Genomic DNA, 57,671 nt, shown 5'->3' on the forward strand with positions numbered 1-57,671 from the left:
ACCTACGACCAGGTCAACGCCGGCGGTTCGGTCTCCTGGGACGCCATGCAGCCGGGCGACCTGATCTTCTTCTACAGCGGTCCGGACCACGTGGGCATGTACGTGGGCGGCAACAAGATGGTGCACGCCTCCAACCCGCGTAAGCCGGTGCAAGAGGTCTCGCTGGACAGCTACTACCAGAGCAACTTCCATTCGGCCGTCCGGCCCTGACGCCCGCATGCGGCGCGCGGAGGTGGTGGCGGCGCTCGACGCAGAGGTCGCGGTCGCGGCGCCGGTCCTGAGCGGCATCTCCGCCGCCGCGGCCCGGCGCTCGACCCGCTGCTCCCCCTGGGGCGTCCTGGCTCTGGCCGTGCACACTGCGGGTGCGCTCGTGCGCGTCTGCGACGCACTGGACGGACCGCGGCCCCCGGCGGCGCGGGTCTCGGTGCTGGGGTACTTCCGGCCCGATGCACGGTTCTCGCCCGAGGTCGACGCCCGGAGGATCTCCGACGCCGCCGAGGCGGCCGACCACGCCGACCCCGGCGAGCCGGGCAGGGCGCTGGAGCGCACGTGGCGCGACCTGCGGCCCCGGGTGGAGGCCGAGCCCCGCGGAAGCGTGGTGCGGACCCGGCACGGCGACGCGATGGCACTGGAGGATTTCCTTCTCACCCGCGTGGTCGAGCTGGTGGTGCACGGCCTGGACCTCGCCGACGCCCTTGAGCACGAAGCCTGGACGGCGCCTCCCGCGCTGGAGGCCGTGGCGGATCTGCTGTTGCCCGCCGGTACGGGCGGTCTGGAGATGAGCACCCTGGAGGCCGTACGCGCGGCCACCGGGCGCGCTCTGCCGAGCGGGCCCGGACCGGACGCGCTGGAGAACGCGGGCGTATGCTTCCCGGCGCTGGGCTGAGGCGCGCCGCTCGGAACCCCGGGTGGGAACCCTGCCCCTAGACTCGGGCCCGTGCCGCGAACGCTCATCGTCACCAACGACTTTCCCCCGCGCCCCGGCGGGATCCAGGCCTTCGTCCACGAACTCGCGCTGCGCCGGCCTCCCGGCTCGGTGGTCGTGTACTGCTCGACACCGTCTCCGCGGGACTCGGCCGCGTGGGGCCGGGCCGAGGAGTTCGACCTGGGCCTGCCCTTCCCCGTCGTACGGGAGCGGACCTCCATGCTGCTGCCCACCCCCGCGGTGCGGCGGCGGGCCGAGCGGATCGCCGCGCTGGAGGAGTGCGACTCGGTGCTCTTCGGCGCCGCCGCTCCGCTGGGGCTGATGGCCCGCGGACTCCGCCGGGCCGGCGTGCGCCGCATCGTGGGACTGACCCACGGCCACGAGACCGGGTGGTCGGTGCTGCCGGGCGCGCGCCGGGCGCTGCACCGCATCGGCGAGGACACCGACACGCTCACCTACCTCGGCGAGTACACGCGCACCCGGCTGGCGCGGGCGCTCTCGCCCGCCGCCGCCGCACGCATGCGCCAACTGGCTCCAGGCGTGGACACCGAGCGGTTCCGTCCCGGCGCGGGGGGAGTGGACGTGCGCGAGCGCCACGGCCTCACCGGCCGCCCCGTGGTGGTGTGCGTCTCGCGCCTGGTTGAGCGCAAGGGCCAGGACACGCTGGTGCGGGCCTGGCCGCGCATCCTGGCCGACGTGCCCGAGGCGGCGCTGCTGCTGGTCGGAGGCGGCCCCTACCGGCGGCGCCTGGAGGCGTTGGCGCACGAGCAGGGAGTCGCCGACTCGGTGTGCTTCGCCGGCGACGTCGCGGCCGAGGAGCTGCCCGCCTACTACGACGCGGGCGACGTGTTCGCCATGCCGTGCCGTACCCGAAACGGCGGCCTGGACGTCGAAGGGCTGGGGATCGTCTACCTGGAGGCCTCGGCGACCGGCCTGCCGGTGGTGGCCGGGCGCTCCGGCGGCGCGCCCGATGCGGTACGCGAGGGCGAGACCGGCCGGGTGGTCGACGGCGCGCGCCCCGGCCCGGCGGCGCGGGCGCTCATCCGGCTGCTGCGCAACCCGGAGCGGGCCGCGGCCATGGGCGAGGGCGGGCGCGCGTGGGTGCAGCGGGAGTGGAACTGGCAGGGCGTCTCGGCGCGGCTGGGGGAGCTGCTGGAGCCCTGAACCGCCCGCTTCCGCCGCGCACGGCGGCGTGCCGCGACGGGGAGCACGGCACGGCCGCGGCGGGGGCGAAGCAGCACCGCCCGCGCCCGCCGCGGCCTCCCGGACGAGCGCTCAGCTGCTGTAGAGGCGCTCGATCTCGTCGTTGAACTGCTTGATCACCACGTGCCGCTTGATCTTGAGCGAGGGCGTCATCTGGCCGCCCTCCTCGGAGAAGTCGATCGGCAGGATGGTGAACTTGCGAATCGACTCCGCGCGCGAGACCGCCTTGTTGGCGTCGTCGACCGCCTCCTGGACGGTGGCGACCAGGTCGGGGTCCTCCACCATGTCGGGGATGTCGCCGGTCTTCGAGTTCTGCTGCTTCCAGAACTCGAAGGCCTCGGGGTCGATGGTGATCAGCGCGGAGACGAAGTTGCGGTTGTCGCCGACGACCATGCACTGGCTGACGATGGCATGGCTGCGCAGCCGGTCCTCGATCACCGCGGGAGCGACGTTCTTGCCCCCGGCGGTCACGATGATCTCCTTCTTGCGGCCGGTGATCGACAGGTAGCCGTCCTCGTCCAGCTGGCCGAGGTCGCCGGTGCGGTACCAGCCGTCCTCGTCGAAGGCCTCCTCGGTGGCCTTCTCGTTCTTCCAGTAGCCGCGCATCACGTGGTCGCCCTTGACGAGGACCTCCCCGTCGTCGGCGATGCGGTGGCTGACGCCCGGCAGCGGCGGGCCGACGGTGCCGATCTTGTTCTTGGACGGGCTGTTCACACCCGTGGGAGCCGAGGTTTCGGTCAGCCCGTAGCCTTCGATGATCGTCAGCCCCACGCCGCGGAAGAAGTGGCCCAGCCGTTCGCCCAGCGCCGAGCCGCCCGAGACGGAGTAGCGGGCCTGTCCGCCGACCGCCGCCAGGATCTTGCCGTAGACGAGCCGCTCGAACAGGGCGTGGCGCAGCCGCAACGACAGCGGGACCCGGCCGGCGTCCAGTGCGCGGCTGTAGGCGACCGCGGTCTCGGCGGCGGCGCGGAAGATGCGGCCGCGGCCCTCGGAGACGGCCTTCTGCTCGGCCTTGTTGTAGACCTTCTCGAACACTCGCGGCATGGCCAGCAGGAAGGTGGGTCGGAAGGTGCCGAGCGCGTCGATGACCTCGGGCCCGGTGGAGGGGAAGTGCCCCATCACCGTGCGGGACTCCACGCAGCCGACCTGGATGATGCGGGCGAAGGAGTGCGCCAGCGGCAGGAACAGCAGCGTCGAGCGTCCTTCGATCGAGAAGACCTCGTGCAGCGGGCCGTGGACGGCGTTGAGAATGGTGAAGAGCAGGTTGCGGTGGGTCAGCTCGCAGCCCTTGGGGCGGCCGGTGGTGCCGGAGGTGTAGATGAGGGTCGCCAACTCGTCGGCGGTGCCGGCCGTGCGCCGCTCAGCGACGGTGGAGTCGGCCACCTCGGCGCCGGTCTGCTGGAACTCGGCGAAAGCCGGTCCGTCGATCTGCCAGACGTTCTCCAGTCCGGACAGCTCGGAGCGCACGGCCTCGACCCGGGCGGCGTGCTCCTCGTTCTCGACGAAGACCGCCCGGCTGCCGGAGTCGCCGAGGATCCAGGCGACCTGCTCCTCGGACGAGGACTCGTAGATCGGTACCGCCACACCCCCCACGGACCAGATCCCGTAGTCGACCACGGTCCACTCGTAGCGGGTGCGGGACATCAGGCCGACCCTGTCGCCGTGCTCGACGCCGGCGGCGATGAGCGCTTTGGCGACCGCGACGACGTCGTCGCGGAACCGCGCGCAGGTGACGTCGCGCCACTGGCCCGCCTCCTGGCGGCGCATGGTGACGGCGTCGGGCTCTTCCTCGGCCCGCGCAAAGAGCGTGTCGGGCAGCCGCGACTCGGCCGCGACCTCCACCTTCACCGGACTGCTGTATTCGCGCACGTGATTGCTCCCGGACGGCTGACATGAACGAGGGGGACAGCAACGACGGTAACAACTCTCCTTACCGCCGGGTAGAACACGTTCTCACCTGGTATCCGAAAGTGATCCTCCGGCGGCCCTGCGAACTCGTCGCAGCCCGGCCTCCGGGACACGCCGGGGTCGTCCCCGATTTCCCCCGGGCGCGCCGCCCCGCGGCGCCGCGGGGCGGCTAACGTGACGGTCAGAAGCGAACAACAGAGAAGGCGGGGTTGAAGTCACCATGGCCGAACCCGAACGCGACAACGATCGTGGCACCGGCCGCCCCGACCAGGGCGGCAACGGATCGCAGGACATCATCGACGAGGCGCTGCGCATGGTCGACTCCCTGCAGCGGCGGCTGCTGGTCGCCGGGGTGCGCCGCGGGGCCTCCGCGGTCTCGGCGCCGCCGCGCAAGGGCGACGTGTGGGAGGAGGCCGTCAAGTACGACCAGCCCCAGCCCTCCCCGATTGAGGAGCTGATGGGCATCGCGCGTGCGAAGGGCCCGGAGGTCGTAGGCCACCTGGGCCGGGCGGGCGTCGCTGTCGTCGGCGCGGTCGGAGAGACGCTGGGCGTGGTCGAGCGCGCACTGGAGCGGCGCACCCCCGACCCCGGGTCCGGCGACTCCGGTGCCGACCGCGGCTCCGGCTACGAGCGCGGCAAGGTGTCGCCGCCCAGGGAGATCTCCCGCGGCGAGTGAACTAGAATCCCGCGGGAACTGGTACAGACCATCTGCCGCGCCGCACGCACAGCCCGCGCTCCGCCGTCCGCCGAGCCGCGAGCGTCGCCCGGCGCCGCTGCGCAGCCGGAGACGACAGGAGGAGCCGCGCATGCGGATGACGATCGGCGTCGACATCGGCGGCACCAAGGTGGCCGTCGGACTCGCCGACTCCGAGGGGCGGATCCACGACGTCGTCAAGCACCCCACTCCCTACGGCGACGGCGAGGCACTCGCCGACGTCGTAGGCGAGGCGGTGCGCGAGCTGTGCGACAAGCACGCCGACGGCGTCATCGCCGCCGTCGGCGTGGGCACCGCCGGTTTCGTCGACGCCGACCGGGCCACCATCGTGCTCGGCGCCAACCTCGGCCTGGCCGAGGAGCCCTTCAAGGAGCGGCTGCGGCGGCGCGTGGACCTGCCGGTGGTGGTGGAGAACGACGCCAACGCCGCCGCCTGGGCCGAGGTCCGCTTCGGCGCCGGCCGCGGAAGCGAGCACGTCGTCTGCGTCACCCTGGGCACCGGTGTGGGCGGCGCCGTGGTCATGAACGGCGAACTCCAGCGTGGCCGCTACGGCGTCGCCGGCGAGGTCGGCCACTACCGGGTCGTGCCCTTCGGCCGCCGGTGCGGGTGCGGCAACCACGGCTGCTGGGAGCAGTACGCCAGCGGCCGCGCCCTGGTCGGCGAGGCCCTCGACCTGGCCCGCGCCGAACCCAAGCGCGCCGAGCGGATGGTGGAGCTGGCCGGAGGAACCGCCGAGGACATCCAGGGGCGTGAGATCACCCGGGCCGCCGAGGAGGGCGACGAGGGTGCCCTCGCCTGCTTCCACGCGGTGGGGGAGTGGGTGGGGCTGGGCCTCGCCGACCTCGCCGCGATCCTCGATCCGGAGGTGTTCGTGATCGGGGGCGGAGTCTCCGACGCCGGCGACATCCTGCTCGGCCCCGTCCGCGACTCCTTCGCCCGGCACGTCACCGGGCGCGCTACTCGCCGCCTGGCCGAGGTGCGCATCGCCGAACTCGGCTCCCAGGCGGGCATCGTCGGCGCCGCCGACCTCGCGCTGCGGTAGGGCCGCACGGCGATACCGGCGCGGCCCGCCGAGTAGGGAGCAGGGGCGTCCGCAGGGCAGCCGTCCGCGCATCGGCGCGGGACGACGCGAGCGCGCGTTCGCCATGGACGGACCCGCCGGACCCGCCCCGGACCGGGCCGCACAAGCCACGACGGGGAGCCCCGAGGATGGGCGTGTCCCGGGTGGCCCCGGCTCTCAGCGCCGAGGCACGGAAGGTCCGTCCGGAACGGCGACGGCCCGGACGGGTGGCCGCCGGTGGCGGTCGCCACCCATGGTGTGCCGCAATACGGGTAGCCAGAAGGTGTGTCCGACACCGAGATCCGCGTGCTCAGCTACAACGTGGACGGCCTGCGCGACGACGCCGATGCGGCGGCGCGGGTCGTCGAGGGCTGCAACCCCGACATCCTGTGCTTGCAGGAGGCGCCGCGGCTGCTGTTCTGGCGCTCCCGGCGCCGCACCTTCGACCGATCGGTCGGCATGGTCCCGGCGATCAGCCGGCGCACCGGCGGGCTGGCCGTCCTCTACCGTCCGGCCGCAGGGATCGAGGTGTACCGCATCGGCCACCGTGTGCTGCGCCGCTACCCGGGCCTGCGGGACCGCGCGCTGGCCTTGACCGCGCTGCACGTGTCGGGACGGCCGCTGCTCGTGGGCTGCACCCACCTCGATCTCCATCCCGGTGCGCGCCTGCACCACGCCGGCGAGGTGGTCGACCGGATGGCGGCCTTCGCCGCCGAGAACCCGGGGCCGTCCGTGCTCGCCGCCGACGTCAACTGCCGGCCCGGCGGACCGGCCTGGCGGCTCATCGCCGCGGGGCTGCGCGACGCCGCCGGAGAGCACCCCTGGGGAGGTGAGGCGACGTTTCCCGCGCAACCGTCGCGCCGGCGCATCGACGGCGTCTTCACCTCGGGTGGGGTGGAGGTGCGCCGCGCCGGGGTGCCCGTCGACCTGGTCGATCCCGCCGACATGGACGCGGCGAGCGACCACCGGCCGGTGCTGGCCGACCTGGTGCTGCGCAGCGACCCCACCGAGTGACGGAGCGCGGTCGGCACCGGGCGCCCCGGCGACGCGGGACGCGCCGGGAAGGGGAGAACGTCGAGGCGGGCGGCCCGCGGAGGGGAGCGGGCCGCCCGCCGGTGTGCGGGGCCGGGTCAGCGCTGCTGCGGGCCCCGGGCCCCGAGGCTCAGCGCCATCGGGCGGTGAAGGCCTGGGCACAGTCCTCGCCGGGGGAGTCGGCGGAGGCCGAGCGGTTGCCGCCCGACTCCCATGCGACCGTCCCGTCGGGGTCGATCTTCACGAGCTTGTACTCGAAGGCCGTGCCCTCGGGCAGCTCCGCCGATCCCGTCCAGGTCGGATAGCCCCCGGCCTCGGTCGACAGCTCGACGCTCTGCGCCGGGTCCCATGAGCCCAGTTCGGGGATCGACCCGACCACATGCACGCTCTGCCCGTGCCAGGTCTCGGCTCGGGCGGAGAACTCGGCGGTGACGGCGGCGCACTCGCCGTCGCCGGGCGGTGGCGCGGTGGCGCCGCAGTCCTGGGCGTCGGCGCACAGGGCGTCCGTGTGCAGAGCGACGGCGCCCTCGGCGGGCACGGTCACGGTCACCTCGCCGCCGGCGACCTCGTAGGCCTCCGACTCGCACGCGTCCGCGGCTCCGATCGTGCCGTTGGCGACGTCGCAGTAGCTGCCGTCGGGCAGCGCTGTGGGTGCGGTCAGCGTCCAGGCCGAGCCGGTGGCGTTGAAGGCGGCGAATCCGCGTTCGCCCCGGTCGAAGGCGATCCGGCCCTGGGAGTCCCGGGCGCGCTCGGTCGCGGGCGTGTCACCGACGGCCGTGGCGAAGGTGGGCATCGCGTTCAGGTCGCGGTGCTCGCAGTACCAGCCGTCCTGCCCGCACTCGGTGGGCGCGGTGACTGCGCCGGCCGGGTTGCCCTCCTCGGTGCCGGTGGACGGCGGGCCCTGCTTGTCGGAGTCGAAGTCGTAGCTCGACATCACCTTGGCGGTGCCGTAAGGCTGGGCGATGGTCAGCGCTTGGGCGAGGGTGTGGCGCTGCCCCATGCCCTGGCGGCTGATGGAGGTGTCGTTGCGCTGGGTGTCGTGATTGTCGACGAAGACGACGGCCTGGTCGCCGTCGACGGCCATGCCCTCGCGCACGGTGTCCAGCACGCCGGTCAGCCGCCCGTCGCGGACCTGGGCGCCGACCTGGCTGTGGTAGCGCGTGTCCGTGACGTCGCCCAGGTGGGTGTAGCCGGGCGGGCGGATGGACTCGGGGCCGCCGCCTTCGAGGACCTCCTGGAAGACGTAGGGCCGCCCGCCGAATCCGGGGACCTCGTCCAGGCGCGTGTAGATCGACTCCAGGTCGCCGGCCGGCATGTGCTTGGCGGCGTCGACGCGGAAACCGGCGACGCCCAGGCCGATCAGGTCGTTGAGGTAGTCGGCGACGGTGCTGCGCACGTGCTCGGAGCCGGTGTCGAGGTCCGACAGCGACACCAGTTCGCAGCCCTGCACCTCGTGGGGGTCGTTCCAGTCGGAGATGTCGCTGCGGCAGTCGCTGAAATCGCCGTCGCCGTAGGGCACGTGGGGGTAGGAGTACTTCCCGTAGGCGCTGCCGTCGCTCCCGGGCCCGCTGCCCGTCGACCCGGTTCCGGTCATGTGGTTGATCACCGCGTCGACGTAGATCCGCACGCCCGAGTCGCGGCAGCGCTCGACCATGTCGGCGAATTCGGCGCGGGTGCCGCGGCGGGTGTTGTCGATGGAGTAGGAGACCGGCTGGTAGTCCTGCCACCAGGGGTGGCCTTCACCCTCCAGCACGACGTGCTCCTGGGGCGGCGAGACCTGCACGGCGCCGTAGCCGTTGGGGCCCAGGACGTCTTCGCACTCCCGGGCGACGGACTCCCAGCGCCACTGGAACAGGTGGACGATGGGCCCGCTGTCGGCCGCGGCCGCGGTGGTGACCGCGGGTTCGGCGGGGGCGGGGTCTGCTGCCGCGGGCGCGGCCGTGGCGGCTGCGCCCGTCGCTGCCAGCACGGCGCACGCGGCCGCGGCGCCGAGTCGTCGGATCTGCTGCATCGCGCCTCCCGGGGCGGATGGGGGGACAGAGCACCGGCGCCGCAATCGCTTTCACGCGGTTTCAGAAAACAGTTGCGCGCCAGGAGGTGAACTTAGCAAGCGGCTGCGCCCGTGTGAATGGGGCCACACGTGACCGTCGGATCCATGGCGTCGCTCCGGTGAGCTGGGCATGGGTGGTGGACGTGGCCGGGGCGACACGGTCGGTGATGTCCGGGGTGCGTCGTGGTCAGCGGCGATCGCGGAGTGTGAAAGTCAGCTGATCGCGAAAATCCACGGAAGAGGATGCAACCGACGCAAACGTTTGCAGACGTGCGTGGCGGCCGGGGAGGAACGTCCAGGCCGCGACTGCGGCAGGCCCAATGGGGCGCGCCTCGCTCCGCGAGCGAGGCGGCCCGCCGCCGAGTGGACCCGCACCATGCGGGGGAAGGCCCCCACCCGGCAGCGGAGGTCGGCGGCACAGAGAGGCACACGACGCGGAGCGTCCCCGATAGGTGCCCAAGAGGGCGGGCCCCCGGGTGCCCTCCGGAGTGCGGCGCGCTCCTAGGCCGCGGCGCCGGGACCGCCCTCGGAGCGCTGCTCGTCGGGGTCCTCGGGGGCGGGCACGCCTTCGGGGTCGGTGTCGGCCTCGGCGGCCGTCCCCTTCTTCTTCCGGCCCTTGCGCCCGCGCTTGCCCTGCGCCTTGCGCTCGGCCCGCTCCGCGCGCTTGCGCTCCTTCTCGCCGGCGCTCTGCTCCTTCTTCTCCTCCTTGGCCGCCGCCTCCAGCTCCGACTTGACCGACTGCGCGTAGCGGTCGACGTACTCCTGGCCCGACAGCTCCATGAGGGCGTACATGATCTCGTCGGTGACGGCGCGCAGTACGCGGGGGTCCTTCTCCATGCCGTAATAGCGGGAGAAGTCCAGCGGCTTGCCGAAGACGACCTTGGGCCGGATGCCGAGCTTGGGCAGGGTGCGTCCGGGCGGCATGATCTTGTCGGCGTTGATCATGGCCATCGGCACCACCGGCGCCCTGGACTCCAGCGCCATGCGCGCCACGCCGGTGCGCCCTCGGTAGAGGCGGCCGTCGGGGGAGCGGGTGCCCTCGGGATAGATCCCCAGCAGCCTGCCCTGCTTGAGCACCTTCAGCCCGGTGCGCAGCGCGGCCTCGCTCGACTTTCCGCCGGAGCGGTCGATGGGGATCTGCCCGACCCCGGTGAAGAAGAGGCGGCTGAGCAGTCCCTTGGGGCCGGTGCCGGTGAAGTACTCGGCCTTGGCCAGGAACGCGATCTTGCGGGGGAGAGGGAGCGGGCCGAAGAAGTGGTCGGAGAAGGACAGGTGGTTGCCGACCATGAGCGCCGGCCCCTCCCGGGGCACGTTCTCGACGCCCTCGGCGCGCGGCTGCCACAGCACCGCGATCACAGGTCCCAGAATCGCCTTGACAATCCAGTAGAACACCGGCACATCACCCCCGCCCACGCGGGGCGCGCCTCGACGAACTCGACACGTCAGCCTTCCCGCTTCCACGAACGATCGCGGTCATCTTCCCATTGTCGTGGGCTGCCCACCAACGGCGGAACGAGTTACCTGCGGGTAGTCGACGGTGCGCCGGCGCCGAGGGCCGACGACCGCCCCCCGCGCAGCGGCCACAACCGGCGGTGGAGCCCCGTTCCGACGTCCACTCGGCGGGGTATCCGGGGAAGCGGAGCGCGTACAAATTTCATAAAGTCGGTTCAGCACGGCTGCGGCCCGCCGGCCGCACCCCCACCGGAGTCGAGGAGGGCCATCCATGCCGACGATGCCGGGTGCCGAGCCCTATCGCCGATCCGGTGGTGAAACCGGAGTGCTGCTATGCCACGGTTTCACCGGTTCGCCCCGCTCCATGCTTCCCTGGGCGCAGCACCTGGCGGACGCCGGGCACACCGTCGACGTCCCGCTGCTACCCGGTCACGGAACCTCCTGGCAGGACATGGCCGCGACCACGAGCACCCAGTGGCTGGCCGAGGTGGAGTCCGCGCTGCTGCGGCTGCACGGACTGTGCGGCACCGTCTTCGTCATGGGCCTGTCGATGGGCGGCTGCCTGGCGCTGCGCCTGGCCGAGCTGCACCCCGACAAGGTCCGCGGCGTGGTGGTGGTGAACCCGTCGCTGGCCGTGGAGAACCTGCTGCTGCCCGTGGCCCGGCTGCTGGCGCCGCTGGTGCCCACCACCCCGGCCGTGGGCGACGACATCAAGAAGCCCGGTGCGTCGGAGGGGTCCTACGCCAAGGTGCCGACCGCGGCCGCCGCGACACTCCCGAGGCTGTGGCGCGCTACAAAACGGGACATGCCGACCATCACAGCACCGATTCTCGCGTACCGGAGTCCGGAAGATCATGTCGTGGGGCCCAGGAGTCTGCGTATCCTCACAAGTAGGGCGGTGAACGCGCAGCTGCGCGTCCACTCCCTGGACAACAGCTACCACGTGGCCACTCTGGACCACGACGCCTCAACCATCTTCGACGGGAGCCTCGCGTTCGTGCGCGAGCACAGCAGAAGCGGGGAAGGGACGAAGCGATGACACATCGCCGGGGCAACGGCCTGCTCGCCGAGACCTACCTCCCGCTCATCGTGCTCCCCACGGCTCTGGCCGACCAGATGCTCGACGCACTGCGCGACCGCGAGATCGCGGCCTATGCCGTGCAGGTGGACGAAGAGGTGTCCGGCGACGGCGACACGGTGGAGGAGTCCGCCACCGACCACCTCTACGTCGACGCCCGCCAGCGTGCGGCCGCCGAGGCGATCCTCCGCGACCAGCTGCCCGACCTGGAGCACCGCGGCCTCGAACCGGGCGGCGCCGAGTCCGGTGAGGGCCCCCGGCGGCAGACGCGGGTGGAGCCCGACGGGGGCGCCGGACCGAGCGCACCCGCCAACGGTGACGACGACGTGTGGGCCGACCTGGTCGCACGCTTCTATGACACCCCGGCGGCCGACGAGGCCGCGTGGCCCGACGCCGAGAACCTCTCCGCGGAGGAGCGCGCCGAGTCCGGCTCCGGCGACGCCGATGCCGCCGAGCCCGAGGCCACGGAGGACGCGGACGCCGACGACCCCCCGCGTGCCCGCGTGGTCCGCCCGGCCGAGCCGGGCGACGACCACGAGCACTTCGTCCCGCCTCCGCCGCCGCCCCTGCCCCGCGGCGACCTCACCAGCCGTCTCTCGTGGGCCGGGCTGTTCGGGGGCCCGTTGCTGCTGCTGGGCTCCATGCTGCTGGGGACCTCGCTGCCCGGCTGGCTGGCCTTCCTGGCCGTGGCCGCCTTCATCGCCGGGTTCGTCGTACTGGTGGTGCGCATGGGCGATCGCCCGCCGGACGACGGACCCGACGACGGCGCCGTGGTGTGAAGCCCGGGCCGGCCGCCTGCGGCCGGCGCCGCGCCCGATCGCGGCGCCCCGCCGCTTCGCGGCACGGCGCCCGCCCGTTCCCCCACCCGGCAGGACCCTTCGCTGATGAGCCCCGAATCCCCCGATCCCGACCCCGCCCCCGCGGCCGCGCCTTCCGCGGCCGCTCCGGGACCGGCTTCCGCGTCGGCGGGATCGAAACCCGCGGGCCCTCCCGCGAGCGCCGCGGCGGGCCGCGGCCCCGGCGCCCGGCCCACCGGGCCGCACGGGTTCTCCACGCCCCTGTGGCGCGCGATCGCCGTCTTCCGCGCCGCGTCGGTGGTCTATGCCGTCTTCCTGATGGCCCCGCACCTGGACCTGCTGGCGCGGCCGGGGGTCGCATGGGCGGTACTGGTCGCCATGGCGGCCTGGACCGCCGCCTCGGCCGTGCTCTACGCCCGCCCGCACCGCCGCGGCAGAGCCCTGCTCGCCACCGACCTCGCGGTCGCCTTCTGCTGCCTGGCCGCCACAGCGGTGGCGGTCGAACCCGGCTACCTGCGCATGGCCCCGCCGCTGACCACCACCTGGTTCGCGGGCGCGGTGCTGGCGGCTGCGGTGCTGGGCGGGCGGCGCATCGCCCTGGTCGCGGCACTCGCCCACGGCGTGGTCGACATCGCGATGCGGACCGGGCTGGGCCTGGCCATCACCGCCGCGGTCCCGCGCGGCGTGGTGCTGCTGCTCCTGGCCGGGTACTCGGTCGGCTACCTGGCGAACTACGCCGCGGTCGCCGAGCGGCGCCTCGCCGAAGCGGTCGAGCTGGAGGCGCGCACCCGCGAACGCGAGCGCCTGGGCCGTTCGATCCACGACTCCGTGCTGCAGGTGCTGGCGATGGTGCAGCGACGCGGTGCCGAGGCGGGCGGCGAGGCCGCCGAGCTCGGCTCGCTCGCCGGCGAACAGGAGGCCCGGCTGCGGGCGCTGATCGGCGGACGCCACGGCACGTCGGCGTCCGATCCCGCCGGGGCGGACGTGGGGGAGGGCGCGGAGGCGAGCAGCGCCCTCGCCGCCGCCCCCACCGCATGGAACGCGGCACCGCCGGCCGCCGACCTGGCCTCCCTGCTCGACGCGCACGCCGGAGCCCGCGTGACGGTCTCGGCCCCGGCGACCGAGGTCGCCATGGCGCCCCGGAGGGCCCGCGAGATCGACGCCGCCGTTCGCGAGGCCCTGGGCAACGTCGAACGCCACTGCCCGCCCGAGGCCCGCGTCTGGCTGCTTCTGGAGCACGAGGGCGAGACGGTCACGGTGACGGTGCGCGACGACGGCCCCGGCATCGCCCCCGACCGCCTCGCCGAGGCGGCCGCCGAAGGGCGGATGGGCGTCGCCCAGTCCATCCGCGGCCGCATCGCCGATCTCGGAGGAACCACCGAGATCACCACGGCCCCGGGCCAGGGCACCGAAATCGAGATGCGCGTCCCCGGATGAGCGGGAGCGCGGGATGCCCGCACCGCTGTCGTCGCTGCACCGTCGGGCGCAACAACCTGGCGCCGACGGCAGAGGACGGCCGCCGCCGCCCCGCCCGCTACCCCAGCGGCGGGCCGTCGCCCGGGACCTCCTGGTAGGAGTAGCGCTGCTCCTTCCAGGGGTCGGCGCGGTTGTGGTAGCCGCGCTCCTCCCAGAAGCCGCGGCGGTCCGCGGTCAGGTACTCGATCGCGCGGACCCACTTCACGCTCTTCCAGCCGTACAGGTGCGGTACCACCAGGCGCAGCGGGTAGCCGTACTCGGGGGCGAGGCGCTCGCCGCCGCGGTGGGTGGCCAGCAGGACGTTGCGGGCGAGGAAGTCGTCGAGGCGCATGTTGGCGCTGTAGCCGTACTCGGCCCACACCATCACGTGGGTGACCGAGGGGTCGGGAGGGGCCAGCCGCACCAGGGCCTCGGTGGACACTCCGCTCCAGTGCTCGTCGGGCAGGGTGAACCTGGTCACGCAGTGGAAGTCGGCGACGGTGCTCACCCTCGGCAGGGCGTCGAACTCGGGCCAGCTCCACCGGAACTCGCCCAGCGACTCGGTGAATCCGTAGACGCGCAGATCCCACCTGTGCGCACGGAACCGCGGCACGGGGCCGTAGTGCAGGGCGGGCCGGTCGCGTGGCACGTGCTGCCCCGGCGGCAGCGGCTGATCCGACAATCGCTCTCCTTCGTGCGCCTCGCCCGCCATCCTGCCAGGGGCGCGAAATCGGCAACCCGACCCCTCCTCTCGTACGGGGCGGCTCGGCGGATGCGTTATAGTCGCAGACATGCAGCAGAGCTTTTGGCGCTTTTATGGCTACCGGCCCACGGCTAGGACGGTCGCCCGCCAAGCGCTGCGCTGACACGGACGACTTCAGGAGCCCCGGGCCGGAAACGGCCCGGGGCTCTTCTGCTGCCCGGTCGTATCCGCCGCCCGGCCCCGCTCCCCGTCCATCCGGCAGACAACCTCCACCGCGTCCGGGAACGGACACCACGTGCCGAAGGGACAGCACACAATGGTCATCGTCATGGGGCCTGGGGCCACACGTGAACATATCGACGCACTCGTCGACCTCGTCACCAGCGCGGGGGGCGAGGCCTACGTGACCCGCGGCGTGAGCCGCACGATCATCGGCCTGGTCGGCGACGTGCGCCAGTTCGAGACCCTGGACCTGCGCGCGATGCCCGGCGTCAGCGACGTCTTGCGCATCAGCGTCCCCTACAAGCTCGTCAGCAGCGAGAACCAGCCCGGCCGCTCCACGGTCAGCGTCGGCGGCGTGCCCATCGGCGGCGACAACATGACCGTCATCGCCGGCCCCTGTGCGGTCGAGACCCCCGACCAGACGCTGGAGTCGGCGCACATGGCCCGCGCGGCCGGCGCGTCGCTGCTGCGCGGGGGCGCCTACAAGCCCCGCACCTCCCCCTACGCCTTCCAGGGCTTGGGCGAGACCGGCCTGAAGATCCTCGCCGACGTGCGCGCCGAGACCGGGCTGCCGATCGTCACCGAGGTGGTCGACGCCGCGGACGTGGATCTGGTCGCCGGCTACGCCGACATGCTGCAGATCGGCACCCGCAACATGCAGAACTTCGCCCTGCTGCAGGCGGCGGGCGAGGCCGGCCGCCCCGTGCTCCTGAAGCGCGGGATGAACGCCACCATCGAGGAGTGGCTGATGGCCGCGGAGTACATCGCTCAGCGTGGCAACCTCGACATCGTCCTGTGCGAGCGCGGGATCCGAACCTTCGAGAAGGCCACCCGCAACACCCTCGACATCAGTGCGGTGCCGGTGGCCCAGAGCCTGTCGCACCTGCCGGTGATCGTGGACCCCTCGCACTCGGGCGGCAAGCGCGAACTGGTGCTGCCGCTGTCGCGGTCGGCGATCGCGGTCGGCGCCGACGGTGTCATCGTCGACGTGCACCCCACCCCCGAGACCGCGCTGTGCGACGGGCCCCAAGCGCTGGTCGGCGAGGACATCCCGCAGCTGGCCGAGGCCGCCGCCACGCTGTCGCCGCTGGTGGGCCGAACCCTCACCGCCGCGCCGGAGCCGGTCGGGGCGGGCGTCTAGCGCCGGACGCGCCGGAGGTTGCGAGTCCGGCGGGCGCCGCGCACGGTGCCCGCCGGACCGGGGCCCGCAGCGGGGCGGCGGGCCCCGCGGCGTCAGACCTTTTCGGGGGCTTCCTCGCCCAGGAAGCTGGGGCGGTGCAGCTTCTTGCCCGTGAGCAGGTACTCGGCCAGCTCCTCGGCGTCCAGCCGCTTCTCGATCTGGCGCAGGTCGGGGATCTTGGCGGCGGTCTCGGCCTGACGCGGTGTGAGCAGCGTGCAGCAGTCCTCGTCGGGCAGTTCCGAGATCGCCAGGGTGCCCATGCGCCGCGCCTGGTCCATGATCTCGGTCTTGTCCATGCCGATCAGCGGGCGCAGGATCGGCAGGTCGACCGCGTCGTCCAGCGCCGTCAGGTTGGTCATGGTCTGGCTGGAGACCTGGCCCAGCGCGTCACCGGTGATCAGCGCCTCTGCGTTGAGGTCGTCGGCCAGCGCCTCGGCGGTCTTGAGCATGAGCCGCCGCTGGGCGATGACCTGCAGCCGGTCCGCGCCGGAGGTCTTCAGCTGCTGCTGGGCCTTGCCGAAGGGGACGACGAACAGCCGCGATCCCACCTGGTACCGGTCGAGCTGGCGCACGAGGCTGTAGGCCTTGTAGATGGACTCCGGCCCGGTGAACGGCATGCCGGAGAAGTGCAGGAAGTCGACCTTCAGACCGCGGCGCATCATCCGGTGCGCGGCCACGGGCGAGTCGATCCCGCCCGACATAAGCACCAGTGCGCGTCCGCTCATCCCCACGGGCAGGCCGCCCTGGCCGGGGATGCCGTCGGTGAAGACGAAGACCTCGTCCTTGTCGACCTCGATGGAGACCGTGTTCTGCGGGCGCTTGAGGTTGACCGGCAGGCCGTACGCCTCGACCACCGCCGCGCCCACGTGCCCGGCCAGCTGCGAGGAGGTCAGCGGGAACCGCTTGTCGCGGCGGCGGGCCCGGACCGCGAAGGAGCCGCTGCGGTCGGCCATCGCCTCGACAGCGGCCCGGGTGACGGTGTCGAGGTCCTTGGGCACGCGGCGCACCAGGTGCACCCACACCACGCCCATGACGTTGCTCATCCGCTCGGCCAGTTCGGCCACCTCGGCGTCGGAGGCGTCGGGCATGCGGACGAAGACGACGCCCGAACCGCGCCGGCTCAGCTTGATCGGGCTCAGACCGCGCGCCGCCGCGCGGATGTTGTTGTGCAGGCGGCGCTCGAACAGGCTGCGGTTGCTGCCCTTGAGCACGATCTCGCCGAGCTTCATCAGCACGCACAGCTCGTGCGGTCCGGACGCGGACCGCTCGCGGACGGCGGCCTCGGCCTCGCGCCCTTCGACGGCCTCGGGCTCGGACATGACGGCCATGACAGCGGCTCCCAGACGACTCGACGGATGAGGGGAGGGCGGAAGGGCGCTTCCCCTCGCCACTTCCAGTATCGGACATCGCAACGACCGATCGGGACGGCCGCATTCCCGCCTGCGAGCCCGCACGCGCCCGTCTCGACGCACCGGCGCGCCCCCCGGCCGCCGAGGGCGGCGGCCGGGGGGCGCGGTGCGGGGCCGGCGCTGAGGAGGCTCAGCCGAAGAAGACCTCGGCCTCCTCGAAGCGTTCGGTCGGCACCGTCTTGAGCTTGTCGGTGGCCGCCGAGAGGTCCACCCGCTTGATGTCGGTGCCCTGCAGCGCCACCATCTTGCCGAACTCCTGGTCGTGCACGGCCTCGATGGCGTTGACGCCCAGCCGCGTGGCCAGCACCCGGTCGAAGGCCGAGGGGGTGCCGCCGCGCTGCACGTGGCCCAGCACCACCGAGCGGGCCTCCTTGCCGGTGCGCGACTCGATCTCCTCGGAGAGGCGCTGGCCGATGCCGCCCAGACGGACGTGGCCGAAGGCGTCCTTCTCGCCGGCGGACAGCTCCATCTGGCCGTCCTTGGGGTGGGCGCCCTCGGCGACGACCAGGATGGGGGCGTAGTTGGTGCGGAACCGGCTCTCCACGTGCGCCACGACCTCGTCGATGTCGAAGGGGCGCTCGGGGATGAGGATCACATTGCCGCCGGCCGCCATACCCGAGTGCAGCGCGATCCAGCCGGCGTGGCGGCCCATGACCTCCACGACCAGCGCGCGGTGGTGCGACTCGGCGGTGGTGTGCAGCCGGTCGATCGCCTCGGTGGCGATGTTGACGGCCGTGTCGAAGCCGAAGGTGTAGTCGGTGGCGTTGAGGTCGTTGTCGATGGTCTTGGGCACGCCCACGACGTTGACGCCCTGGTCGGTCAGCTGGGTGGCCACGCCCAGCGTGTCCTCGCCGCCGATGGCCACCAGAGCGTCGATGCCCAGCTCGCTCATGTTCTGCTTGACGCGCTCGACACCGCCCTCGATCTTCATCAGGTTGGTACGCGAGGACCCCAGGATCGTTCCGCCGCGCGGCAGGATCCCGCTGACGGCCGCCCGGTCCAAGGGCATGGTGTCGCCCTCCAGCGGGCCGCGCCAGCCGTCCCGGAACCCGACGAACTCGTAGCCGTAGTCCTTGATGCCCTTGCGGACCACTGCGCGGATGACCGCGTTCAGCCCCGGGCAGTCGCCGCCACCGGTCAGCACCCCGACTCGCATGCGTACACTCCTCGAATTCCTGTGGACAACCTGACCGCCTCAGTCGGCGCGGGGGCGCCTTTCGGGCGGCGCGGAGCGGGACGACGGCTGTGTGCCGCAGTACAGACGACCACAACGTGGCCGGTGTCACTGAAGGCGGCCGCCGAGCGTTGGAAGCCGCACCCGTGGGGGTAAGTCCCCCGGATGGCGGATCGGAGCTGGGGGCGCGCCTTCAGTCCCGCACCGTCTGCATGGTCTAGACCATAGTCGCCCAACGTGCTGGAGGCCAACCCATGTCCGTCCTTGCGCTCGACGCCGGCACCACCGGCGTGACCGCCCTCGTCGTCGACGAGAACGGTGGTGTCCTGTCCCGCGGCTACCAGGAGTTCGCTCAGCATTACCCCGAGACCGGCTGGGTCGAGCACATTCCCGAGGAGATCTGGCAGGCGACCCTGCAGGCGTGCCAGACCGCCCTGGACGGCACCGACGATCGGCCCACGTGTGTGGGCATCACCAACCAGCGCGAGACAGCGGTGCTGTGGAACCGGAAGCGCGGCAGCTCGCCCCGCAGAGCCATCGTCTGGCAGGACCGGCGCACCGCCGGCATCTGCGCGGAGCTGCGCGAGGCCGGACACGAGGGCCGCGTCACCGAGGTCACCGGACTGCGGCTCGACCCTTACTTCACCGGCACCAAGCTCACCTGGATCCGCCGCAACGACCAGCGGGCATGGAGCGGGGTGGAGTCCGGGGAAACCGCCATCGGCACCGTCGACTCCTACGTCATCAGCCGCATGACCGCCGGCGCCCGGCACGTGACCGACGCCTCCAACGCCTCGCGCACCCTCCTCTACGACATCCACCGGGGCGCCTGGTCGGAGGAGATGTGCGACCTGCTGGGCGTTCCCGTCTCCGCGCTGCCCGAGGTCGTGCCCTCCTACGGCGTCGTCGGCGAGACCGATCCGGACGAGTTCCTCGGCCTGCGTCTGCCCATCGCAGGCATCGCCGGCGACCAGCAGGCCGCCATGTTCGGGCAGAACTGCTACACCCCCGGCACCTCCAAGTGCACCTACGGCACCGGGTCCTTCGTCCTGGTCAACACCGGCGACCGGCCGGTATCCCCCGAGTACGGGCTGCTGAGCACGGTGCTGTGGCAGCACCCCGACGGCCGCCTGGACTACGCTCTGGAGGGCTCGATCTTCGTCACCGGCGCGGCCGTGCAGTGGCTGCGCGACGGGCTCGGACTCATCGACAGCGCCGCCCAGTCCGAGGGCTTGGCCGCCACCGTGCCCGACTCCGGCGGCGTGGTGTTCGTTCCGGCCCTGACCGGCTTGGGAGCCCCCGACTGGGACCCCCATGCGCGCGGCGCCATCTTCGGCATCACCCGCGGCACCCAGCGCGCCCACATCGCCCGCGCGACCCTGGACGCCATCGCCTTCGAGGTGCGCGACGTCGCCGAGTCCATGGCCGCCGCCTCCGGCACCGCGATTCCCGAGCTGCGCGTGGACGGCGGTGCTTCGACCAACGACCTCCTCTGCCGGATCCAGGCCGACCAGCTCCAGGTGAGTGTGGCCCGGCCCGAGGTGCAGGAGACCACGGCGCTGGGCGCCGCATTCCTGGCGGGGCTGGCCACAGGTGTGTGGTCCTCCACCGACGAGCTCTCCCAGACGTGGAATCTGGACCGCCGCTTCGAGCCCGGCGCGCGCGACGACGCCGCCCACCGGCGCTGGCGCGCCGCCGTCGAGCGTTCCAAGGGCTGGGCCGAACTGGGCTGACCTCGCGCGCCGTTCCCACCCGCCCGTCCCGTATCCCCTCCGGAGGATCCCCTCCGCGGCCGCACCGCACGACGGCGCGGCCGCGGAGGGGCGGGCTGCAGGCGGACGCCTGCGGTGGCACAGGCGGATGCGAAGGGGCGGCCCGGCGTGCTACTCCTCGTCGAGGCCCCGGTCGATGGCGTAGCGCGCCAGCTCGACCCGGTTGTGCAGGTGCAGCTTGCTCAGCGTGTTCTGCACGTGGTTCTGCACGGTGCGGTGGGAGACCGACAGCCGCTCGGCGATCTGCTTGTAGCCCAGGCCCTTGGCCACGAGCCGCAGCACCTCGGTCTCGCGCGGTGTCAGCGACGGTGCGTCCGCCTCGCCGACGTGGTCGGGAGCGGCGGCCATCCGCCGGTACTCGCCCAGCACCAGCCCGGCCAGCCCGGGCGTGTAGACCGCCTCGCCGGCGTGCACCAGGCGCACCGCCTCAAGCAGCTCCTCGCGCCGGGCCGACTTGACCAGGTAGCCGGTGGCGCCGGCCTTGACCGCCTCCAGCACGTCGGCCTGCTCGCCGCTGGCCGACAGCACCAGCACCCGTGGCGGCTCGGCGCCCTCCAGCAGCCGGCGGGTCACCTCCACACCCCCGATGTCGGGCAGTTGGAGGTCGATCACGGCCACTGTGGGGCGCACCGCCGGGGCGACGCGCACCGCCTTGGCGCCCTCGCCCGCGGTGGCCACCACATCCAGGCCGGCCTCGGCGAGGTCGCGCGCCACAGCATCGCGCCACATCGGGTGGTCGTCGACGACCATGACGCGGATCGGGGACTGGTCTGCCATGAGGCGACCCTAGCGAACACCGCCGCGTCGGAGGGGTGGCAGGGAGCCGAGCCGAGTCGGCGTCTCAGTCGTCGCCGCCGTTGCCGTTTCCGTTGCCATTGCCGTTTCCACCGTTGCCGCCGCCGTCTTCGCCGTCACCGCCGCCGCCTCCGAACGGGCTGGCGATCAGCTCGATCTCCGTGCCCTCCTCGGCCGAGCCCTGCGGGCTGTAGCGGGTCACGTTGTCGCCCCCGAGGACGCGGGTGACCTTCACCTTGAAGCCCAGTTCCTCCAGGCGCTTCTTGGCGTCGTCGACCTTCCATCCGCTCACATCCGGGATCTCGATCTCGTCGGGACCCGAGGAGACGGTGATCGTGACCGTCTCGCCGGAGCTGACGGTCTCGCCGGCCGCGGGGTCCTGAGAGACCACCTCGCCCTCCGGCACGTCCTCGCTGGCCTCCTCGGCGACCGAGACCTGGAGTCCGGCCTCCTGCAGCTTGCTCTGCGCCTGGTCCTGCTGCATCCCCTCGACGTCGGGGACGTCGAAGCCCGCGCTGACGGTGAGCGTGACTGGCGCCTCCCGGTCGGCCTCGGCACCCGGCTCGGGGTCGGTGCTGATCACCGTCCCGGCGGGCTGGTCCTGGGAGGAGGTCTCCTCCTCGACGACATCGGCGAAACCGTCGTCCTCCAGCGCCGATCGGGCGTCGCCGGCCTGTTGGCCCACCAGGTCGGGCATGTCCACGTGCAGGGGCCCCTTGGACAAGGAGACCGTCACCGTGTCGCCGGGCAGGACGCGCTCGCCCACGGCGGGCTCGACCTCGGCGATGGCGCCGGGCTCCTCCTCGGAGTAGACGCGCTCCTCGCTCACCTCGATCTGCACGGGAACACTGCCCAGAACCGCGCGGGCGCCCTGCTCCTGCATGCCGACGACGTCGGGCACGGGTTCGTAGCGGCCCAGCAGGAACCACCAGCCGAACCCCAGCAGCGCCACGGCGAGCACACCGGCGACCAGGATCATCGGGTAGCTGCGGCGGTCCAGACCGCGGCGCCTGCCGCGCGGCGGATCCGGCGGCTCCGAATCGCCCAGCCCGCCGGTTTCGACCACGAGGGTGCTGTTGTCCCCGCTGGAGGCGGGCAGGGCGTTCGTCGCCCGGTCGCCGGTTCCGGCGGCCGCATCGGCGCCGGCGGGTAGCGCCGCCTTGGCGTTCAGCACCGCCGCGAGGTACTGGCCGGCGTCGCCCAGCCGGTAGCTGGGATCGCGTTCGGTGGCGCGGGTGACCAGCGTGTCGACCTGCGGCGGCACGCCCGCCACGGTGCGCGAGGGGCGCGGCACGTCCTCGTTGACGTGCTGGTAGGCGATGGCGATGGGGGTGTCGCCGGTGTGCGGCTGGGAGCCGGTCAGCAGCTCGTAGAGCATGATGCCGGCCGCGTAGACGTCGGTGCGCGCGTCGGCGGCACCCTGCTCGATCTGCTCGGGCGCCAGGTAGGCGGCGGTGCCCATGACGGCACCGGTGCGCGTGTTGCCCTGCTGTGAGGACTCCACCGCCCGCGCGAGGCCGAAGTCGGCGACCTTGACCCGGCCGTCCTCGGTCAGCAGCACGTTCTCGGGTTTGACGTCGCGGTGGACGAGCCCGGCCTGGTGGGCGGCGCCCAACGCCGCCAGCACCGGCGAGATCACCCCCAGCGCGTCGGCCGGAGCCAGGCGGCCGCGCTCGTTGAGCATGTCGCGCAGCGTCTTGCCCGGCACGTACTCCATGGCCAGGTACACGTGGCCCAGGTCGGCGCCCTGGTCGTAGACCTGCACCACGTTGGGGTGGGAGAGCTTCGCCACCGAGTGCGCCTCGTTGATGAACCGGCGCACGAACGAGGGGTCCTCGGCCAGCGAGGCGTGCATCACCTTGCAGGCCAGGCGCCGGTCCAACCGGAGATCGCGTGCGACGTAGACAGTGGCCATGCCGCCGCTGGCCACCCGCGCCTCGACGTGGTAGCGCTGATCGAGTGTCGTGCCCACCAGAGGGTCGGCAGTCGTCATGTCCACACCCGGGAGTGTAAGGCGTCCGGTGTCCGCGGGCGGCGCCAGCGGGGCACTTGGACGCGGATGGCCGGTGTATAAGCCCCTGGCCTGGGGCGATACACCGGCCGAGGTGACGTTGCCTACCCATGCCGCCGGGCCCCTGCACCGGTCGGTGCAGGGACCCGGCGCAGGGAGGACCGGTTTCTTCAGTCCACCGCCGGGGAGGACGCCTGGGCGTAGCGCCGCACCGGGATCCGCCCGGCGCGGCGGGCGGCGCGGCCGGCGTTGACGGCGTCGCGCATGGCCCCCGCCATCAGCACCGGATCCTGGGCGCGGGTGACGGCTGTGGCCAGCATCACCGCGTCGCAGCCCAACTCCATGGCCAGTGCGGCCTCGCTCGCGGTGCCGATGCCGGCGTCGATGACCACCGGCACCTCCGCCTGCTCCACGATCAGCTCGATGTTGTGGGGGTTGCGGATCCCCAGTCCCGAGCCGATGGGGGCGCCCAGCGGCATGACCGCGGCACAGCCCACCTGTTCCAGGCGCCGCGCCAAGACGGGGTCGTCGTTGGTGTAGGGCAGGACGGTGAAACCCTCGTCGACCAGGCGCTCGGCCGCGTCGAGCAGTTCGACCGGGTCGGGCAGCAGTGTGCGCTCGTCGGCGACGACCTCGAGCTTGATCCAGTCGGTCTCCAGCGCCTCACGGGCCAGGCGCGCGGTGCGCAGCGCGTCGCCCGCGGTGAAGCACCCCGCCGTGTTGGGCAGCGGCCGGATGCCGTTGCGGTGCAGCACGTCCCACACCGAGCCCTCGGCGTCGGGGGAGACGCGGCGCAGCGCGACGGTGGTCAGCTCGGTTTCCGAGGCGGCCAGCGCGTCCTCCAGGACGCGCAGCGACGGAGCGCCGCCGGTGCCGGTGATCAGCCGGGAGGTGAACGAGCACCCGGCGATCACCAGGGGGTCCTCGCCGGCCTGCGCGCCGGGCCGCTGAGCAGCGGGTCGGCGCGGGGCGCCGACCCGGTCGGCGGCGGGCTCAGCGCCCGCCCGGGTGTGCGTGTGGGTCATCATGGCTCCTCAGTCGATACCGCTCGCGGGCCGGTGCGCGTCAGCCTCCTTGGACCGCGGTGAGTACGTCGATGCTGTCGTTCTCGCCGACCTCGGTGGTGGCCCAACCGGCCTTGGGCACGACCTCGTCGTTGAGCGCGACGGCGACGCCGCCGGGCTCCTGCGTCAGCGAGCGCACGACCTCCTCCACCGTCGTCCGCGGTGCCACCGCACGGCGCTCGCCGTTGATGATCACGTCCACTGATCGCCTCCCTCGATGGGGCCGCCGTCCGCGACGGCGGCACGACCGCCGGTGACGCGGGTGGCGGCGAACCGGCGCGCGTAGTCGGGGAGCGCGCCGGTGGTCAGCGCCCGGGCCATGGCGTCGCCGGTGACCGGGGTGAGCAGCACGCCGTGGCGGAAATGCCCGGCGGCCAGGTGCAGGCCGGGCACCGCGGTCGGGCCCAGCAGCGGCTCGTTGTCGGGGGAGCCGGGGCGCAGCCCTACACAGGTCTCGGCGACTTCCAGCTCACTGACGCCGGGCACGAGTGCGTGGGCGTCGCGCAGCACCTCCCACAGCCCGCCGGCGGTCAGCCGGGTGTCGAAGCCCTGCTCCTCCTGGGTCGCCCCCAGCACGATCTCGCCGCTGTCGCGCGGCACCAGGTAGACGGGCGATCCCTTGACCAGGCCCCGCACGGTGCGGGTGACGAGGGGCGGCTCGCCCTCGGGCGTGCGCAGGCGCAGCAGCTGGCCCTTGACGGGGCGCAGCGGCGGCACGACGCCTTCGGGGATGCCCGCGATCGAGGGGGTGTCCACGCCGGCGGCGAGCACCACCTGCCCGGCGGTGATCTCGCCGCCGGAATCGAGCACGACGCCGCGGGCGCGCCCGTCTTCGACGACGAGCCTGTGGACCCTGTCGCGCACGCCCACGGTCCCGCGGCGCTCGGCGGCCGCACGCAGCGCCTGCAGCAGCGCGCGCGGGTCGACCGAGTGGTCGCCGTCAGCCAGATAGCCGCCGCGCACCGAGGGCGCGAGCATCGGCTCCAGCCGGCGGCATTCGCGACCGGTCAGTCGCTGCGTGGCGAGCCCGAGACTCTCGCGCAGGTCGCCGAGGTGGCCGAGCCGGGCCATGTCGTCCGCGTCGAAGGCGACCTGCAGCGTGCCCTCGGCGCGGTAGCCCGCCGACGCGCCGCTGTCCTGCTCAAGCTCGGCGACGAACCCGGGGAAGCGGTCGCGGGAGCGCACGCACAGGCGCATCAGCTCCTCTTCGCCGAAGGAGGCCTCGGTGGCGGGGGTGAGCATCCCGGCGGCCACGGTCGAGGCGGAGGGCCCGCCGAGCCGTTCGGCCACCACGGTGACACTCAGCCCGGCGCGGGCGGCCCGCCAGGCGGTGACCAGGCCGATGAGCCCGCCGCCGACCACGAGCACGTCGACGGGCGACTGTGAGGAAGGGGTTGTCGCTGACACGTCCCTGCTGCCACTTCCTTCGCCGGTATGACCCGGATCAGGTTCATGCGGTCGGAGGCCGTCAGCCTCCCTCTCAGCCGGGTCCCGCCCCGGCTCCCGCGGGTGATCTCTCGTCCGCCTCCCATTCTAGATGATTGAGTCCGATGTCTCCGGTCGCCGGGGAGACGGCTCACCTCCGCTGGGCGGCCTTGTGGCCTGCCAAGCGGCGGGCGTCCTGGGAGAGGAGAAGCGGCAGCGACGGCCGCACGGGGCGGGCCCGCGCCCACCGGAACCGGCGCCCGCCGGCACCCATATGTCCGTATGTCCGTTATGCCGGGTTTCGCGGCATCCAGTGCGCGGAAATCACCACATCCACGCCCTTTTTTGGCAATGTCCGCGCCTTGGATGCTGACCCCCCGCGGCGGGCGATGACCGGGGCCTCCGGTGGTCAGGGCTACGCTTACAGCGATACGCGGCGAGGCGGCGCACGCGGACGCGTTTGGCGCCGGGGCGGATGTGGGACATTTGGATCGTGAATGAGAACGACCGCGACACCGACGCCCTCGTCGGCGAATGGATGACGCTGAAAGAGGCGGCCAAGGAGCTGAACGTCAGCCCCAACCGCGTCAAGCAGTTCATCTCCGACCACAAGCTGCTGGGCGTCCGGCGCAAGGGCGAACTTTGCATTCCCGCCGCCTTCGTCTCCGAGGGCGACGTCGTCAAGGGCCTGCCCGGCACGCTCACCGTCCTCGCCGACTCCGGATTCACCACAGACGAAGCGCTGCAGTGGATGTTCACCCCGGACGACTCGCTTCCGGGAGCGCCCATCGAGGCGCTGAACGAGAACCGCGGCACCGAGGTCCGCCGCCGCGCCCAGGCCATGGCCTTCTGATCGCCTGCCCGGCCGATCGCGATGATCGGCCGGGTGCCGCGCCCGTTACCCTGGCCCGGTGAACGCGAGTCTGCGAGAGCGCCTGGACCGGGCGCGCCTGTACCTGTGCACCGACGCCCGCGCCGAACAAGGCGATCTGGCGGAGTTCCTCGACGCCGCGCTGGCCGGGGGCGTCGACATCGTCCAGCTGCGCGACAAGACACTGGAGGCCCGCCAGGAGTTGGCCGCGCTGGAGACCGTGCGTGCGGCCTGCGCACGGCACGGCGCGCTGATGTCGGTCAACGACCGCGCCGACATCGCGCTGGCGGCGGGCGCCGACGTGCTGCACCTGGGGCAGAACGACCTGCCGGTGCGCCACGCACGCGCCGTGGTCGGCCCCGATCCGCTGATCGGCCGCTCCAACAACGACGCGGCGCTGGCGGCGGAGTCGGCCGATGAGGAGGGCGTCGACTACTTCTGCGTCGGCCCGACCTGGTCCACCCCCACCAAGCCGGGCCGCCCGGCCGCGGGGCTGGAGTTGGTGGAGCGCACCGCCGCGATGGCCCCGGACCGCCCGTGGTTCGCCATCGGCGGCATCGACCTGGCCAACCTCGATCGCGTGCTCCAGGCCGGAGCCCGCCGCGTGGTCGTCGTGCGTGCCGTCACCGAAGCCGAGGACCCCCGCGCCGCCGCGGCCGAGTTCCGGCGCAGGCTCGCCGCCGCGGAGTGAGTCCGGGTGCCGCGGGGCGGCACCCGCAACCTAACAACGTTAGGTAACGATGTCCCCCGCATGCTTTCCCCCACGCCCGGCGCCTTCTAGCGTCAGTGACACCAGTCACGTCCACGCAGCGCGAAGGGTGAGGGCGAATGCGCAGCACCATGCAGGACGTCCCGCTGTCCATCGGCAACCTGGTCCGCTACGGCACCTCGGTCCACGGCCGGACCCGAATCACCACGTGGACCGGCGGCGAACCGCGCCGCGCCACCCTCGGCGAGGTCGGCGCCCGCGCCTCCCGGCTCGCTCACGCTCTGCGCGAGCTGGGCGTCACCGGCGACCAGCGGGTGGCCACGTTCCAGTGGAACAACCAGGAGCACCTGGAGGCCTACTTCGCCGTCCCGGCCATGGGTGCGGTGCTGCACACGCTCAACATCCGGCTGCACGCCGACCAGGTCGCGTACATCGCCGACCACGCCGAAGACCACGTCGTCATCGTCGACGCGTCCCTGGTGCCGCTGTTCGCGCCGATCCTTCCGCGGCTGCGGACCGTGCGCCACGTGATCGTCACCGGGGCGGACACCGGGGACCTGGCGGCCGACGGTGTCAGCGTGCACTCGTATGAGTCCCTCATCGCAGGCCGCCCCGACGACTTCGCCTGGCCCGAGGTCGACGAGCGCGAGGGCGCCGCCATGTGCTACACCTCCGGCACCACCGGGGCGCCCAAGGGCGTGGTCTACAGCCACCGGTCCATCTACCTGCACTCCATGCAGGTGTGCATGACCGACGGCAAGGCCGTCAGCCAGGGCGACACAGCGCTGGCCGTCGTGCCCATGTTCCACGCCATGGGCTGGGGCCTGCCGTTCGCCGCGCTCATGGTCGGCGCCTCGATGCTGCTGCCTGACCGCTTCCTGCAGCCGGGCCCGCTCGCCGACATGGTCCAGGCCGAGCGCCCCACCGTCGCCGCCGCGGTCCCCACCATCTGGCAGGGCCTGCTGGAGGAACTGGAGTCCTCGCCCCGCGACGTCTCCTCGCTGCACAGCGTCGTGGTGGGCGGCTCCGCCTGCCCGCCCGCGCTGATGCAGCGCTTCGAGGAGCGCTACGGGGTCCCGGTGCTGCACGCCTGGGGCATGACCGAGACCTCCCCGCTGGGCAGCTTCGCCCGCCCGCCGGCCGGCGCCACCGACGAGGAGCGCTGGTCCTACCGCCTCAGCCAGGGCCGGCTGCCGGCGTCGGTGCAGGGCAGGCTCATCGGCCCCGACGGCGCACCGATGCCCCACGACGGCTCCAGCGTGGGCGAGCTGGAGGTGCGCGGGCCCTGGGTGACCGGCACCTACTACGGCGACGAAGACCCGGAGAAGTTCCACGACGGCTGGCTGCGCACCGGCGACGTCGGCGCTCTCACCCCCGACGGCTTCCTGCAGCTCACCGACAGGGCCAAGGACGTCATCAAGTCCGGCGGCGAGTGGATCTCCTCGGTCGAGCTGGAGAACGCGGTCATGGCCCACCCCGCGGTGGCCGAGGCCGCGGTCGTCGCCGTGCCCGACCCCAAGTGGGACGAGCGGCCCATGGTCGCCGTCGTCCTCAAGGAGGACGCCGCCGCCGACGCCGCTGAGCTGCGCGCGTTCCTGTCGGACCGGGTGGCGCGCTGGCAGCTGCCGGAGTTCTGGACCTTCGTCGACGAGGTGCCCAAGACCAGCGTCGGCAAATTCGACAAGAAGTCCCTGCGCAGCAGGCAGTCCTCGGGGGATCTCAAGGTCGTCGAGGCCCGCGGCTGAACGGCGCGACTCACACCGGCGCGTGGTGAAGCGCGCTGGGACGGGTGCGCAGGCAGCCCTCGATGGACTGGGCGGGCCGGCGCCGGTCCGTCGGTTCGGGCACGGCGGGGATACCGCCTCCAGCCCGCCCGCGACGGCGGCGCAGGCGGCCGGGGCGGGGCCTGCCCGCGCGTCCCGCGGGCGGAGCCCGGACCGCGGCGCGGCGCCGCCCCGGCCTGCTCCCGGGCACGGACGCCCGGTGCCACCGGCCGGAACCTCCGGCGGCCCCGCCGCGCTACCGCGGCCGGGACGACCGCGGACGCCGTGGAATCACCGGGACGCGAGCAGCTTCTGGATGTGCTTGTTGGACTCCCGGCTGAAGCCGCTCCGCTCGTTCTTCCTGGGAAACGGCACGTCGGGCACGGGGACCCCGAGGAATTCGCAGAGCGGTTCCCAGCCTTCCCCCACGTTGTAGGTCAGCAGCCGGTCCGACGGGATCTCTGCCTGCACGTCGGCGATGTGCTGCTTGTATGCGGAGATCATGTGCCGCTTGTCGTGGATGGAGCCGCCGAAGACGCGCTGCTCCACGCTCATCCGGTCCATCGCCAGGAAGGCCCTCAGGGCGGGGCTTTGCCGCTCCGCGAGCCAGGTGAGCGGACGCGTCAGCGGACTCCGCTTGAAGACCGTGGCCTGCGTGCTCTCATACCACCGTTCCGCATCGCGCACGGTCAGAATCAGCTTCGCCTCGGGGTAGTGGTCGGCGAGCTCGCGCCAGTACGCGGCGGTCGGCCAGTCGACAGCCGAGTTGTAGCCGGCGAAGAGGCCGTCCCAGTCGGCCGAGTGGCCCATGGCGATGTCGAGCCACCGGTAGATTCGCGGCGGATGTTCGGCGATCTCGTACATGTGGTCGCAGGGGCCGTAGCCGAGATGCTCCAACGCCGACTTGAGCGAATAGGTGCCCGTACGCCCGAAGCCGACCCCTATCACCTGCATCGGATCACTCTCCTTGCATTCGCGCCGACGCCGTGGCCGCGGGGGTCACCCGTGGGCCCGGTGCTTCTCGGTCAGACGTTCCAGATCCGCCACGATTCCGTGGGGCGTAGGGGTCTGGGCGATTTGCCGCTGCAGGTTCTGCGCCCCCTGGACGAGGTGCGGGTCCTCCAGCAGCCGCGAGACCCGGTCCCGGATGCCTTCCGCGGTGGCCGAGGCGGCGTGCGCATGCAGCCCCGCACCGGCACCGCTGAGGTGCTCGGCCCGCACCCAGGCGTCCGCGTGCCTGATGGGCAGCAGCAGCTGGGGCACCCCGCACAGCGCCGCGGTCGAGGCCGCGCCGAACCCGCCGTGGTGCACCACCGCCGAACAGGTCGGCAGGAGCATGTGGAAGGGCACGAAGTCCGTCACCCGGACGTTGTCGGGCAGGGCGCCGAGCTTGTCCCGCTCGTTCTCGGTCAGTACCGCCACCACCTCGACGTCGAGGTCGGCGACGGCTTGCACCGCTTCCGCCACGGGAAAGACGCTGTTGTTGAGCTTGGCGTCGAGCGATCCGCGGCCGGACAGCGCGACACGCGGGCGCTCGGGCCGGTCGAAGACCCACTCCGGTGCGGGGCGGCGATCGTGGTAGGGCACATAGCGCATGGGCAGGCGTTCGCCGGGCAGCCGGAACTGCAGCGCTTCGGGCACCTGGTCGATCGTCCACTGGCCGAGCACGGCCTCCTCGTCGAATTCGCAGCCGTGCTCCTGGAGGGACTGCGCGAGCCACTCGCCGAGGGGGTCGTGACGCTCGGCGGGCGGTTGCTGCTCGCTGAGCCGTCGCCATGTCCGGCGCATCGCGGCGTAGATGTCCACCGACCACAGCAGGCGCGCGTGGGCCGCGCCGACGGCACGGGCGGCGACGCCTCCGGCGTAGGTGATGGGGTCCCAGATGACGAGGTCGGGCCGCCATGCGCGGGCGTACTCCACCAGCCCTTCGAGGATCGGGGCGTTGTAGGGCAGCAGCCCGTAGGGCACGGAGGCCTGGTACTTGAGCAGGACTTCTTCCCAGCTCAGTCGCTGGTCGAACGGGTCGCTCCAGTCGGCGATCTCGTTCTCGATGGATCCCAACTCGTCCTCGGCGGACTGCAGCAGCTCGTCCATGCCGTGGTCCTCGCCGACCGGCACGGGGGGCAGGCCGGCCGAGGCGATCGTTTCGGCCATCGACGGGCCGCTGGCGACCCGCACGTCGTGTCCGGCCGCGATCAGCGCCCATGCCAGCGGGACCTGGGCATACAGATGGGACGGTTCGCCGACGGTAGCGAATAGAACACGCATCATGCTCCCTGTCTCGGAAACGTCAGGGGACGGCCAGGACGTCGCGCAGCGCCTTGACGACGAGGTCCTGCCGCTCTTCGGGAAGGGACGGGTACATCGGGAGGGAGAAGATCTCTGCGGCGAGCCGCTCCGTGACCGGCAGCGCTCCCTCTTCGTAGCCCAGGTGCGCGAAGCCGGACATCGTGTGCACGGGCCAGGGGTAGCTGACGTTCAGCGAGATCCCGTAGGCCGCGAGCTCCGCGAGAATCTCGTCGCGCCGGGGATGCCGGGCGACGTAGACGTAGTACACGTGCTCGTTGCCTTCGGCGGTGCGCGGAAGCACGAGCTCGGTGTCGGCCAGGGCCTCGGCGTAGTGCCGGGCGACCCGCCTGCGTCCTTCGACGTAGGCGTCCAGCCGGGGCAGCTTCCGGCGCAGGATCTCGGCCTGGACCGCGTCCAGGCGGCTGTTGTGGCCCGGCGTGCTGACGACGTAGTACCGGTCTTCCATGCCGTAGTAGCGCAGTCGGCGCAGTGCTGCCGCGGTCGCATCGTCGGAGGTTGCCACCGCCCCGCCGTCGCCGTAGGCGCCCAGCACCTTCGTCGGATAGAACGAGAAGGCCGCCGCCGTCCCGAAGGTGCCGGCTAGCCGCCCCCCTTGCCGTGCGCCGTGCGCCTGGGCACAGTCCTCCAGGATCGGCAGGTCGTTGCGCTCGGCCACGGCGCGGATCGCGTCCATGTCGGCGCACTGGCCGTAGAGGTGTACGACCAGCAGGCACCGGGTGCGTTCGGTGATGGCGTCTTCGAGCCGGTCGGCGTCCATCAGGTAGTCGGACTCGCGCACGTCCACGAACACCGGCGTCGCGCCGATCTGGTCGATCGCGACCACGGTCGGCGCCGCCGTGTTGGACACGGTGACGACCTCGTCGCCCCGGCCTACGCCCAGCGCCCGGAGCCCGAGCACGAGCGCGTTGGTCCCGTTGTCGACGCCTGCGCAATGCCGCAGCCCGTGGTATTCGGCGAACTCCTCCTCGAAAGCCCGGACACTGGGCCCTAGAATCAGCTGCCCGGACGCGAAAACGGTTTCGACCGCGTCGAGGATGTCGGCGCGTTCCTCTTCGTACTCATCCAGGTAATTCCATACGCGTATGGCCATGACGCTCCCCTGCAGTCTTGACGAACCGATTCATGCCCAGGCGAATCTATTGGGGGCCCGGGAAGATTTGCCACTCGGCCGCTCATGTTAAGGGCCCCTAGATGTCGGCCGCCCCTAGGGTGCGTCCGCGGAATGCAGTCGGGATAGGGGTACCGGATTCCGGTCGGACCGTGCCATCATCCACTACCGCTGATTGGTTGTTGGGCAGTAGAGGTTGGACGGTGCTGTATGGAGACCGGTGTAGTCGTCCGTTTCGACGAGGAGCGCGGTTACGGTTTCATCGAGCCGGACGCCGGCGGCGAGGACGTCTTCATCCACGCTTCGGCGCTCGAGGAGGAGATCAAGCCGCTGCTGCACACGGGCAGGCGGGTGCGGTTCGACTCGGTCGGCGGCCACCGCGGCAGGAAGGCCTTCGACGTACAGCTCTCCGCTGAGTCGGCGCGGTCGGAGCCGTCGGTGCCGGACTCCCCGCGCACGGCCGCGGAGGAGGACTGCGGGACGGCGGCGCGGCTGGCCGAGGAGGAGCTGAGCCGGCAGATCACCGAGCTCCTGCTGGCAGAGGCGCCCGATCTTACGGGCGCGCAGGTGGCCGTGGTGCGCGAGGCCGTCGGCCGGTTCGCCGAAGAGCACGGGTGGACGCGGTGAGGGCCGGGCCGCGAGGAGTGCGGCTGCGGCCATAGGCAGGGGCGGTGGGGTCCGGGGTCGGCGAGGCACTCTGGGGGAATCGTGAAAGGGATCATACTGGCGGGCGGATCGGGAACGCGGCTGCACCCGACCACGCTCTCAATCTCGAAGCAGTTGCTCCCCGTCTACAACAAACCGATGATCTACTATCCCCTGTCGGTCCTGATGCTTGCCGGAATCCGGGATATCCTTGTTATCTCGACTCCCCGGGACGTTGCGCTGTTCAAGGATCTGCTGGGCGACGGGGCGAGACTGGGAATCGATCTCTCATACGCCGAGCAGCCGGAACCCAACGGGCTCGCCGAAGCGTTCGTCATCGGGGCCGACCACATCGGGAACGACACGTGCGCGCTCATTCTGGGCGACAACATATTCCACGGACCGGTGTTCTCGTCGGTGCTGCAGGAGAACGCCGAGTGCGTCGACGGGTGTGTGCTCTTCGGGTATCCGGTCAGCGATCCCGCCCGATACGGAATCGCCGTGCGGGACTCCGACGAACGCCTGGTCGGCTTGGAGGAGAAGCCGGCGGATCCCAAGTCGAACTGCGCTGTCACCGGTCTCTACTTCTATGACAGCGAGGTGGTCGACATCGCCCGGGATCTCGTTCCCTCGGAGCGCGGCGAACTGGAGATCACCGACGTGAACCGCGTGTACCTCAAGAACGGCAAAGCGCGGCTGGTGGATCTGGGACGGGGATTCGCCTGGCTCGACACGGGCACACACGACGCCCTGCTGCAGGCATGCACCTACGTCCAGACGATGGAGCAGCGCCAGGGGATACGGATCGCGTGCCTGGAGGAGGTCGCACTGCGGATGGGATTCATCGACGCCGAAGCGTGCTACCGGCTGGGCGCCCAGCTGTCGGGAACCGAATACGGCCGCTATGTCATGGACATCGCCGGCGAACACGCTTCGGCCGTCGCACGTTAGGGGGCGGCGGTGCGCATCGTGGTCACCGGCGGAGCCGGATTCATCGGATCCCATTTCGTATTGGGCCTGCTGGGCGGGGAGTATCCCGGACTGCCGGCGACGGAGGTGATCGTCCTCGACAAGGTCACCTATGCCGGCGACCCCCGAGTGCTGGAGGAGGCGGCCGATCCGCGGGTGTCGCTGGTCCGCACCGACATCTGCGACCGGTCGGCGGTGCTGCGGCTGATGGAGGGGGCCGACGTCGTGGTCCACTTCGCAGCCGAGACCCATGTCGACCGATCCATCTCCGGACCGGGCGAGTTCGTGCGGACCAACGTCGCGGGGACGCAGAACCTCCTGCACTGCGCACTCCAGGTGGGCGTGGGGAGATTCGTGCACGTCTCCACCGACGAGGTCTACGGCTCGATCGACCGGGGCTCCTGGAACGAGGACAGCGCGCTGGAGCCCAACTCCCCCTATTCCGCGTCGAAAGCAGCGTCCGACCTGATGGTGCGCTCCTATCACCGGACCTACGGGCTGGACGCCTGCATCACGCGCTGCTCCAACAACTACGGGCCCCGGCAGTTCCCGGAGAAGCTGATCCCCCGGTTCGTCACGACCCTGCTTGAGGGGGGCCGGGTCCCGCTCTACGGCGACGGCTCCAACGTCCGCGAGTGGCTGCATGTCAGCGACCACTGCCGGGGCGTGGCCCTGGTCGCCGCGCGGGGGCGGGCGGGGGAGACCTACAACATCGGGGGCGGCACGGAGCTGACCAATCGCGAGTTGACCGAGAGAATCCTGTCCATCATGGGCGTGGACTGGGGCAGTGTGCAGCAGGTGGCCGACCGCAAGGGCCATGATCAGCGCTATTCCGTGGATCATCAGAAGATCTCCGACGAGCTCGGGTACGAACCGAGGACGAGCCTCGCCGACGGGCTCAAGGAGGTCGTGCAGTGGTACACGGAGAACCGGGAATGGTGGAAGCCGATACAGGCGCCGGCCTGAGCACCGCCTGCGTCCGGGCAGGAGAGGGCGGCCCGTAGCGAAACCCCGCCGGGGGCCGCCGATCCCGCGGAGCGGCGGCCCCCGGCGGCGGGATCACGGCAGCAGCGCGGTCCCCAGACAGGCGACCAGACTGCGCGCCTGGACGTTGAAGTAGTGGCTGTGGTCCAGCAGGCAGGAGATCTGGGGATACGACAGCCAGAGGTAGTCGGGGTCGTCGTCGGGGGCGTCCAGCACCGCCGCATCGAGGACCACGTTGCGGGTGCGCGCGTGGTAGAAGCGCCCTCCCTCCTCGGACTGGACGGCGTCGAAGCGGATGCGCCCGGGCTCGGCCGCCGCCACCCGATCCAGGAACCGCGGCGGGCGTAGGACCCCGTCCCGGTAGTTCTCCGGCGTGCACTGCAGCGTCGGTCCGAGCTCGACCCCTTCGCGGAAGCCCGGTTCGGCGCGCAGGCGCAGCAGGGCGTGCGGGGTATCTCCGATGTCCTTGACCGCCAGAGCCGCCAGGCCAGGGCCGCACGGTTCGATCATCGGCTGGGACCATTGGCGGACCTCCCGCCCCGAGGTGGCGACGTCGACGCCGATGACGTTGAAGAAGCGGCCGCTCTCATGCCGGATCGCACCCGAGTCGGTCCGGTGCCACCGCTCGACCGAGGCCAGGGGGATGCGCGCCGCTGACAACCCGGTGCGGGCGCGGGCTTCGGTGATCCTGCTCAGTACCTCGGTCATCGAATGCCGCGCTCCCCGGTCGGGGTCTCCCCCTCCGCCCAGCGGCAGGCAGGAAAGCACCGTCCTGGCGTCCATGTTCACCACGTCGTCCTCGCCGAGCAGCTCGTACACCTGGCCCAGCGTCAGCCAGCAGAAGTCCTCCAGAACAGGCACCGGCTCGTCGGGCGCCTCGACGACCATGTTGCGGTTGTGCTTGCGCAGGAACCACGATCCCTGCTCCGATTGCAGCGAGTCCGCGATGATCCGCTCCGCCGGCGGGTCCAGGAAGTACTCCAGGTACGGGACCGCTTTGCCGCGGTGCACGCCCGTGTAGTTGCTCCGGGTGGCTTGCACGGTCGGGGACAGCTGGGCGCCGTCGACGTTGCCCGGCTCCGTCTTGGCCTGCATCAGAAGATGCAGCACCCCGTCGAACTCCTTGGCGAGAATGCCGAGTATCCCGATCTCGGGCTGCTCGATTATCGGCTGGGACCAGCGCTCCGTCGGGCCCTGCGGGTGGTGCGCGCCGAGCCCGCACACGGTGAAGAACCCGCCGCTTGCATGGCCGATGTCGCCGGTCTCGGGATCGGCCGCCCAACCGCTGAGCGCGTGGAGCGGTGCGCGTGTCACCCGCGCCTTCCGCTCGCGGACGCGCGCGGCGAACCACGTGCGGAAGCGGGACAGGCTGACGGAACCGTCCGGACCGGTGCGCGTCGAGCGGGCGATCCGGTCGGCCTCCGGCGCCCTCACAGGACGTTCACATCGGGGATGTAGCGGATCCACGCGCCGCCGGCGTCGCGGAACTCCTGCTCCTTGGCCATGATCTCCTCGGCATGGTTCCAGGCGAAGAGCAGCGCGTAGTCGGGGACGTCGGTGTGGAACGCCTCGGCGGGCCGCACCGGGATGTGCGAGCCGGGAGTGAGCCGCCCCTGCTTGGCCTCGGTGGTGTCGCAGACGAACTCCACCAGGTCGGGGCCGAGCCCGCAGTAGTTCGCCACGGTCGCGCTCTTGGCGGTTGCCCCGTAGGCGGCCACGCGCTTGCCCTGCTCGTTCAGTCGCGTCAGTAGCCGGACCAGGTCGTCGCGAACAGCGGCGACCTTGGTGGCGAACGCGTCCAGCGTCTCGCGCCGGGACAGACCCAGCGCATCCTCCTCAGAGATCAGCTCGGCGACGCCGGGGGCGGCCGTGTGGGCACCGGCGTGGGCGAGCGTGTAGCGCACCTCGCCCCCGTGCACCGGGAGCCGCTCCACGTCGACGAGCTCAAGCCCGTAGCGGGCCGCCGCGGCCTGCACCGAGCGCGCGGTGAAGAGGTAGTAGTGCTCGTCGTAGATCTGGTCGAAGGCGGTGTGGCGGACCACGTCGGCGAAATAGGGGTCCTCGAAGACGAACACCCCCGACGGAGCGAGAAGGGTCTTGATCCCCTCCAGGACCGAGTGGAGGTAGGGGATGTGGCACAGCGTGTTGGCCGCGTAGACGACGTCGGCATGCCCTTCGGCGTCGAGGATCGCCTCGGCGGTGGACTCCTCGAAGAACTCGGTCCAGACCTGCACGCCCCTGCCGCGGGCCCGCTCGGCGACGCTTTCGGAGGGCTCGATCCCGAGGTGGCGCACACCGGCCTCGGCGAGGGTCTTCAGCATGACGCCGTCGTTGCTGCCGAGTTCCACTGCGAACGCGTCGCTGCGGTTCAGGCGGGTGCTCAGGAAGCGCTGCGCGATTTCGGTGAAATGCTCGCGCATGACCTCCGACCCCGAGGAAAGGTACGGGTACTCGTCGTTGAACATCCGGTCCCGAGGGACTTCCCGCATCAACTGAACCATGGTGCAGGACTCGCAGATCCCGGCGCTGAGCGTGAAGAAATACTCGTCCTCGACTTGATACGGCCTGGGAAAACGATTGGACAGCGGTTGGCGTCCGAAGTCGATGAATTCCCGCAACGGTCCGTCGCAGACGCGGCAGCGGGGGGTCTCGGACATGACTGGTCTCCTCCGGGGTCGCGGTGAACTTCGGCGGCGTTGCGTGCCGCACGCCGAACCACCGTGCGGGCGTCCGGTCCGGCGCGGCGCGGACGGCGGACTCCGCGGTCGCCGGTCGCGATCCCGTCCATGCTGGCGTGGTGTTTCCGGGTATGCCACCCGTATCTTTTCCCCGGTTGGAACCGGGGAGTCTAGGGGGACGAATAGGGGATTGCGGAGCCGTGACAGCTATCACGGCCGACCCGTGATAGACGATCGAGGCGCCGATCGGGCGTCTCCTGCATGCTGTCGGCATGGATGAAACACTGACGTCCGGACAAGGAGAGAGCGGGACGCCGCCGCCAGGCGAGCATTCCGCAGTGGACGCACAGAGCCTCTACAAAACCTATGGCGAGGTCCGAGCGGTCGACGGCGTCGATCTGCGCATCGCTCCGGGAGAAGTCGTGGCTCTGCTCGGCCCCAACGGAGCGGGCAAGTCCACCACCGTCGACATGCTTGTAGGTCTGACCAAGCCCGACTCGGGCGAGGTGCGCGTCTTCGGCCGCCGGCCGTACGACGCCATCCAGCACGGCATGATCGGAGCGATGCTCCAGGAAGGCGCGCTGCTGGACGACGCCACGGTGGAGGAGATGGTGGGGATGGTGGCCTCGCTCCACAGTGCCCCCATGAAAGTCTCGGACGCGCTGCGGCGGGCGGGCATCGAGGACCTCGCGCGCAGAAGGTCCACCAAGCTCTCCGGCGGGCAGCAGCAGCGGGTGCGCTTCGCCATCGCCGTGGTATCCAACCCCGACCTGCTTCTGCTCGACGAGCCCACCGCCGGCATGGACGTGGCCACGCGCCGTGACTTCTGGGCGTCGATGAAGGAGTTCACATCGACGGGCAAGACGGTCATGTTCGCTACGCACTACCTGGAGGAGGCCGAGGAGGCCGCCGACCGGGTCGTCTTCCTGAGGCGCGGCCGGGTCGTCGCGGACGGTTCGGTCGAGCAGATCCGGTCCCTGGCGGCTGGACGGACGCTGACCGCCACGATCCCCGGCGTCGACGAGGAATCGGTGCGGGCGCTGCCCTGCGTGGTCGACGTCGACGTTCGCATGGCCAAGGCGACCATCCTCAGCTCCGACTCCGATACGACGCTGCGGGCCATGCTCCCGCGGTTTCCTCAGGCCAGGGACATCGAGGTGGTCGGGGTCGGTCTCGACGAGGCGTTCCTCGTACTCACGGCACAGGAAGGCGAGGAGTCATGAAGGGCGGCTACCTGAAGCTCGAGCTGCGGAGGGTGCTCAGGGAGCCGGGCACGATCCTGTTCGTCCTCGGCTTTCCGGCGGCCTTCTACGTTCTCGAAGTCATCATCTTCCAGGGCCAGTGGCCTGAGGAGAAGGCGCAGTACGAGCCGGCGGCCGTGCTGATGCCCGCTATGGCCGCCTGGGGCGTGCTGATCTCCGGGATGCTCGTCGGTACCCGCGTGGTCAACGAGCGCAAGGCGGGATGGCAGCGGCAGCTTCGCCTGACCCCCTTGACGAGCGGGCACTATCTGCTGGGCAAGGCGGCCGTGGGTATGGCCGTCGCGGTCCCCCCGCCCTTCGTCGTCGCGTTGGTAGGGGCCCTGTTCCTGGACGTCCGCCTGGAGCCGACCGGTTGGCTTTTCGTCACCCTGCTCGTCTCGATCGGCGGGCTGCCCTTCGCTGTGCTCGGCTTGTTCATCGGCCAGATGGGCACCCGGGAGAACGTTCAGCAGATCACCATCATCGGCATGCTGGTGCTGGCCATCTTCGGCGGCATCTTCATCCCCCTCCAGTCCCTGCCGACGTGGTTCACCTACATCTCCTACGTCACGCCCAGCTACTGGCTGTCGGAACTGGGCAAGTCGGGCCTGTCCGGTGAGGGGGTCGGCGCACAGAACCCCGTCCTCGCGGGTGCCGTTCTCCTAGCATGGTCCGTGGTATTGGCGGCGGCGGTGATCTGGCGCTACCGCCACGATTCGGCCCGGACCTGATCGGCACACGTCATGACCACATCGGAGGCTGAGCGCACCGCCGCTACGGCAGGATGGCGCGAGGAGATCGGTCGGCGGCTCCTCGCGCCGCCCTCGGCGCACGGCGGACGCGCCCTGTGGACGTCCGTCGGCGTCACGCTGCTTTTCAGCGCGCTGATGCTGCCCTATGCCCTCGACGCGCTCGGCGAGCTCGACACCGCACGGCGGCGATGGGCCGAGGGGGTCGGCACCGCTTACGTCAGCTCCTATCTGCTCTTCGTGGCCCTGGGGGAGACGAAGGCATGGGGCGTTCGCCTGCTGATGTGCGCGCTGCTGCTGTGCCTGGGCGGTGTGCTCGTCGCCCTGATGGGGGTGAAGAACGCCTGGGTCCTGGTCTTCGCGCTGTGCGTGATCGGCGCCTTCGCCCGTACCGTGACGGCGGCGGGCGCGGTCGTCGTCGTCGTGGCCGCGGTCGGGCTGGCCGCGTTCCTGGAAGACTCCCTCGCCAGTGTCATGTCCGAGCTCATCCTGCTCGCGACCGTCGGCGTCGCGATGATCCTGTTCATGCAGCTGGTGGAGGCCAACGAGCAGTTGCGGCGGGCACGCGACCGGATCGCGGAGTTCGCCGTGGTCGAGGAGCGTGAGCGGGTCGCCAGAGACCTGCACGACATCCTCGGCCACAGCCTGACGACGATCACCGTCAAGGCCGGGCTCGTCCGCCGCCTGCTGGAGGATTCGGGCCAGGAGGCGATAGCCGGGGAAGCCGGAGAGGTCGAGCGGTTCGCCCGGGACGCGCTGGCCGACGTCCGGGCCACGGTCTCCGGGTACCGCTCGGTGACCCTCGCCGGCGAGTTGGCCGCCGCCGCCTCCGCTCTGCGGGCCGTGGGGATATCCGCCCGGCTTCCGCACGCCGTGGACGACGTCGATCCGCAGGCCCGGCAGGTCTTCGGCTATGTCGTGCGCGAGGCGGTGACCAACGCGGTGCGCCACTCGCGGGCCGCTCAGGTGGAGGTCCGGCTCGGCCGCGACTGGCTGGTCGTGGAAGACGACGGGCCGGGCGTGGGAGCTGTCCGGATAGGCAACGGGCTGCGCGGCTTGCAGGAGCGCGTCGCGGCGCAAGGCGGGACACTGGAGGTAGAGCGCCCGCCGGGCGGGGGGTTCGCGGTACGGGCCCGGGTGCCCGCCGACAGCGGTCGAAGCAGTACGGCGCATGGGGGTCCGCGATGATCAGAGTTCTGCTGGCCGACGACCAGGCCCTGGTCCGCGGCGCGCTGGCGTCCATGCTCAACCTGGAATCGGACATCACCGTGGTGGCCCACGTGGGCTCCGGAGAGGAGGTGCTGCCCGCCGCGAAAGACGCCCGCCCCGACGTCGCGCTGATCGACATCCAGATGCCGGGAAAGGACGGCCTCGCCGCCTCCGCCGAGCTGCACAGCGCCCTGCCCGACTGCCGCATCCTCATCTGCACCACGTTCGGCCGCCCGGGCTACCTCGCGCGGGCGATGTCGGCCGGCGCCACCGGCTTCGTGGTCAAAGACGCGCCGCCGGAGGAACTGGGCAAGGCCGTCCGCAAGGTGGCGCGCGGGATCAAGGTCGTCGATCCCGCGCTGGCCACCGAGTCGCTCATCCACGGGATCAACCCCCTGACGCAGCGGGAGCAGGAGGTCCTGCGGGCGGTCGGGCAGGGCAGCACCGTCGGTGACATGGCGGCGCGTCTCCACCTGACCGAAGGCACCGTGCGCAACCACCTGTCGGCGGCGATCGGCAAGACCGATGCACGGACCAGTTCGGAGGCGGCCCTGGTGGCCGAGCAGCGCGGCTGGCTGTGATGCGCAGGCGGGCCCCGTGCCGACGGCGGAAGAGCGGGGCTCAGGCCGCTGAGCGCGCGAGCGCCGCCTCGGCTTCCCGGCAGGCGTCGAAGTCGGGCAGCAGTCCCCGCGACATCGCGTCGGCGAGCGACTGGGCCTCAGCGTCGCGGGGCGACTGCACCGGCGGCAGGTCGGGCAGCGCTATGTCCAACTCGGGGTCGAAGACCGATACGGCCAACTCGTTCTCCGGAACGTACTGGGCCGAGAGGAGGTAGCAGACGACCGTCTCGTCCTCAAGCGAGACCACACCGTGGCCCACCCCCACCGGGAGATAGACCGCCTTGGGCTCGGCAGGGTCGAGCGTCACGGCGTCCCATCGCCCCCAGGTGGGCGAGTCCACCCTGAGGTCGACGACCAGGTCGAGGGCCTTCCCCGCCGGGCAGTACACGAACTTGGCGCATCCCGGCGGCGTCGCGGTGAAGTGGAGGCCGCGGATGACGCCGCGGCGGGAGCGGGTGTAGCTGGCCTGCCTGACGGGGAAGGGCCGGTGTCCGAGCGCGTGAGCGAAGTCGGACTCCGTCAGCGCCGAGGTGAAGGAGCCGCGTTCGTCGGGAAAGGTGGGGAAGCCGAACTCGACGGCTCCCTCGACGTCGAGGGTACGGAAACTCATTGCCACCGTATTCTGGACCCGCCCGCGCACTCCGCGACACCCCTAAATCAGTCCCGGGGCCCGCCCTTCTTTCGCGGTACCCCCTGACTTTTCTTCGGTCCCGGGTGGTGTACAAACACCCGGGGGCGGGTCACGCGTCCTTGCGGTGCTTGCTCAGGCTCATTCCCACGGCGACCCCGATGACCACGCCCACGGGGATCAGGATGTGCGCCCCGATCGCGTACATCCCGACGACCCAGCCGATGACTCCACCGAGTATGGAGGTGGCGGACATGATGACGATCTGCCTGGTGCCCTGGCTCATAGCCGGGATCCCTTCATCCGAGTGTTTCAGCGGACGATTGCCGTCCTCTTCGCTGTCTGGTTACATGTTGCCGGTCGGTGCCCCTGGAGACATAGGCGAGTTGTCACGCCCGATGCATGACAGGTGTCATCGGTGGACTCGGCATCGAGCCGGCGACGATTAAAGAACGGTACTGAAGAGATGGCGCACATCGTTTTCCTGGCGCCTCCCGCCGTGGGGCACGTCAATCCGACGCTGGGGCTGGTCTGCGAACTGGTCTCCCGCGGGCACAGGGTGAGTTACCCGTGTACGGAGGAGTTCGCCGACCGGGTCAAGGCCGTCGGCGCCGAGCCGGTGCTCTACGAGACGACGATGCCGGGAGCGGGGGAGAAACCGCTCACCCTGCACGGATACGACGTCGCCCGCGGACTGCTGGCGGGGCTGCGGGAGACGCGGAGGCTCTCGGAGGGCCTGGACGACTGGTTCCGCCGGAACCGTCCCGACCTCGTCGTCTTCGACGGCCTGGTCGCGTGGTGGGGGAGGCTGCTGGCGTACCGGCACGGGATTCCGGCGATACCGTGCTGGGCCAATTTCGCCTCCAACGACGAATGGTCGCTGACCGACGAATACGTCAAGCTGCCCAAGCTCGACCTGCGCCTCTACTGGTTCATCCTCCGGATGCAGCGGCTCGCCGCGCGCGAGGGCCTCTCGGTGATCGAGCTGATGGACTCGGTCGGCCGAGGGATCCGCGGTCACCTGGTCTTTGTGCCCCGGTCCTTCCAGTACGCGGGCGACACCTTCGACGACGGCTTCCATTTCGTGGGGCCGTGCCTGCGGCCGCGCGAGATCGAAGGGCGCTGGCGACCGCCGTCGGACCGCCCGGTCTTCCTGGTCTCCATGGGGACGCTGTACCACAATCAGCCCGGCATCTTCGCGGCCGTCATGGAGGCCTTCGCCGACACCCGGTGGCACGTCGTGCTTGCGACCGGGCCCGACGTCGACCCCGCGGCGCTCGGCGACGTCCCCTCCAACTTCGAGGTCAGTCCCAGCGTCCCCCAGCTCGACGTGCTCGAACACGCGCAGCTTTTCCTCACCCATGCCGGCATGGGCGGCGTGATGGAGGCGCTGCATTTCGGGGTCCCGATGATCGCGGTGCCGCAGATGGCCGAGCAGCGCGCGAACGCCGACCGCATCGAGCAGCTCGGCGTGGGCCGCACGCTGCGGCCCGACGCACCCGACTTCGCCGACCGGCTGCGCGCCCTCGCAGCCGAGTTGCCCGGCGACCCGTCGGTGCGGGAGGCCGTCGCCGGTCTCCAGCGGGAGATGGCGGCCGGCGGCCTGCCCGCGGCGGTCAAGGTGGTCGAAGAGGCCCTCAGCGAATGAGCTTGATGACCTTCCCGAAATCCTCCATGGCCGGCTCCATCACCGTGAAGTAGGTGAGGCCGAGTTCGGCGCTGTGCCGGCGGATCTGCTCGGCGATCTGCGGCGCCGTCCCGACGAACAGCATCGGCACGTCGAGCAGCTGGTCGGTGTCGAGGTCGGGGCCGTACCTGCGCAATGCCTCGGCGGCCGCACGGCGGTCCCGGGTCAGCACCGTCTGCTTGGACAGCACGTTGAACTCCGGCTGCACCGAACGCTCCGCGGACTCGCGCCGGACGAAGTCGACCCGTTCCCGCAGGGCCGGTCCGTCCACCAGCCCCGTCCGCCCGAACTCCGGGCGGAAGGGGGCGCCGGTGAAACTCACGACCTCCGCGTTGCGCGCCGCCAGACGCAGGACGCGCCTGCCGTGGCCCCCGATGGCCAGCGGCGGCCGCGGACGCTGCACGGGCTGCGGGGACCCTTCGTCGGCGAAGAGGCCCTCCAGCTGCGCCACAGCGGACTCCAGCCGACCGACCCGGTCGGCCGCGGTGCCGAAGGGGACTCCGGCCGCAGTGAATTCCTGCTCCACATACCCGGTGCCGAGCCCCAGCTCAAGGCGGCCGTCGAGCAGAATGTCCGCGGTCGCGATGTCCCGGGCCATCAGGGTGTGATTGTAAAAGTTGGCGTTGAGGACGTACGTGGCTATTTTCGGGCGCGTTGTGGCCGATCCCGCCAGGACCGCCGAAGGAAACGGCGACATGAGGTTCAAATGGTCGGGAACCCCGATTGCGTCGTAACCGAGCCCTTCCGCTCTCCGGCATTTCTCCATCCATTCATCCGGAGTGCAGCCGGAGGAGATCATGACAACGCCGAATTTGAGCCGTCGATCGAGCATGGTTAACAGTACCGCGTGTCCTCGCGCGGGGTCCCGTCCCCGGAGGAATTCAGGGGGATAGGGGGAGGTACTAGGGGTTGTTGCCCCCGCTCGGCGGGCGGCAGGGTCTATTGCCGAGCGCGTTTGTATCTCGTTTGTCGTGCGCTCGCTGGAAGGTGGAGAAGGTGCAGCAGATCGCGCGTGGCGGTGGCGACTCATGGCTTCGGTAGCGGAGGGCGCGGAGGTAGCCGTCGTCGGCATCTCGTGCAGGATGCCCGGGGCGACCGGCCCGGAACCGCTGTGGCGGGTGCTGCGGGACGGCGTGGACGCGGTCGGCACGGCCCCGGAGGGACGCTTGCGCGACGGGCGGGAACTGCCCGGGTTCGTCGGCCGCGGCGGTTTCCTGGACGACGTCGAGGGGTTCGACGCCCCGTTCTTCGGCACCTCCCCCCGCGAGGCCGCGGAGATGGACCCCCACCAGCGGCTCTCCCTGGAACTGGCCTGGGAGGCGCTGGAGGACCTGGGCACCGACGTGCGGACCCTGCCCGGCACCGGACTCTACATCGGCGCCATGGTCGACGACTACGCGATCATGCGGGCCGCCGCCCCGGGCGGAGCCGACATCACTCCGCATACGGCCACGGGATCGGCGCGCTCCATGATCGCCAACCGGGTCTCCTTCGCGCTCGGGCTGCGCGGCCCGAGCATGGTGGTCGACACCGGCCAGTCGTCCTCGCTGGTCGCCGTGCATATGGCGTGCGAGAGCCTGCGGACCGGAGAGAACGAACTCGCCCTCGCCGGCGGCGTGCACCTGAACCTCTCCGGCCGGACCGTCGCGAAGATGGGGGCCTTCGGTGCGCTCTCGCCCAGCGGCCGCTGCCATACCTTCGACGAGCGGGCCGACGGGTTCGTGCGCGGCGAGGGCGGCGGCTTCGTGGTGCTCAAGCCGCTCCACGCCGCCGTCGCCGACGGTGACCGGGTCTACTGCGTCATCCCCGGCAGCGCTGTCAACAACGACGGCGGCGGTGACAGCCTCACGGCCCCCAGCACGGCTGCGCAGGCGGAGGTCCTGCGGGCCGCGTACCGGCGTTCGGGGGTGGCGCCGGATTCGGTCCACTACCTTGAGCTGCACGGTACCGGCACGCCGGCGGGCGACCCGGTGGAGGCCGCGGCGCTGGGCGAGGTCCTGGGAGGCGGCCGCGAACCCCAAGCACCCCTCCGCGTCGGCTCGGTCAAGACCAACATCGGTCACCTCGAAGGCGCTGCGGGCATCGCGGGCCTGCTCAAGACCGTGCTGTCGATCCACCACGACGAGCTGCCGCCCAGCCTCAACTTCGCGCGGCCCGGCTCCCGCGTGCCGCTGGAGCGGATGAACCTGCGGGTGCTGACGGCCCCGGAGCCCTGGCCGGAGCGGCCCGTGGCGGGTGTTTCGTCCTTCGGCATGGGCGGAACCAACTGCCACGTCGTCCTCACCGGACCTCCCGAGGACGCCGCTGCCGAGCCGCAGAGCGCGCACCGGCCCGCCGTCGTGCCGTGGACGGTCTCGGCACACACTCCCCGGGCCCTTCGCGCCCAGGCCGCCCGCCTCGCCGAGTACGCCGCGGCCGACGGTGCGCCGGCCCCCGCCGACATCGGCTACTCCCTGACACGGCGCACCGGCCTGCCCCACCGGATGGCGGTCTCAGGCCGGGACCGCGACGAGCTTCTGCGAGGGCTGCGGGCGTTCGCGGACGGCTTGCCGGCTTCCGGCGTCGCCGAGGGGAGGGCCGCGGAGGGAGCCACGGCGGTGCTCTTCACCGGCCAGGGGGCTCAGCGCCCGGGCATGGGCCGCGAACTGCACGCGCGGTTCGGCGTATTCGCCCAGGAGTTCGACCGGGTCGCCGCGCTTATCGACCGGCGACTGGAGCAGCCGCTGGTCGACGTGCTCTGGGCGGAGGCCGGATCGGATCGGGCCGAACTCCTCGACCAGACGCTCTACACCCAGTGCGCCACCTTCGCCCTGGAGGTCGCCCTCTACCGCCTCTTCGAGCACTGGGGCCTGGCACCGGACTACCTGCTCGGCCACTCCATCGGCGAGCTGGCCGCCGCGCACGTCGCCGGGGTGCTGAGCCTTGAGGACTCCTGTGAACTCGTGGCCGCCCGCGGGTCGCTGATGCAGGCTCTGCCGCGGACCGGCGCCATGGTCTCCGTGCAGGCCGCGGAGTCGAGAGTGGCGCCCCTGGTCGCCGCGCGCGCCGGCGCCGTCGACATCGCCGGGGTCAACGGTCCGGCCGCCACTGTCGTCGCGGGCGAGGAGGGCGTGGTCGAGGAGATCGCCGCGCAGTTGCGGGAGGAGGGGGTCAAGACGCGTCGGCTCCGCGTCAGCCATGCGTTCCACTCGCCCCTGATCGAGCCCATGCTGGAGGATTTCCGGCAGGTGGCCGCGGGGTTGACCTATCGGGACCCCGCCGTCCCCGTGGTGTCCAACGTGACGGGCTGCGTCGTGGCGGCGGGGGAGATGAGCACGGCCGGCTACTGGGTCGAGCACGCCCGCCGCGCGGTGCGCTTCCTCGACGGCGTGCGGACCCTTGAGCACGCGGGCGTCACACGCTGCCTGGAGCTGGGGCCCGACGGGGTGCTGACGGCCGCAGCGCGGGAAGCCTACGCATCACCGGCCGCGTTCGTCGCCGGCCTGCGGCGCGACCGCGACGAGCCGAGCACCGCCGTCGCCGCGCTCGCGGAGATGCACGTGCACGGCGAGACCGTGGACTGGGAGGCGTTCTTCGGCGGCGGCGCCGTCCGGGTGCCGCTGCCCCGGTACGCGTTGCAGCGCCGTCCGTACCCGATCGCGCACGCCCCGGCCGACGGCTCCGACGCCGGGCAGGCCGGCGGACCCCGGCCCCCCGCGGCCGCGGACGAGTCGGCGGGGGAGCCGGACGCGAGCGGGCCGGCTCCGGCCGGGCAGGCCGCCTCCGAACACGCCCGGTCGGCCGGCGCCGACCCGCTGCGGCTCGTCCGCTCCCACGCCGCCGCACTGCTGGGCTACGACGGTCCGGACGACGTCGATCCGGTGCTGCCCTTCAAAGACCTGGGGATGAACTCGCTCACCGCGGTGGAGTTCAGAGACCGGCTCGCCCGCGTCACGGGGGCCGACCTGCCCAGCTCACTGGTCTTCGACTATCCGACGCCCTCCGCCCTCGCCGACCGCATCGCCGCCGAGGACGGGGAGGCGGCCCGGCCGGGCACCGGCCGGCCGGCGGGGCCCTCGGCCGAACCGATCGCGATCGTGTCGATGGCCTGCCGCTTTCCCGGCGGGGCCGACTCGCCCGAGCGGCTGTGGGAGCTGCTGAGCGAAGGGCGGGACGCCGTCGGGGGATTCCCGCAGGACCGGGGATGGGACGTGGCCGCGCTGCTGGACCCGGCTGCCGGAGGGCCCGGCACCGGCCTCGCCCGCGAGGGCGGCTTCCTGCACGAGGCCACCGCGTTCGACCCGGAGTTCTTCGGTATCTCGCACCGCGAGGCGGCGTCGATGGAGCCCCAGCAGCGGCTCCTGCTGGAGACCGCCTGGGAGGCCGCCGAACGCGCCGGTATCGTCCCGGATTCGCTGCGGGGCAGCGAAACGGGCGTGTTCGTAGGCGCCATGCCGCAGAAGTACGGCCCGGCGGAGGAGGAAGCCGGCGAGGACGCCGCCGGCTACCTGCTGACGGGCACGACCACGAGCGTGGCATCGGGCAGGATCGCCTATACCCTCGGGCTGGAAGGGCCCGCCCTCTCGGTCGACACGGCCTGCTCGGCCTCCCTCGTCGCGATCCACCTGGCCGTGCGTGCGCTCCGCAACGGCGAGTGCGGCCAGGCGCTGGCCGGCGGCGCCACGGTCATGTCCTCCCCCGGCATCTTCGCCGAGTTCAGCAGGCAGGGAGGGATGTCGCCCAGCGGCCGGTGCAGGGCCTTCTCGGCCGACACCGACGGGACCGGATGGGGCGAGGGAGCGGGCATGCTCTTCCTCGAACGCCTCTCCGACGCCCGCCGCCGGGGCCACCGGGTGCTGGCCGTCCTCCGCGGCAGCGCGGTCAACCAGGACGGTGCGAGCAACGGGCTCACGGCCCCCAGCGGCCCCGCTCAGAAGCGGGTCATCCGCCAAGCGCTGGCGGACGCGCGGCTGGAGGCGTCCGACGTCCAGGCGGTCGAGGCCCACGGGACGGGCACACGGCTCGGCGACCCAGTGGAGGCCAACGCACTCGCGGCCACATACGGAGCGGGCTCCGACGAGCACCCCGTCTGGCTGGGGTCGCTGAAATCCAACGTCGGCCACACGCAGGCGGCGGCCGGCGTCGGCGGCGTGATCAAAATGGTGCTGGCCCTGCGCCACCGGATGCTGCCGCAGACCCTGCACGTCAGTGAGCCCACGCCGCATGTCGATTGGGACGCGTCGCGGCTGCGCCTGCTCACCGAGTCGCGTTCCTGGCCCCGGACCGAGGGGCCGCGCCGGGCGGCCGTGTCGTCCTTCGGCATCAGCGGCACGAACGCGCACGCGATCCTGGAGGAGCCCCCGGAGGAGCAGGGCGCCGCCGACGCACCGCCCGGCGCGGCCGAGGGCGACAGGCCGGAACCGGCGGGACCGCTTGAAGCGGTGCCGATCGTGGTCTCGGCCAAGAGCGAGGGCGCCCTGCGCGCCCAGGCGGGAAGGCTGCGGGAGTTCGTCACCCGACGGCAGCCGGACCTCGCGGATCTCGGCGCCTCCCTGGTCTCGGCACGCACCGCCTTCGCGTGCCGGGCGGCCGTGCTGGCCGGTGACACCCGCGAGCTGGCCGAGGGGCTCTCAGCGCTCGAGCAGGGCCGCGACGCGGCCGAGCGGATGCAGGCGACAGCGCCCACCGAGTCTTCGCGGGTGGCCTTCGTCTTCCCGGGACAGGGCTCCCAATGGCAGGGGATGGCCGCCGGCCTGTGGGAGGCCTACCCTGCCTTCGCCGCGGAACTGGAGGCGTGCGCCGAGGCGCTGGGGCCGTTCGTGGACTGGGACCCCATGGACGTCCTGCTGGACCGCCCGGGCGCCCCGCCGATGTCGCGGGTGGACGTCGCCCAGCCCGTGCTGTTCGCCACGATGGCCTCCCTGGCCGCCCTGTGGCGCGACCACGGTGTGGAGCCCGCCGCGGTGATCGGGCACTCGCAGGGCGAGGTGGCCGCGGCCTACGTGGCGGGCGGCCTTTCGCTGGAGGACGCTGCCCGCGTTGTGGCCAGACGCAGCCAGGCGTGGTCCGAGCTGCGGGGGCGGGGCGCCATGCTCGCGGCCTCGCTTTCGCCCGAGGAGGCCGGAGAGCGGATCGCTCCCTGGGGCGACGCGCTCGCGGTCGCGGCGGTCAACGCTCCCCGGTCGGTCGCGGTCTCGGGATCGCCGGAGGCCGTCGAGGAGCTCGAGGCCGAGTTGACCGCGCAGGGCGTCATGGCGCGGCGGGTTCCCGAGGTCGACGTCGCCGGCCATTCGCCGCAGGTCGAGGTGCTGCGGGAGCGGCTGCTGGCCGACCTCGGGCCGGTGTCGCCGCGCGCAGGCGTGATTCCGTTCTACTCCACGGTGACCGGCGGCCTCTTCGATACGGGCGGGCTCGACGCCCACTACTGGTATCGGAACCTCCGAGAGCGGGTGCGCTTCCACGAGGGCACCCGCGCGGTGCTGGAGGCGGGAACGGCGGCGCTCGTGGAGACCGCGCCGCATCCGGTGCTCGCTTCGGCGCTGCGTGAGACCGCCGAAGAGCACGGTCGGCCGTCGTCCGCACTCGCGACCCTCGCGCGCCGGGACGGCGGCCCTCGCCGCTTCCTCTCGGCACTCGCCGACGCCCACGTCCACGGCGTCGCCGTCGACTGGGAGCGGGTCTTCGGGCGTAGAGAGCCGGTGGACCTGCCCACCTACCCCTTCCAGCGGCGGCGCTACTGGCTGCAGGCCCGCCAGGGGCCGGGAGACGTCTCCGCCGCCGGACTCGTCGCCGAGACGCACCCCCTGCTCACCGCCGGCACCGTCCTTCCCGATTCCGCGCAGCTGCTGTTCACCGGGCGCCTGTCCGCCGAGACCCACGCGCTGCTGGACGACCACCGGGTCCGGGGCACCGCCGTCGCGCCCCCGGAGCTCTTCTTGGACCTCGTCCTGCACGTGGGCGGGCATGTGCAGTGCGACGTCGTCGAGGAGCTGACCGTCGAGCACCCCATGGCCCTCCCGGACACGGGTGCGCTCGTCCTGCACGTACTCGTGAGCCCCGAAGAGGACGGCCACCGCACCGTCCGCATGTACTCGCGCTCGGCCGAGTCCCGGTCCGGCGGCTGGACGCAGCACGCGCGGGCGGTGCTCACCCCCGAGGAGCCGACCGCGCCGGCGGTCGCAGACCAGCCCGCCGGCGGGTCTTCGGAGCCGCCGGACTACGCCGGACTCGCCCGCAACGGCCTCGGCCTGGGCCCTGCGTTGCAGACCCTCTCCCGATCCTGGCGCAGCGGCGCCGAGGTGCTCGCTGAGGCGGCCGTCGGCGACGGCGGCCCGGTCGGCGACGCGGGAAGCGCGTCCTTCACCCTCCACCCCGCGCTGCTGGCGGGCGCGGTGCGCGCGTACCGCAGCGCGGCGGGACCGGCCGCGATGGCGACGACCTGGCGGCGGGTGGCGGTCTTCCGCACCGGCGCGGAGGGCCTGCACGTGCGCATCACCCCGGCGGGACCGGACGAGGCGTGCCTCGTCGCATCCGACGCCGAGGGAAGGGCCGTGTTGACCGCGGAGTCGGTCCGCTTCACCGAGCCCGGACCGGAGTGGAGCAGGCCGACCGGGAAGGCGGCCGCCGACGCGCTGTTCCGCGTCGCCTGGGTGCCGCGCCGCGGCACCCCCGGGGCCGCCGAGGAGCCGGATCCCGAGGTCGTCCGCCACGAACCGCCGGAGGAGCCCTCGGACCTGGCCGGCGCCGCCCGCACCGCGGTCAGCGCCGTCCTCGAACGGCTCCAGCGGGGCCTGCCGGGGGGAGGCCGGGTCGCCGTCGTGACCCGGGGCGCCGTGGTCACCGGCCGCGGAGAGGGTGAAGACGCCGACCCCGCCGGCGCGGCGGTGTGGGGCCTGGTCCGCTCGGCCCGCGCCGAGTACCCGGACCAGCCGGTGATCGCCGACACCGACGGCTCGCCGGAGTCGGAGGCCGCATTGGCCGCCGCGCTGCGGTCCGGCGAGCCGGAGTTCGCGCTGCGCGACGGCGTCGTATACGTGCCACGCCTGGAGCGCGCGGCGGCGGACGCGCAGGCGCCGCCTCCTCCCGGCGACGGGACCGTGCTGATCACCGGTGCTTCGGGAACCCTGGGGCGGCGGATCGCTCGCCACGTCGTCGCCGAGCACGGGGTCCGGCGGCTACTGCTGGTCAGCCGGCGGGGCGCGGCGGCCGAGGGCGCCCGGGAACTGGCCGAGGAACTCGCGGAGGCCGGTGCGCAGGCCCACTGGGCTTCCTGCGATGCGGCCGATCGGGAGCAATTGGTCGCCCTGCTGGCGTCGGTCCCGGCCGAACACCCGCTCACCGGCGTGATCCACGCCGCCGGAGTACTCGAGGACGCGCTGGTCTCGTCCCTCACCGCCGACCAGGTCGACGCGGTGCTGCGGCCGAAGGCCGACGCGGCGGCCAACCTGCACGAGCTGACCGCCGAGCTGCCGTTGTCCTGGTTCGTGCTCTACTCCTCGATCATGGCCACCTTCGGCGGTCCCGGCCAGGCCAACTACGCCGCGGCCAACGCCTTCCTCGACGGCCTCGCCCTGCACCGGCGCAGCCGGGGCCTTCCGGCCGCCTCCCTGGGATGGGGGTACTGGGACGAGCGCAGCGGCATGAGCGAGCACCTGAGCGAGGCCGACCTCGCGCGCATCGCCCGCTCCGGCGTCGTCCCGCTCTCCTCGGCGGAGGGTGCGGATCTGTTCGACGCCGCCCTGGCGGCGCAGGAGGCGCACACCCTGCCGGTCCGGCTCGACCCGGCCACGCTTCGCTCCCAGGCGGCGGACGGTTCGCTGCCGCCGCTGTTCGCGTCGCTGGCAGGCGGCCGCCGCGCGGCGGCCCCGGCGGTCGCCGGAGCCGGGGATTCGCTGGCCGACCGGCTCCGGGGCATGGACTCCCGGGATCGGGACACCGCCCTTCTCGACCTCGTCCGCGAACAGGCGGCCGCCGTCGTCGCCAACCCCGACCCCCACTCGATCGGACCCGACAACGCGTTCAAGGACGCGGGATTCGACTCCCTCACCTCGGTGGAGCTGCGGAACCGGCTGAACGGCAAGACCGGTCTCCACCTGCCGACGACGCTGCTCTTCGACCACCCCACGCCTGCCGCGGTCGCCCGGCACCTGCGCACCCGCCTGCTGGGAGAGGAGGCCGCCCCCGCTGCGCCGCCCGCTGGCGGAGGCGTCCCCGGCGACGCCGAGGACCCCGTCGCGATCGTGGCCATGAGCTGTCGGCTTCCGGGCGACGTGCGCAGTCCCGAGGACCTGTGGGCGCTGCTGCTGGAAGAGCGCGACGCCGTAGGGCCGTTCCCGACCGACCGCGGATGGCCGCCGGACCTCTACGACCCCGATCCGGGCCGCAGCGGGAAGTCGCGGGTGCAATCCGGCGGCTTCGTCTACGACGCGCCCGACTTCGACGCCGCGTTCTTCGGGATCTCACCGCGCGAGGCGGCGGCGATGGATCCGCAGCAGCGGCTGCTTCTCGAAGTCTCGTGGGAGGCGATGGAGCGGGCCGGCATCCCGCCCGGCTCACTGGCCGGGGAGCCGGTCGGCGTCTATGTCGGCACCAACATGCAGGATTACGCCGCCGAGCAGCGGCAGACACCGCAGGACGCGGAGGGGTACCTGCTCACGGGCCGGTCGCAGAGCGTGGTCTCCGGCCGCGTCGCCTACGTGCTGGGACTGGAGGGCCCGGCCGTCACCGTGGACACGGCGTGTTCGTCCTCACTGGTCTCGATGCACCTGGCCGCCCAGGCGCTGCGCCAGGGTGAATGCTCACTCGCCCTGGCCGCAGGCGTGACCCTCATGTCCCGACCGCAGCTGTTCGTCGAGTTCAGCCGCCAGCGCGGGCTGGCCCCGGACGGGCGCTGCAAGGCGTTCTCCGACGCCGCCGACGGCACCGGCTGGTCCGAAGGCGCCGGTGTGGTCGTGCTGGAGCGGCTTTCCGACGCGCGCCGCAGCGGTCACCCGGTGATCGGGCTGGTGCGCTCCAGCGCGATCAATCAGGACGGCGCGAGCAACGGCCTGTCGGCGCCGAACGGTCCGGCTCAGCAGCGGGTCATCCGCCAGGCTCTGCAGAGCGCCGACCTGGGTTCGGCCGATGTCGACGCCGTCGAGGCCCACGGGACGGGGACGGTGCTGGGCGATCCGATCGAGGCGCATGCCCTGCTGGCCACCTACGGCCAGGACCGGGCGCCCGACCGGCCGCTGCTGGTGGGCGCGCTGAAGAGCGCCATCGGCCACACCCAGGCCGCCGCCGGCGTGTCGGGCGTGATCAAGATGCTCTTGGCGATGCGGGAGGGTGCGCTGCCCCGGAACCTGCACTGCCGAACGCCCTCCAGCCACGTGGACTGGTCCTCCGGCGCGGTACGGCTCGTGGACGAGCCGCTGCCGTGGCCGGAGCGGGACGGCGGACCCCGCCGAGCGGGTGTATCCGCGTTCGGCATCAGCGGCACGAACGCGCACGTGATCCTCGAAGCGCCGCCGTCCGTGCACGACGGGGCGCCGGACGCCGAAGCGCGGTCCGCCGGCGACGGGGACGAGGACGGAGCAGGCAGGGCCTGCGTACCCGTCGCTGTGTGGCCGTTGTCGGCGCACACCGCCTCGGCGCTGCGTGAACAGGCCGATCGGCTGCACAGGCACGTGGCCGCTCGCGAGGAGCTGTGCGCACAGGACGTCGGTTACTCCCTGGCCACCACCCGGGCCGCATTCGAACACCGGGCCGCCGCCGTCGGACGCGACCGCGGCGAGCTGCTCGCCTCCCTGCAGGGGATCGCCGCCACGGGCGGCGCGGTGGCCGGAACCGCGACCGGAGGCACGACCGCCTTCCTGTTCACCGGTCAGGGAGCGCAGCGCCCGGGGATGGGCCGGGAGCTGTACGACCGCTTCCCCGTTTTCGCCGAGGCCTTCGACGCCGCCTGTGAGGAGTTCGACCGCCATCTCGGCCGGCCGCTCGGCGGCATCGTGTTCGCGGAGGAAGGCACACCCGAGGCCGCCGAGCTGGACCGCACCGAGTTCGCGCAGCCGGCCCTCTTCGCACTGGAGGCGGCCCTGTACCGGCTGCTGTCCAGTTGGGGCCTCGCTCCCGGCGCGCTGCTCGGCCACTCGATCGGCGAACTGGTCGCCGCACACGTCGCGGGGGTGTGGTCGCTGCAGGACGCCTGCGCGCTGGTGGCGGCGCGGGGCCGGCTCATGCAGCGGCTGCCGGCCGAAGGGGCGATGATCGCGGTCGAGGCCGCCGAAGAGGACGTCCGCGCCGCGATCGCAGGTCAGGAGAACGCCGTCTCACTGGCCGCGGTGAACGGGCCGCGGTCCTGCGTGGTCTCCGGCGACGCCGCCGTCGCCGAGAAGGCCGCCGAGACGCTGGGCGTGAAGGCGAAGCGGCTGCGGGTCAGCCACGCGTTCCACTCACCGCATATGGAACCGATGCTCGACGATTTCCGTGCTGTCGCGGAAGGGCTCTCCTACGCCGAGCCGACCGTCCCGGTCGTGTCCAACGTGACCGGCGACTGGGCTGCGGCTGAGCTGGCCGATCCCGCCTACTGGGTCGCTCAGGCCCGCCGGGCGGTCCGTTTCTACGACGGCCTGCTGGCGCTGCGCGCCGCCGGGGTGGAGCGGTTCGCCGAGATCGGCCCCGCCGGCGTGCTGACCGCGGCGGTGCGCGGCGCCCTGGAGGACGAGCCTGCGGCTCCGGCCGCCGTTGCGGTCCTGAACCGCAGCGGGTCGGAGGCGTTGAGCGCCGCGTCCGCGGCGGCCCGGCTGCACACCGCCGGCCAGCCCCTCGACTGGGAGGCCTACTACGGCGGGGCGTGCCGCCGCGTCGACCTGCCCACCTACCCTTTCCAGCGCAGGCGGTACTGGATCGACGACGCCGCCCCCGCGGAGTCCGGGCAGGCGCCGGACGGCGCGGCAGGCGCACCCGAGGATCGGCGGGAGCGGGAATTCTGGCACGCCGTCGAGCGGGAGGACCTCTCCGGTCTGCGTGCGCTCCTGGGGCTGGCCGAGGACGCACCACCGGAGTCCCTGCTCCCGGCGCTGTCGGCGTGGCGGCGCCGGTCGACGGCGGATTCCTGCGCCTACGGGCTGGCTTGGAGGCCCCGCACCCTGCGGCCGGGCACCCCGGCGGGGCGGTGGCTGGTCGTGGCCCCGCACGGAGCGGATGAGGAGCTCGACGCGGTTCTCCGGCAGCTGCATCGCGCCGGTACCGAGGCCGTCGCGGTATCACTGGAGGCCACGGCCTGCGACCGCGCATCGGCGGCAGACACGCTGCGCGCCTGCGTACCCGACGGCGTCGAGAGCGCCGAAGGGATCATCTCGCTGCTCGGCCTGGAGGAACGCGCCCGCAGCGGCTCCCCCGGCATACCGGCGGGGCCGGCCGCCACCGTGTGCCTCGTGCAAGCACTCGACGACCTGGGGGCGCCGGGCCGCCTGTGGCTGGTGACCCGCGATGCGGTGGCTGCCGGGCAGGTCGGCGGGCGCATCCGCCCGGACCAGGCCGCCGTATGGGGGATGGGACGCGTACTCGGGCTCGAACGGCCGGACCGCTTCGGGGGGCTCGTGGACCTCCCCGAGCAGGTCGAAGCCCCGATCGCCGATGCGTTCGCCGCTGTACTGGCCGGGCAGGACGACGAGGACCAGTTCGCCGTCCGCCCGGAGGGCGTGCTCGTGCCCCGCATCGTCCGCGCCCGGTTTCCCGGCGGCGACCGGGAGTGGCGAACGGGCGCAACGGCGCTGATCACCGGCGGAAGCGGCGGCATCGCCTCGCACGTCGCCGACTGGCTGGCCGACCGCGGCCCCGACCACGTCGTCCTGGCCAGCCGCAGCGGCGGCGAACCGCCCGCGGCCGAGCGGCTGCGCCGGCAGGGCATCCGAGTGACCGCCGCCGCCTGTGACACGGCCGACCCCGAGGCCCTGAGGCGGCTCGTCGCCGATGTCGAAGCCGACGGTCCGTCCGTGCGCTCGGTGTTCCACGCTGCCGGTACCGTCGCGTTCTCCCCGCTGGCGGAGACCGATCCGGCCGAGGTGGCCGAGGTCGCCGCCGGAAAGGTCGCCGGGGCGCGCACCCTGGACGCGGTCTTCGGCGAGCGCGAACTCGACGCGTTCGTGCTCTTCTCCTCGGTCGCGGGAGTGTGGGGCAGCGGCGGCCAGGGCGCCTACGCCGCGGCCAACGCCTTCCTGGACGGCCTCGCCCTCGACCGGCGCCGCCGCGGCCTCGCCGCGACCTCCCTGGCGTGGGGGCCCTGGGCGGGCGCCGGCATGAACAGCCGGGAAGGGGTCGAGGAGTACCTGGTCCGGCGCGGGCTGCGGCCGATGCCGCCCGGCACGGCCCTGGCCGCGCTCGAAGCGGCGCTTGCCGGGGCCGAGCCGTCCGTCGTGGTCGCCGACGTCGACTGGGACCGCTTCGCCGTGGGCTATGCCGCGGACCGAGTGCGGCCGCTGATCGCCGAGATGCGTCCCGCTGACCCCGGCACGGCCGGCGGCGGCGCCGACAGCGACGGGAAACCCGCAGCGAGCACGGCCGAGCGGTTGCGGGACCTGCCCGCCGCCGAGCGGGACCGCGAGCTGCTGTCCCTCGTGCGCCGCCAGACGGCGGCCGTCCTGGGCCACCCCTCGGCCGATGCCGTCGCGCCGGCCAGAGCATTCCACGACGCCGGCTTCGACTCGCTGATGGCCGTCGAACTGCGCACCCGGATCAGCGACGAGACCGGCCTGCCGGTAAGCGCGATGGCGGTCTTCGACTACCCGGATCCGCAGGCGCTCGCCGGCCACCTCGCCGACCTGGTGGCAGGAGGGTCCGGCGCCTCCGAGCCGCCCGTCCAACAGCGCCTGGAGACGTCGACCGCCGACGAGCTCTTCGACTTCATCGACCACGAGCTGGGGTTCTCATGAGCGACGAGAAGCTGCTGGCCTACCTCAGAAAGGTGACCGGCGAACTGCACGAAGCCCGGCGGAAGCTGAAGGAGACCGCAGCATCGCCCGACGACCCGATCGCGGTGGTGGCGGCGAGCTGCCGCTTCCCCGGCGGCGTCGCCGGCCCTGAAGACCTCTGGGACCTGCTGGAGGGCGAGCG

General features: G+C 72.3%; 43 protein-coding genes and 1 riboswitch (1 of these 44 running past the window's edge). Of the genes, 24 read left to right on the forward strand and 19 right to left on the reverse strand.

Annotation, left to right across the window (positions count from 1 at the left end; all coding sequences use genetic code 11):
* The 3 genes from LP52_RS11000 to LP52_RS11010 all read left to right on the forward strand — a co-directional run.
* The coding region (locus LP52_RS11000; RefSeq protein WP_040273027.1) for a C40 family peptidase at positions 1–210 on the forward strand (210 nt) is incomplete at its 5' end.
* Positions 211–217: 7 nt separating this feature from the next.
* Positions 218–886, forward strand: coding sequence for a maleylpyruvate isomerase N-terminal domain-containing protein (locus tag LP52_RS11005; protein ID WP_040273028.1), 669 nt, complete (start codon positions 218–220; stop codon positions 884–886).
* A 51-nt stretch (positions 887–937) separates the two neighbouring features.
* Complete coding sequence (locus LP52_RS11010) at positions 938–2,089, forward strand: glycosyltransferase family 4 protein (RefSeq protein ID WP_040273030.1); 1,152 nt, start codon at positions 938–940, stop codon at positions 2,087–2,089.
* Positions 2,090–2,200: 111 nt separating this feature from the next.
* On the opposite strand, the gene LP52_RS11015 is transcribed toward LP52_RS11010, so the two are convergent.
* A complete protein-coding gene (locus tag LP52_RS11015; protein ID WP_040273032.1) occupies positions 2,201–3,997 on the reverse strand; it encodes an AMP-dependent synthetase/ligase in 1,797 nt (598 codons plus the stop codon).
* Positions 3,998–4,256: 259 nt separating this feature from the next.
* On the opposite strand from LP52_RS11015, the gene LP52_RS11020 reads away from it, so the two are divergent.
* The 3 genes from LP52_RS11020 (at position 4,257) to LP52_RS11030 (ending at position 6,825) form a co-directional block, all read left to right on the forward strand.
* Positions 4,257–4,712 carry a hypothetical protein gene (locus tag LP52_RS11020; protein ID WP_157036302.1) on the forward strand — a complete coding sequence of 152 codons (456 nt, stop codon included), beginning with the start codon at positions 4,257–4,259 and terminating at the stop codon, positions 4,710–4,712.
* A gap of 130 nt (positions 4,713–4,842) precedes the next feature.
* Positions 4,843–5,793 (forward strand): ROK family glucokinase, encoded by a 951-nt coding sequence (locus LP52_RS11025; protein ID WP_040273034.1) that lies wholly within the window; start codon positions 4,843–4,845, stop codon positions 5,791–5,793.
* Between the two features lie 303 nt (positions 5,794–6,096).
* Positions 6,097–6,825 carry an endonuclease/exonuclease/phosphatase family protein gene (locus tag LP52_RS11030; protein WP_040273036.1) on the forward strand — a complete coding sequence of 243 codons (729 nt, stop codon included), beginning with the start codon at positions 6,097–6,099 and terminating at the stop codon, positions 6,823–6,825.
* 148 nt (positions 6,826–6,973) lie between these two features.
* On the opposite strand, the gene LP52_RS11035 is transcribed toward LP52_RS11030, so the two are convergent.
* Positions 6,974–8,854 (reverse strand): carbohydrate-binding module family 20 domain-containing protein, encoded by a 1,881-nt coding sequence (locus tag LP52_RS11035; protein ID WP_040273038.1) that lies wholly within the window; start codon positions 8,852–8,854, stop codon positions 6,974–6,976.
* A gap of 540 nt (positions 8,855–9,394) precedes the next feature.
* The gene (locus LP52_RS11040; protein ID WP_084723118.1) at positions 9,395–10,285 is read right to left on the reverse strand and encodes a lysophospholipid acyltransferase family protein; all 891 of its coding nucleotides are present in this window, start codon (positions 10,283–10,285) and stop codon (positions 9,395–9,397) included.
* Between the two features lie 331 nt (positions 10,286–10,616).
* Here LP52_RS11040 and LP52_RS11045 point away from each other — a divergent pair, with 331 nt between their 5' ends.
* The 3 genes from LP52_RS11045 to macS all read left to right on the forward strand — a co-directional run bounded on the left by LP52_RS11045 (position 10,617) and on the right by macS (position 13,657).
* The gene (locus tag LP52_RS11045) at positions 10,617–11,384 is read left to right on the forward strand and encodes an alpha/beta hydrolase (protein ID WP_040273039.1); all 768 of its coding nucleotides are present in this window, start codon (positions 10,617–10,619) and stop codon (positions 11,382–11,384) included.
* Positions 11,381–12,202, forward strand: a complete 822-nt coding sequence (locus LP52_RS11050) for a hypothetical protein (protein WP_040273040.1) — start codon at positions 11,381–11,383, stop codon at positions 12,200–12,202. Before LP52_RS11045 ends, LP52_RS11050 begins: the two co-directional genes overlap by 4 nt.
* A 105-nt stretch (positions 12,203–12,307) precedes the next feature.
* Positions 12,308–13,657: a MacS family sensor histidine kinase gene (gene macS / locus LP52_RS11055; protein ID WP_338011637.1), complete on the forward strand. Its 1,350-nt coding sequence runs from the start codon at positions 12,308–12,310 to the stop codon at positions 13,655–13,657.
* 97 nt (positions 13,658–13,754) lie between these two features.
* On the opposite strand, the gene LP52_RS11060 is transcribed toward macS, so the two are convergent.
* The gene (locus LP52_RS11060; protein ID WP_202966095.1) at positions 13,755–14,387 is read right to left on the reverse strand and encodes a molybdopterin-dependent oxidoreductase; all 633 of its coding nucleotides are present in this window, start codon (positions 14,385–14,387) and stop codon (positions 13,755–13,757) included.
* Positions 14,388–14,694: 307 nt separating this feature from the next.
* Between LP52_RS11060 and aroF the strand changes: the two genes are divergently transcribed.
* Positions 14,695–15,741: a 3-deoxy-7-phosphoheptulonate synthase gene (gene aroF, locus LP52_RS11065; RefSeq protein WP_040273041.1), complete on the forward strand. Its 1,047-nt coding sequence runs from the start codon at positions 14,695–14,697 to the stop codon at positions 15,739–15,741.
* Positions 15,742–15,833: 92 nt separating this feature from the next.
* On the opposite strand, the gene thiI is transcribed toward aroF, so the two are convergent.
* Both thiI and LP52_RS11075 read right to left on the reverse strand, forming a co-directional pair.
* A complete protein-coding gene (gene thiI / locus LP52_RS11070; RefSeq protein ID WP_040273042.1) occupies positions 15,834–17,108 on the reverse strand; it encodes a tRNA uracil 4-sulfurtransferase ThiI in 1,275 nt (424 codons plus the stop codon).
* A 211-nt stretch (positions 17,109–17,319) separates the two neighbouring features.
* A complete protein-coding gene (locus tag LP52_RS11075; protein WP_040273043.1) occupies positions 17,320–18,345 on the reverse strand; it encodes a 6-phosphofructokinase in 1,026 nt (341 codons plus the stop codon).
* A 272-nt stretch (positions 18,346–18,617) separates the two neighbouring features.
* On the opposite strand from LP52_RS11075, the gene glpK reads away from it, so the two are divergent.
* Positions 18,618–20,096, forward strand: a complete 1,479-nt coding sequence (glpK, locus tag LP52_RS11080) for a glycerol kinase GlpK (RefSeq protein WP_040273044.1) — start codon at positions 18,618–18,620, stop codon at positions 20,094–20,096.
* A 150-nt stretch (positions 20,097–20,246) separates the two neighbouring features.
* On the opposite strand, the gene LP52_RS11085 is transcribed toward glpK, so the two are convergent.
* The 5 genes from LP52_RS11085 to thiO all read right to left on the reverse strand — a co-directional run bounded on the left by LP52_RS11085 (position 20,247) and on the right by thiO (position 25,412).
* Complete coding sequence (locus LP52_RS11085; RefSeq protein WP_040273045.1) at positions 20,247–20,912, reverse strand: response regulator; 666 nt, start codon at positions 20,910–20,912, stop codon at positions 20,247–20,249.
* 64 nt (positions 20,913–20,976) lie between these two features.
* Complete coding sequence (gene pknB / locus LP52_RS11090) at positions 20,977–22,929, reverse strand: Stk1 family PASTA domain-containing Ser/Thr kinase (RefSeq protein WP_040273046.1); 1,953 nt, start codon at positions 22,927–22,929, stop codon at positions 20,977–20,979.
* A gap of 182 nt (positions 22,930–23,111) precedes the next feature.
* Positions 23,112–23,969: a thiazole synthase gene (locus LP52_RS11095; protein ID WP_238580849.1), complete on the reverse strand. Its 858-nt coding sequence runs from the start codon at positions 23,967–23,969 to the stop codon at positions 23,112–23,114.
* Positions 23,970–24,006: 37 nt separating this feature from the next.
* A complete protein-coding gene (gene thiS / locus LP52_RS11100; protein ID WP_040273048.1) occupies positions 24,007–24,207 on the reverse strand; it encodes a sulfur carrier protein ThiS in 201 nt (66 codons plus the stop codon).
* The gene (gene thiO / locus LP52_RS11105) at positions 24,198–25,412 is read right to left on the reverse strand and encodes a glycine oxidase ThiO (RefSeq protein WP_052809720.1); all 1,215 of its coding nucleotides are present in this window, start codon (positions 25,410–25,412) and stop codon (positions 24,198–24,200) included. Before thiO ends, thiS begins: the two co-directional genes overlap by 10 nt.
* Positions 25,409–25,522, reverse strand: a riboswitch (TPP riboswitch). (Overlaps the previous gene by 4 nt.)
* A 383-nt stretch (positions 25,523–25,905) precedes the next feature.
* On the opposite strand from thiO, the gene LP52_RS11110 reads away from it, so the two are divergent.
* From LP52_RS11110 to LP52_RS11120, 3 genes are all read left to right on the forward strand, one after another.
* Complete coding sequence (locus LP52_RS11110) at positions 25,906–26,283, forward strand: Rv2175c family DNA-binding protein (protein ID WP_394298199.1); 378 nt, start codon at positions 25,906–25,908, stop codon at positions 26,281–26,283.
* A gap of 58 nt (positions 26,284–26,341) precedes the next feature.
* Positions 26,342–26,992: a thiamine phosphate synthase gene (gene thiE / locus LP52_RS11115; RefSeq protein WP_040273050.1), complete on the forward strand. Its 651-nt coding sequence runs from the start codon at positions 26,342–26,344 to the stop codon at positions 26,990–26,992.
* A 137-nt stretch (positions 26,993–27,129) separates the two neighbouring features.
* A complete protein-coding gene (locus tag LP52_RS11120) occupies positions 27,130–28,755 on the forward strand; it encodes a long-chain fatty acid--CoA ligase (RefSeq protein WP_040273052.1) in 1,626 nt (541 codons plus the stop codon).
* Between the two features lie 309 nt (positions 28,756–29,064).
* On the opposite strand, the gene LP52_RS11125 is transcribed toward LP52_RS11120, so the two are convergent.
* Genes LP52_RS11125 through LP52_RS11135 form a run of 3 tightly spaced genes read right to left on the reverse strand, consistent with a single transcriptional unit; the run spans position 29,065 to position 32,173 of the window.
* A complete protein-coding gene (locus LP52_RS11125) occupies positions 29,065–29,727 on the reverse strand; it encodes a sulfotransferase family protein (RefSeq protein ID WP_040273053.1) in 663 nt (220 codons plus the stop codon).
* 45 nt (positions 29,728–29,772) lie between these two features.
* A complete protein-coding gene (locus LP52_RS11130) occupies positions 29,773–31,044 on the reverse strand; it encodes an activator-dependent family glycosyltransferase (RefSeq protein WP_084723116.1) in 1,272 nt (423 codons plus the stop codon).
* 19 nt (positions 31,045–31,063) lie between these two features.
* Positions 31,064–32,173 (reverse strand): DegT/DnrJ/EryC1/StrS family aminotransferase, encoded by a 1,110-nt coding sequence (locus LP52_RS11135; protein ID WP_040273057.1) that lies wholly within the window; start codon positions 32,171–32,173, stop codon positions 31,064–31,066.
* Between the two features lie 228 nt (positions 32,174–32,401).
* Between LP52_RS11135 and LP52_RS11140 the strand changes: the two genes are divergently transcribed.
* From LP52_RS11140 to rfbB, 3 genes are all read left to right on the forward strand, one after another.
* A complete protein-coding gene (locus LP52_RS11140; RefSeq protein WP_040273058.1) occupies positions 32,402–32,818 on the forward strand; it encodes a cold-shock protein in 417 nt (138 codons plus the stop codon).
* An 81-nt stretch (positions 32,819–32,899) separates the two neighbouring features.
* A complete protein-coding gene (rfbA, locus tag LP52_RS11145) occupies positions 32,900–33,787 on the forward strand; it encodes a glucose-1-phosphate thymidylyltransferase RfbA (RefSeq protein ID WP_040273060.1) in 888 nt (295 codons plus the stop codon).
* 9 nt (positions 33,788–33,796) lie between these two features.
* Positions 33,797–34,771 carry a dTDP-glucose 4,6-dehydratase gene (rfbB, locus tag LP52_RS11150; RefSeq protein WP_040273062.1) on the forward strand — a complete coding sequence of 325 codons (975 nt, stop codon included), beginning with the start codon at positions 33,797–33,799 and terminating at the stop codon, positions 34,769–34,771.
* A gap of 93 nt (positions 34,772–34,864) precedes the next feature.
* On the opposite strand, the gene LP52_RS11155 is transcribed toward rfbB, so the two are convergent.
* Positions 34,865–36,223, reverse strand: coding sequence for an NDP-hexose 2,3-dehydratase family protein (locus tag LP52_RS11155; protein ID WP_238580850.1), 1,359 nt, complete (start codon positions 36,221–36,223; stop codon positions 34,865–34,867).
* Positions 36,220–37,446, reverse strand: a complete 1,227-nt coding sequence (locus tag LP52_RS11160; protein WP_040273063.1) for a class I SAM-dependent methyltransferase — start codon at positions 37,444–37,446, stop codon at positions 36,220–36,222. Before LP52_RS11160 ends, LP52_RS11155 begins: the two co-directional genes overlap by 4 nt.
* Before the next feature lie 359 nt (positions 37,447–37,805).
* Here LP52_RS11160 and LP52_RS11165 point away from each other — a divergent pair, with 359 nt between their 5' ends.
* Genes LP52_RS11165 through LP52_RS11180 form a run of 4 tightly spaced genes read left to right on the forward strand, consistent with a single transcriptional unit; the run spans position 37,806 to position 41,247 of the window.
* Entirely contained in the window at positions 37,806–38,690 is an 885-nt protein-coding gene (locus tag LP52_RS11165) for an ABC transporter ATP-binding protein (RefSeq protein WP_040273065.1), read from the forward strand.
* On the forward strand, positions 38,687–39,439 hold the full coding sequence (locus LP52_RS11170) for an ABC transporter permease (protein WP_040273066.1): 753 nt from the start codon (positions 38,687–38,689) through the stop codon (positions 39,437–39,439). Before LP52_RS11165 ends, LP52_RS11170 begins: the two co-directional genes overlap by 4 nt.
* 12 nt (positions 39,440–39,451) lie before the next feature.
* Positions 39,452–40,645, forward strand: a complete 1,194-nt coding sequence (locus tag LP52_RS11175; protein WP_052809723.1) for a sensor histidine kinase — start codon at positions 39,452–39,454, stop codon at positions 40,643–40,645.
* Positions 40,642–41,247, forward strand: coding sequence for a response regulator transcription factor (locus LP52_RS11180; protein WP_040273068.1), 606 nt, complete (start codon positions 40,642–40,644; stop codon positions 41,245–41,247). The genes LP52_RS11175 and LP52_RS11180 overlap by 4 nt, the downstream gene beginning before the upstream one ends.
* Before the next feature lie 40 nt (positions 41,248–41,287).
* On the opposite strand, the gene LP52_RS11185 is transcribed toward LP52_RS11180, so the two are convergent.
* Both LP52_RS11185 and LP52_RS27240 read right to left on the reverse strand, forming a co-directional pair.
* Positions 41,288–41,896 (reverse strand): dTDP-4-dehydrorhamnose 3,5-epimerase family protein, encoded by a 609-nt coding sequence (locus tag LP52_RS11185; protein WP_040273070.1) that lies wholly within the window; start codon positions 41,894–41,896, stop codon positions 41,288–41,290.
* A gap of 130 nt (positions 41,897–42,026) precedes the next feature.
* Entirely contained in the window at positions 42,027–42,200 is a 174-nt protein-coding gene (locus tag LP52_RS27240) for a hypothetical protein (RefSeq protein ID WP_157036303.1), read from the reverse strand.
* A 180-nt stretch (positions 42,201–42,380) separates the two neighbouring features.
* Here LP52_RS27240 and LP52_RS11190 point away from each other — a divergent pair, with 180 nt between their 5' ends.
* On the forward strand, positions 42,381–43,562 hold the full coding sequence (locus LP52_RS11190) for a macrolide family glycosyltransferase (protein ID WP_040273072.1): 1,182 nt from the start codon (positions 42,381–42,383) through the stop codon (positions 43,560–43,562).
* On the opposite strand, the gene LP52_RS11195 is transcribed toward LP52_RS11190, so the two are convergent.
* Positions 43,552–44,673 (reverse strand): TIGR03621 family F420-dependent LLM class oxidoreductase, encoded by a 1,122-nt coding sequence (locus tag LP52_RS11195; RefSeq protein WP_338011638.1) that lies wholly within the window; start codon positions 44,671–44,673, stop codon positions 43,552–43,554. The genes LP52_RS11190 and LP52_RS11195 overlap by 11 nt on opposite strands.
* Here LP52_RS11195 and LP52_RS27935 point away from each other — a divergent pair.
* Together LP52_RS27935 and LP52_RS11205 are read left to right on the forward strand one after the other, a co-directional pair.
* Positions 44,630–57,490, forward strand: a complete 12,861-nt coding sequence (locus LP52_RS27935; protein ID WP_052809724.1) for a type I polyketide synthase — start codon at positions 44,630–44,632, stop codon at positions 57,488–57,490. The two genes, LP52_RS11195 and LP52_RS27935, sit on opposite strands and share 44 nt — an antisense overlap.
* Positions 57,487–57,671, forward strand: partial view of a type I polyketide synthase gene (locus LP52_RS11205; RefSeq protein WP_040273076.1) — the 5' portion only. The gene runs 4,528 nt beyond the window's last position; the window shows 185 of its 4,713 coding nt (coding positions 1–185); its start codon is at positions 57,487–57,489; its stop codon lies beyond the right edge, outside the window. The genes LP52_RS27935 and LP52_RS11205 overlap by 4 nt, the downstream gene beginning before the upstream one ends.

The organism is Streptomonospora alba, from assembly GCF_000826685.1.
GTDB classification, from domain to species: domain Bacteria; phylum Actinomycetota; class Actinomycetes; order Streptosporangiales; family Streptosporangiaceae; genus Streptomonospora; species Streptomonospora alba.

Coding starts and splice junctions, on each gene's coding strand:
- LP52_RS11005 (WP_040273028.1), top strand. CDS start 218: ATGCGGCGCGCGGAGGTGGTGGCGGCGCTCGACGCAGAGGTCGCGGTC.
- LP52_RS11020 (WP_157036302.1), top strand. CDS start 4,257: ATGGCCGAACCCGAACGCGACAACGATCGTGGCACCGGCCGCCCCGAC.
- LP52_RS11025 (WP_040273034.1), top strand. CDS start 4,843: ATGCGGATGACGATCGGCGTCGACATCGGCGGCACCAAGGTGGCCGTC.
- LP52_RS11035 (WP_040273038.1), bottom strand. CDS start 8,854: ATGCAGCAGATCCGACGACTCGGCGCCGCGGCCGCGTGCGCCGTGCTG.
- LP52_RS11045 (WP_040273039.1), top strand. CDS start 10,617: ATGCCGACGATGCCGGGTGCCGAGCCCTATCGCCGATCCGGTGGTGAA.
- LP52_RS11050 (WP_040273040.1), top strand. CDS start 11,381: ATGACACATCGCCGGGGCAACGGCCTGCTCGCCGAGACCTACCTCCCG.
- macS (WP_338011637.1), top strand. CDS start 12,308: ATGAGCCCCGAATCCCCCGATCCCGACCCCGCCCCCGCGGCCGCGCCT.
- LP52_RS11060 (WP_202966095.1), bottom strand. CDS start 14,387: ATGGCGGGCGAGGCGCACGAAGGAGAGCGATTGTCGGATCAGCCGCTG.
- aroF (WP_040273041.1), top strand. CDS start 14,695: ATGGTCATCGTCATGGGGCCTGGGGCCACACGTGAACATATCGACGCA.
- thiI (WP_040273042.1), bottom strand. CDS start 17,108: ATGGCCGTCATGTCCGAGCCCGAGGCCGTCGAAGGGCGCGAGGCCGAG.
- LP52_RS11075 (WP_040273043.1), bottom strand. CDS start 18,345: ATGCGAGTCGGGGTGCTGACCGGTGGCGGCGACTGCCCGGGGCTGAAC.
- glpK (WP_040273044.1), top strand. CDS start 18,618: ATGTCCGTCCTTGCGCTCGACGCCGGCACCACCGGCGTGACCGCCCTC.
- LP52_RS11085 (WP_040273045.1), bottom strand. CDS start 20,912: ATGGCAGACCAGTCCCCGATCCGCGTCATGGTCGTCGACGACCACCCG.
- LP52_RS11095 (WP_238580849.1), bottom strand. CDS start 23,969: ATGATGACCCACACGCACACCCGGGCGGGCGCTGAGCCCGCCGCCGAC.
- LP52_RS11110 (WP_394298199.1), top strand. CDS start 25,906: ATGTGGGACATTTGGATCGTGAATGAGAACGACCGCGACACCGACGCC.
- LP52_RS11120 (WP_040273052.1), top strand. CDS start 27,130: ATGCGCAGCACCATGCAGGACGTCCCGCTGTCCATCGGCAACCTGGTC.
- LP52_RS11125 (WP_040273053.1), bottom strand. CDS start 29,727: ATGCAGGTGATAGGGGTCGGCTTCGGGCGTACGGGCACCTATTCGCTC.
- LP52_RS11130 (WP_084723116.1), bottom strand. CDS start 31,044: ATGATGCGTGTTCTATTCGCTACCGTCGGCGAACCGTCCCATCTGTAT.
- LP52_RS11135 (WP_040273057.1), bottom strand. CDS start 32,173: ATGGCCATACGCGTATGGAATTACCTGGATGAGTACGAAGAGGAACGC.
- LP52_RS11140 (WP_040273058.1), top strand. CDS start 32,402: ATGGAGACCGGTGTAGTCGTCCGTTTCGACGAGGAGCGCGGTTACGGT.
- LP52_RS11160 (WP_040273063.1), bottom strand. CDS start 37,446: ATGTCCGAGACCCCCCGCTGCCGCGTCTGCGACGGACCGTTGCGGGAA.
- LP52_RS11170 (WP_040273066.1), top strand. CDS start 38,687: ATGAAGGGCGGCTACCTGAAGCTCGAGCTGCGGAGGGTGCTCAGGGAG.
- LP52_RS11175 (WP_052809723.1), top strand. CDS start 39,452: ATGACCACATCGGAGGCTGAGCGCACCGCCGCTACGGCAGGATGGCGC.
- LP52_RS11180 (WP_040273068.1), top strand. CDS start 40,642: ATGATCAGAGTTCTGCTGGCCGACGACCAGGCCCTGGTCCGCGGCGCG.
- LP52_RS11185 (WP_040273070.1), bottom strand. CDS start 41,896: ATGAGTTTCCGTACCCTCGACGTCGAGGGAGCCGTCGAGTTCGGCTTC.
- LP52_RS27240 (WP_157036303.1), bottom strand. CDS start 42,200: ATGAGCCAGGGCACCAGGCAGATCGTCATCATGTCCGCCACCTCCATA.
- LP52_RS11190 (WP_040273072.1), top strand. CDS start 42,381: ATGGCGCACATCGTTTTCCTGGCGCCTCCCGCCGTGGGGCACGTCAAT.
- LP52_RS27935 (WP_052809724.1), top strand. CDS start 44,630: ATGGCTTCGGTAGCGGAGGGCGCGGAGGTAGCCGTCGTCGGCATCTCG.
- LP52_RS11195 (WP_338011638.1), bottom strand. CDS start 44,673: ATGCCGACGACGGCTACCTCCGCGCCCTCCGCTACCGAAGCCATGAGT.